We start from the raw sequence: 55,902 nt of genomic DNA, 5'->3' as shown, positions 1-55,902 counted from the left end.
TGAACCTCCTTTGCAGTTATTGAGAATGAGAAAACGCGGGTATAGTAATACTGAAATTTAGATGGCGCAATCGTAATAGTGATAAAATATTAATGGCCTGACTTATAACCCTAACACCAACTGTCGTTCCAACTGAGGGTCGAGCAGCGTTACGTGTAGCCCCACCAGCCGTACGCCGCGCTCGCCGCGACGCTCGTTCCAGGTTTTACGGGCGGTGATAATTAAGTCTTCTTTATTTAATTGCGGCCAGACATGTTCCTGAGTGGTTTGCTGAAAATCATTAAATTTTAATTTAACGCCCTGGCGGGCAATCAATAAATCGGGTTTCACTATAGCCAGACGACGCTCCAGTTCCGGATATAAATGTTCAATAATGGCCTCGCAGTTCGACCATTCATGAATATCCTCCGCCAGAGTACGCTCAACGCCTACCGATTTACGCAGCCTTTCGCTGTTAACATCACGCTCGTCAATACCCTGACTACGCTCCCATAATACCCGGCCAAATTTACCAAAGCGTTTGAGAAGCATCGCCAGATCGCACTGTTGAATATCCCCGCAGGTTCTTAACCCCATATTTTCCAGTTTGGCGGCGGAAACTTTCCCCACGCCTGGAATTTTGGCTAACGGCAACGTTTTAAGAAAGCCGGGTACATCGGCTGGCGTAATAACATATTGTCCGTTCGGTTTATTGAGATCGGAGGCGATCTTCGCCAGAAATTTCACTGGCGCAACGCCGGCGGAGGCGGTGAGTTGCAGTTCATTGAAAATAGTCTGACGAATCTCCCTGGCGATCAGAGTCGCCGAGCCATAACAGTGCGGGCTGTCAGTCACATCCAGCCAGGCTTCATCCAGCGAGAGCGGTTCAATCAGTGAAGTGTAGCGGGAAAAGATGTCACGTACATGCCGCGAAGCCTCTTTATAGGCGTTAAAGCGGCCAGGCAGTAAGGTGAGATGGGGGCACAGCTTTAGCGCCATGGCGGTCGGCATCGCGCTACGTACGCCAAACTGGCGCGCAGGATAGTTGGCGGTACTGATAACGCCTCTTCGCTCACGACTCCCGCCAATGGCAATGGGAATATCGCGTAACGCCGGATTATCACGCATCTCTACCGCGGCAAAAAAACAGTCCATATCAACATGTATGATTTTGCGCATCGCTCGCCCCCACAATACTGTTTAAGTGTACAGTATGTTTTATTGCGCGCAAAGAGACATTCGCGTTAAAAATGCGACATATTCGAAGGTATGACGACGAAAGCGGCGGGAAAATTGTAAACGTACACACGGGGACTTGCGAAAAACTGCCGTGGTGCTAATGTGAGCGCTCCAAATCCAGATTACTCCGATTTGGGGACTCTTTTGCCGTTCTGGCGTGTGTAACCGTTTTATCAAGGAACAAGCAGTATGCGTAAAATCGCATTTTTTCTTGCGATGCTTCTGATGCCGTGCGTCTCATTTGCCGGTTTGCTGAGCAGCAGCAGCCCCGTCACGCCGGTCAGTAAAGAGTATAAGCAGCAGTTAATGGGCTCACCGGTCTATATTCAGATTTTTAAAGAAGAGCGCACCCTTGATCTCTACGTCAAAATGGGTGAGCAATACCAGTTGCTTGATAGCTACAAAATTTGCAACTATTCCGGCGGGTTAGGCCCGAAACGCCGTCAGGGCGATTTTAAAAGTCCGGAAGGGTTTTACAGCGTTCAGCGTAATCAACTCAAGCCAGACAGCCGTTTTTATAAGGCCATCAACATTGGTTTTCCCAATGCCTACGATCGCGCACATGGCTATGATGGTAAATATCTGATGATTCACGGCGCCTGTGTTTCCGTCGGCTGCTATGCCATGACCGACAGCGGCATTGATGAGATTTTCCAGTTTGTCACCGCCGCGCTGGTCTTTGGTCAGCCGAGCGTGCAGGTGAGTATTTATCCGTTCCGGATGACCGACGCCAATATGCAGCGTCATAAATATTCATATTACAAAGATTTCTGGGCGCAGCTAAAACCCGGCTACGATTATTTTGAACAGACGCATAAGCCGCCAACTGTTTCTATCGTTGATGGACGTTACGTCGTGAGCAAACCGTTGAGTCACGAAGTCGTTCAGCCACAGCTGGCCTCAAATTATACGCTCTCCGAGGCAAAATAACGCCCATTCGCCTGGCATAATCTTTTGCCAGGTTTCATTCCCCGTTAGCGGCTGGGTAGCAATCACGGTAACCACGTCATTTGGCGTGGTCTGTGAACTGAAATCAATTTCCATATCCTGATCCACCAGCGTGGCTACGCCAAACGGCGCCCGGCGAGTGATCCAGTGCAAATGGGTTGAGCAAAACGCCATCACATATCGCCCATCTGACAGCAGCATGTTAAAAACGCCTTTTTCACGTAATACCGTCGCCAGTGTCGCAATATATTTAAATACCGCCGTCATGTTGCCCGGCGTGCGGGGATAACGCTGCGTTAATTTATGCAATAGCCAGCAAAACGCTTTTTCGCTGTCGGTTTCCCCCACCGGACGAAAATTACCGGTTTCCAGCGACTTATAACCGTTGAGCTGACCGTTATGAGCATAAGTCCAGTTGCGTCCCCATAATTCCCGGGTAAAAGGGTGTGTATTTTCCAGCGCCACTTCACCGCGATTAGCCTGACGGATATGGGCGATAACCGAGCAGGACTTGATCGGGTAATTCTGTACCAGTTTCGCAATCGGCGAATGGTAGCTCGGTTGCGGATCTTTAAACGTGCGACAGCCCTTTCCTTCATAAAAGGTAATTCCCCAGCCGTCTTTATGCGGCCCGGTTCCGCCGCCACGCTGCACCAGTCCGGTGAAGCTAAAGCAGATATCCGTCGGCACATTGGCGCTCATCCCAAGCAGTTCGCACATACATCACCTCCACAAACGCCTTAAGCGGGAAGGCGTAATTTTTACAGCCAATCAAAACTCAAAATATCAAAGAAAACAATATGCTATACCCTAAATAATTCGAGTTGCAGGAAGGCGGTAAGGGAGGAAATCCCCAGGAGCATAGATAACTATGTGACTGGGGTTTCTGAGCGCAACCAACGCACCTGCAGCTTGAAGTATGACGGGTATAGTTATTTAACCATCTCTTTTTCGATCAGTTGAATCAGGATATGAATCACTTTGATATGAATTTCCTGAATACGATCGGCATAACCGAAGTGCGGTACGCGAATTTCAATATCCGCCGTTCCCGCCATTTTGCCGCCGTCTTTGCCGGTCAACGTGATCACTTTCATGCCTTTTTCACGGGCCGCGGCAATCGCTTTAATCACGTTACCAGAGTTACCCGACGTCGAGATCCCTAACAGGACATCGCCTTCGCGCCCTACCGCCTCAACGTAACGAGAGAAAATATAGTCATAGCCAAAATCATTACTGACGCAGGATATATGGCTAACATCAGAAATCGCAATTGCCGGGTAGCCCGGACGATTTTCACGATAACGACCTGTCAGCTCTTCAGCAAAGTGCATCGCATCGCAATGGGAGCCGCCGTTACCGCAGGAAAGTACCTTACCACCCGCTTTAAAACTGTCAGCCAACAGGACCGCCGCGCGCTGAATGGCGTGAATATTGGCGTCATCTTTTAAAAAATTAGCCAGCGTTTCCGCCGCTTCGTTCAGTTCGTTACGAATAAGATCCTGGTACATGAGGATATCCTTCAGCATGAATGTAAATGACAGTATGCAGTGTACCGGATAGCAGTACAGGCGAGAAGCATAAGCCGAATTAACGCCTCACGCTTTTGATTTTTCGTGCCCCCAAAAACGGCAACAATGTGAGCTTTGTTGTAATTATTTTGTAAACACATTGCTAAAAGATTTTACATCCACTACAACCTAATCATCACAAGTGGTCAGACCTCCTACAAGCAAGGGAGCTTTTCGTTATGATGATTTTGAGTATTATCGCTACGGTTGTTCTGCTCGGCGCATTGTTCTATCACCGCGTGAGTTTATTTCTCAGCAGCCTGATTCTGCTCGCCTGGACCGCCGCACTTGGCGTCGCTGGCCTGTGGTCCATCTGGCTGTTGGTTCCTCTGGCCATTATCCTCGTGCCGTTTAACCTCACACCGATGCGAAAATCAATGATTTCCGCACCGGTGTTCCGCGGCTTCCGTAAGGTCATGCCGCCGATGTCGCGCACTGAGAAAGAAGCGATTGATGCCGGTACAACCTGGTGGGAAGGCGATCTGTTCCAGGGCAAGCCTGACTGGAAAAAACTGCACAACTATCCGCAACCGCAACTCACTGCCGAAGAGCAAGCGTTTCTCGACGGCCCGGTAGAAGAAGCGTGCCGGATGGCGAACGATTTCCAGATTACCCATGAACTGGCGGATCTACCGCCGGAACTGTGGGCTTATCTGAAAGAGCATCGTTTTTTTGCGATGATCATTAAAAAAGAGTATGGCGGGCTGGAGTTCTCCGCTTATGCGCAGTCCCGTGTACTGCAAAAACTGTCCGGCGTCTCCGGAATTCTGGCTATCACCGTCGGCGTTCCAAACTCACTCGGCCCTGGCGAGTTGTTGCAGCACTATGGTACGGAAGAGCAGAAGAATCACTATCTGCCGCGACTGGCGCGCGGCCAGGAGATCCCCTGCTTTGCGCTGACCAGCCCGGAAGCAGGTTCTGATGCAGGCGCCATTCCGGATACCGGCGTGGTTTGCATGGGCGAATGGCAGGGCCAGCAGGTGCTGGGTATGCGCCTGACCTGGAACAAGCGTTACATTACGCTGGCGCCGATAGCTACCGTGTTGGGCCTGGCGTTTAAGCTTTCCGATCCGGATAGATTGTTAGGCGGAGAAGAAGAGCTGGGTATTACCTGCGCCCTGATCCCTACCTCAACGCCGGGTGTGGAAATTGGTCGTCGTCACTTCCCGCTTAACGTTCCGTTCCAGAATGGTCCAACCCGCGGTAACGATATTTTCGTGCCTATTGATTATATTATCGGCGGCCCCAAAATGGCCGGACAAGGCTGGCGTATGCTGGTGGAATGTTTGTCGGTAGGACGCGGTATTACCCTGCCGTCCAACTCCACTGGCGGGGTGAAATCCGTCGCGCTGGCAACCGGCGCCTATGCTCACATTCGTCGTCAGTTCAAAATATCTATCGGCAAGATGGAAGGTATTGAGGAACCGCTGGCGCGTATTGCAGGTAACGCTTATGTGATGGATGCCGCCGCATCGTTAATCACCTATGGCATTATGCTGGGTGAAAAACCGGCGGTACTGTCGGCTATCGTGAAGTACCACTGCACCCACCGCGGCCAGCAGTCCATTATCGACGCGATGGATATCACTGGGGGTAAAGGCATTATGCTGGGCGAGAGCAACTTCCTGGCGCGTGCTTACCAGGGCGCGCCTATCGCGATCACCGTGGAAGGCGCGAATATCCTGACCCGTAGCATGATGATCTTTGGTCAGGGCGCCATTCGCTGCCATCCTTATGTACTGGAAGAGATGGCCGCAGCGCAGAATAATGATGTGAATGCCTTTGATAAGCTGTTGTTTAAACATATCGGCCATGTCGGCAGCAATACCGTCCGCAGTTTCTGGCTTGGCCTGACCCGCGGATTAACGAGCCATACGCCAACCGGCGACGCCACGAAGCGTTATTACCAGCATCTGAACCGACTGAGCGCAAACCTGGCGCTGCTGTCTGACGTGTCAATGGCGGTACTGGGCGGCAGCCTGAAACGCCGCGAGCGTATCTCCGCGCGTCTGGGCGATGTGTTGAGTCAGCTTTATCTGGCCTCAGCCGTACTGAAGCGTTACGACGACGAAGGTCGCCACGAAGCCGACCTGCCGCTGGTGCACTGGGGCGTACAGGATGCGCTGTATCGTGCTGAACAAGCGATGGACGATCTGCTGCAGAACTTCCCGAACCGCGTCGTGGCCGGATTGCTCACCGCGATGATCTTCCCGACTGGCCGTCATTATCTGGCGCCGTCTGATAAGCTGGATCACGCCGTGGCGAAGATCCTACAGGTGCCGAACGCCACACGTTCACGCATTGGGCGCGGTCAGTATCTGACGCCCGCCGAACATAATCCGGTCGGTTTACTGGAAGAAGCGCTGCGTGATGTCATCGCTGCCGACCCTATCCACCAGCGCATCTGCAAAGAACTGGGTAAAAATCTGCCGTTTACTCGTCTGGATGAACTGGCGCGCAATGCGCTGGCGAAAGGGCTTATAGATAAAGATGAAGCCGCCATCCTGGCGAAAGCGGAAGAGAGCCGCCTGCGCAGTATCAACGTTGATGATTTTGAACCTGAAGCGCTGGCGACCAAACCGGTAAAGCTGCCGGAGAAAGTGCGTAAAGTCGAAGCCGCATAATCAGTCTCGTGTCTTTCCTGCCCCGCTTTCGCGGGGCTTTTTCTTGCCGCTTTTTTATTATTGCTCATGCTACAGTGTAAAGACGCTGTTCAATGAGGAGCTCCGATCGTGTCTGGTTTGAAAATTACTCTGTTGCAACAACCTTTAGTCTGGATGGACGGCCCGGCAAACCTGCGTCATTTTGACAGACAGCTAGAGCTCGTATCTGGCCGGGATGTGATTGTTCTGCCTGAAATGTTTACCACCGGCTTCGCGATGGAGGCCGCTAATAACTCACTTTCGCAAGATAGCGTGATTACGTGGATGCAGGCCAAAGCCCGACAAACTGACGCTCTGATTGCCGGCAGCGCGGCGCTACAAACTGAGCGCGGCGCCGTAAATCGCTTCTTACTGGTTGAACCGGAAGGCAAGGTTCATCTCTATGATAAGCGCCATCTGTTTCGTATGGCGGATGAACATCAACATTATGCCGCAGGCGATAAACGCATCATCGTGCAGTGGCGCGGTTGGCGCATTCTGCCGCTGATCTGTTACGATCTGCGCTTTCCGATATGGTCGCGCAACCGCAATGATTACGATCTGGCGCTGTATGTAGCGAACTGGCCCGCGCCGCGCTCGCTACACTGGCAAACATTACTGACGGCGCGCGCTATTGAAAATCAGGCTTATGTCGCAGGCTGCAACCGGGTTGGCACCGATGGCAACGGGTTACATTATCGCGGCGATAGCCGGATCATTAATCCCCAGGGTGATATTATCGCCACCGCCGAACCACACCAGGCGACACGTATTGATGCCGATCTTTCTCTCGTCGCCTTGCAGGACTATCGCGAAAAATTTCCAGCCTGGCGCGATGCCGATCCATTCACCTTGTAAGCAACCTGCCGCTCACCGCGGCGGGATTGTTTCACTCCGTAACTCTCCGTAAAACAAATTCGCGTGGCGTAATGTGGCAGGCAACGTATTCTGACTAAGAGCCTATCCCACCAGGCGTTATTGGCGCAGCCAGTTTGGACACGGACAGCGCGCAAAAACCGGAGCGTACACGTAGTACGTGAGGTTTGACTCGCTACGCTCGCCCTTCGGGCCGCCGCTAGCGGCGTTCAAAACGCTAACGCGTTTTGGCGAGCACTGCCCAGGTCCAAAATGGCAAGTAAAATAGCCCTACTGGGATAGGCTCTAAGATAATTGCTCGCCATTCGTGGGTAATAAAAACGGTTAATCACTCCCTTATCAGGATATCTTCATGAAAAACTTTGTACGCACAACTTTACTGGCAGCGACTCTGGCGGGCGTTTCTTTTGGCGCTTTCGCCACCGCTGTCCCCAATCCTCCCCTGCCCGCCCAGGATCCTATTGTCCAGCATCTGAAGCTGACAAACGATCAGATTACCCGGATCAAAAAACTTCACCAACAACTGGAAACCGACGTCAGTCAGATTTCTATGAAGGGAATTAAAGACGGTGCGCTGATAGAGGTGATTAAATCCGGTAAATGGGATGACGCCGCCGTAAAACAGCAGCTTGCAGCCTTCAGTAACATAGAACAACAGGCTCGCTATTATCGGGTTAAATATTATTTTGATTTAAGCAAAGTCTTAACACCAGAACAGCGTCAACAGGTACAACAAGATCTCGCCCAGGCACTTGAGTAAATATTTTTGCCCGTTATTCCTGGATAACGGGCTTTATCCAGGTCGGGTACAAATTCATCTTCATCTTTTTGTTACAGCATCGCTCTATCTAACACTACCCGTTACATAACGTAGAAGTGAAACCGTACGTGGGGCAATTTGGCGAGGAGATGGATTTCCATACCGACGATTATCGTATTGTTATTTAAAATTTTCATCTCATTTTTTACCCGCTTACAGAAAACCCAGCGTTACAATAGACCGTTTTTTGGGCTTCGTTTATGTAATCGTTATATCACACCCTATACCGTGAAACTTGTCTTTTAGCCCAATATTAAGGCAGGTTCTGAAATGAAAAACTTTTTCGCAGTCTGCATCATTCCCCTTGTGGTAGCCTGGTCCGCTACTGCATCAGCAAAAGAAGGGATCTATATCACCGGGAAAGCGGGGACATCCGTAGTCAATGTCTATGGAATCAACTCAACCTTCAGCCAGGATGAGATAGTTAATGGTCATGCAACGTTACCTGACCGTACCAAAGGCGTTTTTGGCGGCGGGGTTGCTATCGGTTATGACTTTTATGATCCATTCCAGCTTCCAGTACGTTTAGAACTGGATACCACTTTCAGAGGTGAGACGGATGCTAAAGGCGGGCAGGATATTATTGCATTTGGTGATCCAGTACACATAAATGTAAAAAATCAGGTCCGAATGACCACTTACATGGTTAATGGCTATTATGATTTTCACAATAGTACGGCATTTACTCCCTATATCAGCGCAGGCGTTGGCCTCGCTCATGTGAAGCTAAGTAATAACACCATTCCTGTTGGTTTTGGTATTAATGAAACTCTGTCTGCTTCAAAAAATAACTTTGCCTGGGGCGCAGGTATCGGTGCAAAATATGCTGTAACAGATAATATTATGATTGACGCCAGTTATAAATACATTAATGCTGGCAAAGTAAGCATTTCAAAAAATCACTATGCTGGTGATGAACATACCGCTTATGATGCAGACACAAAGGCTGCCTCCAATGACTTCATGCTCGGCATTACTTACGCCTTTTAAACACTATTGGTAAAATAGCTGGTCCTGTGGGTTCCCGAAGGCGCAATGGAGGATATCAGTAATGAATACTCCTGCGCCTTCAGAAAATCGTTGAACAGGTGCAACCTGGCGCCATTTTTCAGTACACTGCAACGTTTCTGGTATGGGCTTAACTTCCGGCTGCCCAAAAACAGTCCCGTCCTGTTTCCGGGTATTATCATTTCCATCAGTCGGCATCATGTTTTGTATTGGGCATCGTCAAAAGACGACTGGCTGACCAGTCGCATATCTCGATGCCTCAATTCAGTCATCATCATGTGGGTTTAAGTCAGGAACGTGTCAAAACCATTCCAAACGGGTTAATCATCATTCAGAAAATCAATTTGTGGGCGATTATTCCATTTATCTTCAATAAAAGACAGAAAGCGTTGAAATAAAGGAGAATAATACTGACGATGACGCCATACAAGATAAATGGGGAGATCTGGAACCCTCCATTCAGGAAGTATAATTTCAAGTTCATTATTTTTTAAGTATTTGGTGGCAAGCCAGGCCGGAGTCATGAGGTTGATACCCTTTCCTTCTAAAACCAAATTAAGAACACTCAAAAGATTATTGGAAGATAAATGAACATTAACAGCGCCACTAATAGTGTATGATTCATCCTGACGGAAAAGAGTAAGAGGTCCGGAAAGACCATGATTGTGAAGACCCACAATAATGTGATTTTCCAAATCGCCAGGGTGTGAGATCCTGCCATATTTTCTGATATATTTCGGACTCGCACAAAGAACCAACTTTAAAGGGCTTATCTTTCGATACACGAGATCCTCACTTTCGATTATGCCACTTTTAAAAACCAGCTCATCAAACTCCAGGGATTTACTAAAAAAATCGCTACGCTCTCGTGAATCCAGGTAGATTTTTGTATCCGGATAGCTAGCTGTAAATTCCCATATCCACTTATTGGCAAGAAACTCACAGACAATAGCCGGAGCCGAAAATTTTATACTCCCTCTGATAATTTTATCCGGATTTCGCAATTCATCCAGCAAGGACTGAAAGGAAGATGTTATCCTTTTCATGCTTGCATAGGCTGTCTGACCAGCTCCAGTCAGTTCTAAGTGATGTGAATCGCGCCGAAGTAAAGTAACCTCAATAGAATTCTCAAGGCGACTAAGCGATTTACTGACAGCAGAAATGCTAATATCTAATTCCCGTGCAGCCCGGGAAAGATTCCCTACTTCCGCCACTTTAATAAATATCATCCAGTCTCGCATACCACGATTATTGATCAGTTCCATCATTATCTTCCGTTGATAAAAGAAATTCTTATATCAAATGAGCTATCAACGACTTACTGATACGTCATTGTGTGCCTCAATGTCCTTGATATCATCTTAATAAAAAATCTATTGGCTGCAAAATAGCATCTGAATCGATCATGATTTTGCATCCATCTCCGGTTACTAATTGAACCTGTTTACCACTCAGTGTAAATACCCTATCTCAGAAGCGATCGTCAAGGTTGTCGCCGAACCAGATCTCAATAATAAAGTGGTTCATTGTCATGCACCCGTTCTGCAAAGGCATTCTCCTTTTCTGTGACGCAGTCTGGAGCACATTAATTGCATCGTTCACCTAACAAAGTATCCCGTGGAAACAAGCAAAACATCGCCAGATTATTCTTACTTGCGTACCCCCCACCCGGCTCGATATTATTTGTGAAAGCGGAGGAAACAGAACAGACGGTTTAAATAAGACACTTACTCAAAACACAAACCTATGTGCAGGCTCCTCTCATTTCGTCACGTCGCTGATATCCAGCTTTACTGGCGCCAGGGGAAGATATCTGCGCAAGGCAATAATTCCGGCGCAACAACAACCACTCCCGCTGGGCCTCTGTACATTCAAAATCGCCCATGACCAAAAGCCAGCGGGTAGAAGCCCTGCGCCAGTGACCTGCTGCCTCCAGATTCTGCGCAACCGGGTCTATCACGGCCTCCGGTGTTATCTTATTTCTGCTCAAAATCAGCACCATCATTTGGGATATAGCCTACAACCCCTGCCCGCCGATGATGGGGGAGGATTCGGTATGCAGCACTTTCATCCTGGTCTCCGGCTCAGTCAGCTATCCGACGTGGCCCCTTATGCCGGGCCAGCAGCGAAGAAAATCCGGGCGTGGTGTGATAAAACAGACGACGTTTCAGCCAGCCCACATTCTTTCGCTCCTTTGTGTTGATACGACCAATACGCTGTGAACCGATGACTGGATTGTTCATACGCCTTTCTGTGGTATACAGGTATGTGAACCCCAGCTCTTCAGCCACATGAATATAGTCAGAACAATACCAGCCCTCAGGCCAGCACAGATGCTGACTGCAGTAACCCAGCATCTCCCTCATCCGCTTACGACTAAGAAGAATATCGACACGAAGCAAATCCGAAGGATTACGGGACACAGGTTTCTGGTCCCAGCGTCGGTGGGTGTGCGTGTGCGAGTGAAACTCAACAAGGCCACTGAGGTGCATCTCCCGGACCTCTGACCAGCGCAGCATGACCTCATCAGCCCGGCCTTGTTTAACCAGCATCTGACACTCATCATGAGAGTACACCGGTTCGCCTGCAGGAATACGGACCGGTCCGTCACTGATCAAACTGGTCACAAGAAAGAGATGCGCATGCAGATTAAACTCCTGCAGCACCGGAAAAACCTGCAACCAGTTATCCAGCCAGCCGCCATCAAAGGTCAGCATGACGCTTTTACGAGGCAATCTTGCACCATGATAAAAAGCTTCCACCTCTGCAGCGGTAACGGTTTTCCAGCCAGATTCAGCCAGCCATTTCATCTGCGCCCGGAACGTACAGGGAGATAAGGTTATCTGTCCGGGTTTATCACTGACATGGTGATACATTAATACCGGTAAATGTCGTGCATAAGACATATGCTTTATTCCTTTATGTAAAAAATAAATTATTTTTACGCCTGAGGGGACAAGAAAAAGCCCCCTAAACATAAAATCTTAAATATCACATATGAATACCTGACAGATAAACAAACCTTATACCAGGGGCTTATAAAGCCCCGCTCACAAAAGAGTGAATCAAACAAACCCATAAAACAGAAAATAATAAAGGCATCAGTGTCCGTTAAATTATTTTACGAAACATAATATTCCTCTCCCTACAAAAAAAGATGAATTTCAGATTTTAAAATCAATCAGCAATTGATTTTTCTGCAATGAAGATTGCTAACCATATTTGCCTTGAGTAAATTTTCAATACATCCTCGAGCCTGATATACAGTATTCGCCTTATTCACTGATACAGGAAGTATGAGTGGAACGGATGTCTACGCCTCCTCGTGTGTCAATGCACAGGCCTTAAAATCCAGCGTCCAGGTATCCGCAGGCACTTCCTGATTGCCATCAACGACCACACTGAAACTGGCGTTATCTGCAGCGGTTCTTAAAATGGCGCCACGACCACTCACCGTATCTGGTTGCCACCCCTCACCCTCCAGGCGAACCTGAATGTGATGGCGAGGATCCTGTTGCCCGCTCAGCAGCAATACGGTAGGCGTGTTACCCGCCTTTTGCTCATCGCTCCATACCCGAAACCCGCTGTGACTGCCGTGATAAGTCACCCAGCCTTGCGCAAGCACCATCCCATCTGGCACGTGCCCAGCCCGAAAGTAAGTCCCTACACGTAGCGTTGTCTGAAGTTTTTCTGCGGCGTTCGCTATCGGCATCAAGCTACTGGCAGCGACCAGTAAGGTTACGCTATAGATAACCGTTTTCACTCGCTGTATTTTCATCCACATTATTCTCTCCTTCAGAATCGGCTATCTGCAGAGACCGCTCATTTGATACAAGCCCGCGATTCCCTTGTGGGCAGGTAGCTGGTAGTTAACCCGACATTGCTGTGCTCCCCATTTCACCGTCAGTTCGCCCTTATCCGCCAGACCAGTGAGATAAACCTGGCTATCAGTATCCACCAGAGCAGCACTGCCATCCTGCCCATTGACTGTAACCTGCGCCCCGAAAGGAATGGCGCTACCATCTTCCCGTTTCAGCGTCATCAGTGCCCTGGCCCCGATGCGAGTGTGAAACTTCGCTTCCACCACCGCCCCTTCGGTTGGCACCACGCGCACATCGGTTTGTGTGACCTCTGCGTCATCCGGTAGTCGCGACGGATCGAGGCTGACTGTATTCTCCTGATAGACGTTCAGGTTGCCCACTGTGGTGTCGCCACGAAAATCCGTCTTAACGCCAGGCCAGCCGCCAACTGGCACCCCCGAGGCCCCTGGCGCTTCAACCAGCGCCACTGAGCCTTGCAAAGGTTGCCCCAGCGTCACACCATGATGGTGGATAACTATACCTCCCGCGATATTGACTCCCATCTGGCGCATCGCCCGGCTGTAGCTATAGTCACCACCTAACAGGCCGTAATCCCCATTCCATGCCAAGTGCAATGCGCTGTTATTACCACCACCTGGCGGGGCATCGGCACGGTAACTCTGACGCACCTCCCAATCCAGTTGCTGACTTAATGCCTCTCCGTTGACCCCCACTTGTTGCGTCTGACCACCGTGTGATGGTGAAGTCATCTGCCAACTGGCACTTACATTATTCCCCGTCCAGCGGCTTAATGGCATACTGAACCACAGGCTGGTTATGTTCTCTTTACGGTGCGCGCCATTGCGCCACAGCGTTCTGTTTTGATTCCAGTTCAATGACAGCGAGCCCCCTCCGATAGAGGTTCCCCAACTCAGTCCGTAGCTGTCATCATGACCGGGGCGATTACGCCAGTCGGTACGGGAACCGGTTAAACTCAGATTGCCCAAATGCCTCCCCCATGACTGACTCAACATCAGGGTAGTACGCGAGCTCGGCTGCAAATTTTCCCGCCACGACCATAGACGGTTGCCATCATGTCGATAACTGTCGAGCACATCGGATAGGGTGTTATAGCCCTGCGAGGCATACTGCCATCTCGTCAGAAAAAAATTTGTCCCCGTCGCAGTCAGCTGGTTGCTGTAACGCAGTCGCCAGGAGGCTCCTTGCTGTACCGCCTCCCCCTGACGCTGACTGTGTGTGTCGCTTCCATCGACAGATAAACTCCCCCACCGCCCGAGAGATCCCCCCAAACCAAGCAATGCAGCTTGATAGTGCGTTGCACTCTGTATACCGCCGTATGCAGTGAGATTCCACGGCAGACCATACATCAACGTAGCCTGCGCGATCTGCGCCTTATCCGTTGCAGAGTCTGACGATCGGTATCGGCCCGCCAACAGGCTGTACTTCAAATATCCCTGGTGCAGTGCTATCGCCGGGGTCTGATACGGCACCACAAACATTTGTGTACTGCCATCGGCCTCCCACACGGTGACATGCAGATCACCACTACTGTCTGTTACCGACAGATCCCGCAGTGCAAACGGTCCGGGCGCCACGGTGGTGTTGTAAATGGTGTAACCATTCTGTTTGACCTCCACCCGAGCCTGCGTGCGGGCAATCCCACGCACTACCGGAGCAAACTGCCGCTCACTGTAGGGCACCATGTTGTCATCCGATGCCAACATCACACCGGTAAATGGCACACTATCAAATATCTCCCCCTGCGAAGTCTTTTGCCCCAGAGTCAGACGACTTTTTAGTGAGTACAGTCCACGCTCAGCATAGGTATATGCTGCCTGCCACTTCCCCGACAGTTGACCACTCCGCTGCCAGCTGGTCGCATTGCGGACACGCCACGCACCTATATTGATTCCCGGTTGCAGTTGTACCCAGGAAGAGTTGTCACGCCTCTCCATATCCATTTTGTAATCCGTCTGCGTTGTCCTCGCACTGTAGTTCATCAGAAACGCCGGAATACCATCATCCCAGAGATCTTCAGGAGCGATCCCCTTAAATTCCGGACGCAACGCCACCTGAGGAATACTCAGTTGCAGTTGCTGATTATTGATATCCAGTACCGCTTTAGCCTGTGGAATGGCGGTCAGATCCGCACACTCATCTGGGGTCTTTGCTGCTTTCCACAACTGAGGGTAATCTTCCGTTTTTACGCCGTAGCGTGAAAGCTGACTGACCGTCAAACAAGGAGCCAGAAAAGGCGTTCCTTGCCCATCCTTTTCCAATTTGAACACCACATCACGGGTGTCGACACGTTTACCATTCACCATCACGTCCACTCGATAAGTCCCTGGCTGTTGTACCCCCTGGTTAAAGAGCGACATATCAACCCCTTTCGCTGCATCGCCCAACATTGATGCATCGAATGTGTAAGCGTGCGCATTTGCGCAATGAACCACTCCCGCGATGAACAGTAGCAAGGCAGGTTGTTTGAACTTCATTTTCTGCCGCTAAATCCTTGAATTTATTTAAAAACGTAGTGGAACGGATGACTTTCACCACCTAAGTCTGTAATAATTTTCCATTCGACATCACCACGAGTGCCCCCTGGCATATTTAGTGTTTTGTCAGCAAAGGGGGGGACATACTCAAGCCCTGTAATGGGCTTTCCCCCTACTGTGACAGAGGCTAAATTCATGTAAAACGGGGTGGGGTTCTCTACCTTAAGTTTGTTGCCCGTCTCCACCCATCTTAAATTTCCTGCAACATCTTCCGGCGTCCCCTTCACGGCATCCGGGCGGAAAATCAGCTTGTCACAGGTGCTGATGGACAAATTGAGGTCAAGGGTCGCGCCCTTAGCCTGTGTATCCGACGGTTCATTTTCTGGTGGTACCGCCTTTATACAGACCCACTGTAAAGTCTCACGATCCGTTGGCATGTCACCACCAGTACGGATAATACGCAGTTGACTCTGCTGGTTCGCTTCTAAACGAAATAGAGGCGGCATCACCATAAAGGGGGCTGGCGAATTTTTGTCTTCTGCTTTGACTGAAGACTGAACCAAAATAGGGTAATCCTGCGGGTTGCTCACCGAGAGCGTCGCGCCGGGTGTACCAGCGTGATAAATCACACGTGTAGCTCCCAGCTTCACGCTGAATGATTTAGTGGCTGAATTTAATTGCTGCCTGGCGGCATATACTGAAACCATAGAATTAGAGGCGAACAAAGCTACCGCCATTAAAACAAAATTAATTGTTTTCATATCAAAAATTGTAAAAGAAAAATGAAAAATTTGATGTGTATTACGCCTTAAACAAGGCGCAATACACTAATAGTTATTTACTATTAAGGCTGATATCCCACTACGTCTACAGTCAGTGGGTACGTATCAGGTGAGATATCCTGACCCGCTATTACAACAATATCAACTGGGACATTGGTATCAAAGGTGGTCCATTCTCTCCCATTCCACATTAGCGGGACATGAGATTTGGCTACATCATTACTTGAAAAGCCCACAACGATTGGTTTGCCACCATTTTTACCAGTTATTTTCCATGTACTGCCAGTATTGTTCATTAGCGAGCCAGAAATCCCCCTGACCCCGAATTCTTTAATAGAAGTAGAATCAACTGTAAGCTTCGCAATATCCATATCATTATCATTCTTCCCAGCCATTAAGCCTGGCATCTGGTCAAACGATACGGTTAAATGTTCGGGAGAGGCAAAGCTAACATTCACTGATTTCTGTTGCTCTGTGTTCGGCACAACTGAAGCATAACAACTAGCAGCCATCATGCTCAACGCACTTGCGATAATCAATTTTTTCATGCTTTTCATTTGAATAACCACCTTTTTTAAACCAAATTAAAATAATCCAGCACATCCAGAATACATAACGCCATACCAAATCTTACCGTATGGAAAAATCCGTGGCTGGTAATAACAGCTTGTACTTATTGGTATTTGTTACCAATTCAAATAAGTAATGTTATAAAAATCTATACATCAGAGCACCTCTTAATCTGAAAAAAATTGCGTTATTGCCAATATAAACAGTGTTGATGTTAACATCGTGTTGTCAGGGTGGAATAGAATACTAGTCAAAAAGCAATTATACCTTCCATTTACATTCAAGTGATAACATTACAATGACACCCACCACACTGGGTGTGGGAAACTTATCTTCGAAGAGAGGATAATTATCAGGCATCGTTGCAACATTGTTTATATTTAAACATACGTCTCCTAACTCGACGGTAAGATTATTAGTTAACTTTTCCTCGCAGGGAAGATCTTTAATGGAAAATCTTGTTTTCCGAAACGGAAAAGCAATTATAGCGCTCCAATGAGAGTCTCAACACTAAGAGCTGACTGACACAGGCCAGACTGATTATACAGGCATGAAAAAGCTCTCCCCTTCCTTTCAGTTCTTGCTGGATTATGCAAACGTCGCACCACCTCCCCGTGAACATGGCACATTAATTTGAAGCAGCTCTCATCCGGTATCGCTTTTCAGTGCAGCGAAATTCATCGCAGGTGCCCCCGTAAATAGACCCGTTTTAGTTCCATGCATTTTTAAGATTCCGGCCAGATAACGTTATTGGCGGTATTCCTTGGGTATCATATTGTTCCGCGATTCATGTGGACGTTCGCAGTTATATTCTGATAACCCTTTATCCGTAATTTCCCGCACCTCATTCAGCGTTCTGAACAGATAAGAATTGAGTATTTCTGTACGGTATGTCCGGTTAAAACGCTCGATGAAAACGTTTTTCTTCGGCTTACCCGGCTGGATAAACGCCAGCTTTACTGCATGTTTCTTTGCTCATTCAGCCAGTGCCAGCGAGATAAATTCCGGTCCCTTATCCATACGCAGCATGGCCGGATAACCGCGGTTGCTGTAATCCTGTCGAGTACACGGACCACTCGCAGAGCTGGCAGATTCAGATCGATTTCAATCGACAACGCTTCACGATTACAGTCATCAACAACATTGAACGTGCGAAAACGACGCCCACAGACCAGCTCTGGTTCAGCGCTTCCGGCGTGACCAGTGGCGAGGGATTGCGTACCGGCAGCCGTTGTTTACCCTTACGGCGAAAATTCAGCTTGAGCAGACAGTAAATACGGTGGAGCCTTTTGTGATTCCACGCGTATCCCTGCCGCCGTATCCAGACTTCCAGTTGTCCCTGGTGGCTTCAGAAATACCGGCCTCCCGGTAGACATCTTTAACAGTCCGTCCGGATTCGACTGATCTAATCACAGCGATGATCTGGTGCGCAGTAAAACGGGCTTTACGCACAGCGATCTCCTGCGTTGGCAGATTGATTATGTCGGATGATCTCTAAATGTGAATGGCTCGATTATGCGGGATACTTACATATTCACGCGTTGAGAGACTTTCAGTTCGTTTGTACGGTGAATGGATGCCGCAGGCGGGGTTTATTAACGGGATGCCCGTCAAGGTGCGGGTAATGAGGGATTGCATCGTGATTACGCCGCAGCATACCCACGGACTCTTTGGCTGTATTGAAGGGATGGGCGTGACTTTTATTAATCAAAAGAAGGTGAAAGCGTGGCTAAAAACCTTTCCGGAGGCGCTGAACGATACCGGGGATATTCCGGTGATTAAACGTAAAAGAACGGAACAGGAGTTAATGAGTAATTGATAATAAAAAGCCGGAAAAAGATAACCCCTCCGGCTTTTACACATTATTCCTCCGGCTCCAGATGTTTTATTTCAATCCTTTTGGTTTTATTTCGGGATGTTTTTCATATAATGGATTCATTATTTTAATAAGCATTTCACCCATGATCAAACCAACCGCTTCTCGATATACCTTAAATTCATCCTCATCACAACGGGACTGAACAACAGCAACAGATTCATCAAGTTCCTTACCGAATCTCAACATTAAATCACTAATTAATATAGCTGTATCCTTATCGTTAACCATACTTATTCCTGTAGTAAAAACATCAACAGCATTGATTTTATTTGCATTCGTTAACACAATTCCAGCAAGCAAATCCGTTACTTTTTGTAGGTAAAGGCATAAATGAGCATTCACTAATGCAATTATTTTAAACCATTTTTCATCTTAATAACTTGCCAGAATCACCTCTATCAGTACCACAAGTAATAAGACCAAGAAGATCAATAGGATTCAGCGGATAATAATATCGGTTCCATCCCCCTTTCAGCCCTATTGGATCTACGTAATATACCTTCCCAGTCCCGGATTATAGAACGGTGCTAGTTATAATACAGCCCCAATTCTTCATCGCATTGGGATAGGTTCTAACTGGAGTTATCACACGTTAATGTAATTTAATTACCTCCCCATGTTTCCCCGCATCATCCGTAAACATTGCTTGCAAGCATATTTTTTGTCCATCATTTTTAATATAATTAAATTCTTCAATTAAAGAATAGTTAATATAGTCCACTCTATAATATAACTCCACGGATTTTGAATTAATGACATTACTATATTGAAGTTTTCGCCCTTTAATTTCACCGAGTATTTTCATTTTAGTTTCCATAACTGTTAAAAAATCTTTTCTCGCAGTGGCATTTTTGAAAGAGTCACATGACAAATCATATATCTCAGCATACTCCCCTTTATTATAAAGAGAAAAAAGCTTATCAACTCCTTCTTTCGCAACGTCTCGAATAGCGCTATCATTTTTAATATTCTCTCTACCTAACCATGTAAAAAATAGAATAACGAACAACACAATCAACACCATAAATAGTAACGATAGAAAAAATCTATTTCTTTTCACTTGAATTCACCTGATAACCAATCATATTCCTTATCCATCAGATCGAAAATCTCCGATAGACACCTCGAATGCCGGGAGCATGTGAGTTCCCCCCAGTCTCCAAATCCGGGTCCCATACTCACACCTTTTGTATATTTATAACTATCATTTTTATTACGAGCATCTGTATAAGCCATTCCCGCAAGAAGTGCCCCATAAGAATCCCCTCCAGACTCTGATATTCCTGGTGATAAATCAGCATCAGGGGCTGATATTGTGAATAACAAACCAGCAGAAGTACCTATACCGCTATGATCACACAATGAATAATACACACAAACCTCTCTTTCCTTTGGGGTGTGTACTCCGGCTCCAGTTGCCCCGCCATCTGCTCTGGCGTCAGCCTCCCGTAACGGTCATACCGGTACAGTTACTGCATATCTTCCGTGATGCGGTTATCCGCCCATAATGATTTCCCGGCTTTTATTCAACGAAGGATTAATAATTTCATGTACAGTCTCTGATATTCTTTACTCAGAGTTATCAGCCTATCCCCCAAAATAAATCACATATTATCTTGATTATTTTTTTAAGATTATCTCTAAACATCCCTCTTTTCGATAAAGTGGCATATAATATCCATATTATCGCGATTATACTTCCAATAATAAAGATCAACATGGATATTTTATTAATCATATTCATCAAACATCAATGTCCCTATCTCTTTGATTAAATTCATTGGAGAATCCATCATGTTATGGAATTTCTCTTTATACATATCGCTAATTGATGGCTCATCTGGATCGTCAAACTGTTCACTATAAGGCAATACACCTAATAAATTTTTGCAGCACCTATCCTTGTCGGTTTCATTAAGTGATTCTGATAATCATAAATTTGCCCTGTTATATGAAGCAGTTGCTAATGTGATATTCCCCCCTGCCAGAGAAACATTGCCCACTGGAGACAATGTAATAAATCCATCAGCAGCAATACCTATCCCGAGTTTGGCTACCCCACTTGTGTGCAATCTTGCAGAATTAGCTATATTTAAACCAGCCGTTAACATTTTTGCCGGATTAAATGGAAGACTATCCAGACTATTATTAGTCTCATCTATCATGCGACTACATATTTCACATGTAAACAATCCCAGCGAATCTATATCTATGACGGGATTCAACGGATAGTGGTAAGGATTTAATCCCCCTTTCAGCCCTGTCGGGCCTGACTGACGAACCTGCCACACTCCGGTGCATAATATCTGAACAGATTTTAATGCAGGCCCGTTTCATCGTCAAAATACGGCCCCGGTAGCCGGTTGCTCATCACTGGCCGGGGAGAGGGGGGGCGCGGTGCCAAGATGTCGCGCCCATACTCACTCACCCTGAGCTCCACAATCAGCCAGCATCCGGCGGAGAATTAAGAATTTATTTAGTCAGCAAATATGAATACCTCCGGCGCCAGCGTACGCCACATCAACAGCGAAACCTGCATGACCACCTGTTACTCACAAATCCCCAGCGGCGACTGCCAGGAAGAAGCGGGATTTGAGACCGGGGAGCGGCGTGACGGTGAAGATTTCGGACGGGTGTATTGTGCTAATGGCGGACGGTAACGAGGTGCAGGAGCTGCGCGAACAGCTTTATCAGGCTAAACGGGTGGTTAAGGGGGGTGAAGGATGTGCTGGTTTAGTGGACTGAACGGGGGTTAATAAAAAAACCGGGAAGAGTTAATTTCTTTCCCGGCTTTATATTACTACTAATCTCTCACAAAATTAACTATCTATTTTTCGTAATGATAATCTTCATATTCCCATGAAAAATAGCGTTGTAATACAAGACAAGATTCTTCCCAATTTTCTCTTGTACATTTTTTTAGAATATTTTCGATTACTTTCCTAAGTATATAATAATCAATTACAATAACTCTGTTATCAGATATGAGAAAATTCTTTGATCGCTTTCTCAAGGCTTCTGGAGTGGCAACTTTCACATAGAAATAGTTGCTTCCTTTTTCACCATCATTCATCCCAAGACATAAATCAACAGCCACATATGTATCTTCAAGAGAAGCAGGCTCCCACTCACTAAGTGGATCGAACATTGTTGAAGACATATCGTATAAAATAAGTTGTGGTTTATTTTTTTCATGGCCGAAAATTCTCCACGTCTAAATGAACATTGGCAATAACATCACCATCCCCATTTTTGGTTTCAAAATTCACTTGCTTTCCAGTCTTCGACCATGGACGACCGTTAACACGATCAAATCCCCTTTTATCAGCAGGGAATCTGAATGTTCTCAAACCATCTTCTGGCACAAGTCCCTTACCACTGGACATAACCTATAATTAGGACCTACAAATGCTTCCCCTAATCTGAAAGCATCATTCTGTGATACAACGCCAGTAATTCCCCGATTACCACCTGCGGCGGTCTGATTTCTAATTCATTTAAGCTTATTCTTAAACTACTGGTTTGTTAACTTGCAGGTTAAACCAAGAGGATCGATCCAGCCTAATGGATTCGGTGCATAACTGTAGAGATTTAGCCCCCCGCCAGCCCTATCGGCTCAAGTTACACAAAGCGTCCAGTTTATGGATCGTACTGCCTAATTTAGGTCGTAATGAGTCAAAGGTTTTACATCGTAATTCATGCACTACCACCATAACGTGATAATTTTCATCTGCACAAAAGTACTATAAATCAAAGGGTAATTTAAATATAGTCCAATTGATATACAGGTACATCCCTCATATCGGCGCGAACTGGGTACGGGACACAGTAAGCTATATCGGTCAAGAGACTGACTGACTCAGTGCAGCTTAACCGGGGGAGATCTTTCGGGTTTTAATCAGCTATTTGATACTATATCAAAAATATTTATTTTCGCATCGCAGAATTTAGCATTTCCAACATTTCCTCTTCTGTTTTATCATATGGCGGTTTCCATAAAGGAAAATTTTTCTCTATCCACTCATCATATTCTTCAGGAGTTAATCTGGCTTCTAACTCTTGATATAAGTATTTTCTTGTTCTGGATAGTTTATCTAATACACTGCATTGATTAAAGAATAGCAACAACGCTAATGCCATTTTGCCACTTTTATCAAACCCAGAGCCAATCTTATCTATTACAGTAACAATCTCTTCTAAAGATATCAAAACATCTTTTAGATTGTCTGTATTTTCTGAGTTATATTCTCTCATAGCTTTAGCATCTCTTATTAAATTCAGTTGTTTTCTCATCTAGTTCAATGTCACCTTTTATCTTATATTCCTCAACACCTAAGTCATTTTTCCTAAACTCCACTCGATTGGTATCCATATCAAAGTCAATATAATTTCTGGCGTGATTTTGTTTTATTTTAAATTTATCTGCCGCATCAGCCATACTTAATGGTTTCCCTTTTGCTCTAACAGCAAATACAGCATTTTGGTCACCTGCAAGTATCTTCATACTTTCTTTTATTGCCGCAAAACCTTGATTACTTGTGTAATGCCGTAAACGAATAACGTCAAGGCCAAGTGGATCGATCCAGGTCAGTGAATTAGGCGCATACTGATAAAGGTTTAACCCGCCCCTCAGCCCAATCGGATCCTGACTGACGAACCTGCCACACTCCGGTGCATAATATCTGAACAGATTGTAATGCAGCCCTGTCTCGTCGTCAAAATACTGCCCCGGCAGCCGCAGCGGCTGGTGAAAGTACGCTCCGCTGTTGCTGATGTCCGCCGCATTTTCTCCAAACCCCCTGATATACCCCGCCCATACCAGCGTTCCGTCCGCCGCCGTCACCTCCTGCGGCGTGCCCGTCACATCCGTGTGGTAATACCACACCTGCCTGCTTTCTCCCTTTCCCGTCACGCTCGCCACCGGCGTGTACGGCTGTTCCGCATCGTACAGATATGTCCGCCAGCCCTGCTGCTGCACGTTCTCCTGCAACAGCCTGAACCCCTCCCACACAAAGTCCGTCCGGCTCCGCGCCGTATGCCCCGTGTGCCGCCCGTACGTCGCCTTGCGGGTTCGCCTCCCCAGCGCATCGTAGCCGTGGTGCGTCTCCGTGTTGCCGCTGATGACCCGCGTCAGCTGCCCCTGCGCGTTCCACTCCAGTTGCTGGTCGCGCCGCGTGGTCAGCTCGCCCCACTCGTTATAACCGTAACGGTCACGACCACAGCCCGGCACCGGTTTGCGTGGATCACCCAGTCCCGCCCTGGCGGTCTGAATACGTTCACCAATCTGCGCCAGCGCGCCGTCTTGCCCGGTAACGCGTTGCGCCAGTCGGGCAGGCAGTTCCAGCACCTGGCTGGCCTCATCTTTCACCATGCGCCCGGCAGGAATACCGGTCCAGTCGGCGACAATCGCCGCGACAACCGCCGCGCTGACTTCCGGGAACACCACCGGCGCGTCACCCTGCCACTCCCTTAGCGCCGTTTCGGCCTGTTGCAGCGTGGTTTTGTCATCAGCATCAGACTCTGCGAGACGCAGTTCCTGCAACGTATGTACCAGTTCCAGCTCCCGCTGCCAGCGGGATTCGGATGCAGTCAGTTCATTGTTGAGCGAGAAAATTCGTGCCGTCAGCGCATCGCGCCGCTCATCTGACTGAATCCCCATTTTTTCCTGCTTCTGCAACAGCGACCGTTCCATTTCCGCCGCTTTTAGCTGCTGGCGCAGGAACTGTACGCTGGCAGGCGGCGTGTGCAGCGTCAGCGCCACGCGGGCCGCGGCGGTATCCAGCAGGCTGATGGCCTTACCCGGCAATTGCCGGGCGGGAATGTAGCGGTGAGAAAGCTGTACCGCCGCACGTACCGCCTCATCCAGAATCAGTACGTTATGGTGTTTTTCCAGCGTATCCACCAGACCACGCACCATTTCCATTGCGGGGATCTCTTCCGGTTCGGCAATCTGCAACACCTGAAAACGACGGGTCAGCGCCGGATCTTTCTCAATATGGCGCTTGTATTCGCTCCAGGTGGTGGCGCCGATAGTCCGCAGGGTGCCGCGCGCCAGCGCCGGTTTCAGCAGGTTAGCGGCATCGCCCGTGCCGGATGCGCCGCCCGCGCCCACCAGAGTGTGAACTTCATCGACAAACAGAATAACCGGCTGCGGCGAGCGCCCGGCCTCTTCCAGTAACCCTTTCAGACGCGATTCAAACTCGCCTTTCATGCTGGCTCCGGCCAACAGAGCGCCAACGTCCAGCGCCAGCAGCCGTACTTCCCGCAGCGCGGGCGGCACTTCCCCCTGCGCAATCGCGAGGGCAAAACCTTCGACGACCGCCGTCTTTCCGACGCCCGCCTCACCAGTCAGTAGTGGATTATTCTGGCGACGGCGCAGCAGAATATCCGTCATGGTGCGGATTTCATGCTCACGCCCCGTCACCGGGTCGATTTTGCCGTCGCGCGCCTGTGCCGTCATGTCCTGACAGTATTTTGCCAGCGCGGATTTACCGTCCTGCACGCCGTTGGGAATCGCCTGGCTGCTTTCACCGGGAATGGCTGATGCCAGACCGGAGCCGTCGTAAGGGCGCTCCTGCGCTTCCGGCGATGTTTCGATCAACGAGGGCAGTATTTCCGTCAGTTCATCAACCGGAAGCGTGGCCAGCGGCGCGCAGATACTGCTCAGTACCCGACGCAGTTCTGGCGTGGTCAACAAGGCCAGCAGCAACCAGCCGCTGCGAATTTTGTTATCGCCGTAACGGACGCTCGCCAGCATCCATGCCTTTTCAACGCTGAGATCGATATGGTGAGAAAAATCACTAATGGCGCTGGCCCCGGCGGGCAGCATATCCAGTTGCCGGAGTAACGCTTTCTCCACATCAGAAAGAGGGATCTGGTAATGCCGAAGAACGTGGAGAATATCGTTATCGGGCTGCTGTGTTAACTGGTGCAGCCAGTGAGTCAGCTCAACCCAGGGATTAGAGCGTAGTTTGCAAAATGCCGTTGCCGATTCCAGCGACCGGAATAGTGGGCCGGCCAGTTTTCCATACAACGCACTGCGTGAAACAGGAGTTTCCATGTGTTATGCCTTGTGACATAAAAATTCATAAAAATAATGCATCAATGCACATAAATATATAAACAATTCTTTATTGATAGCCTCGAAAAAATATCGAAACAAAACAATGATACAGATCAGGGACTAATTAGCAACCAAGCCGTTAATATTAAATAATCAATGAACAGCAAGATAAAAATCGCAATTGCAGAATTAAAAGAAATAATATTTCAAAAAAGACATCTATGCATACAACAATGCATTCACGACGAAAATAATAAAAAGGGTGTCATCAATAATGACTCCCTATGAATTTAGTTAAAATTATTTATGAATTAAAACTCCCTAAACGTTTCCTCCAGAAAAATAAATACATTTAAGGGACATAATGAAACAAGACATGTGGGAATTACGGAAAATACAGTCGCAGGGTATAACGGATAACGCACAGTATCCCGCAGGGACATACATCGTATTTACTGCCGCCGCCCCCTACGTTCCGCTTTTTGAGCAACATGGGAAAGACGATATCGCGCTCAGTCTTGTTCGCCACGAAGAGGCGTGGTGGATTGTTAATCACTCGGATGAACTGTGCTGTGCCGTCAATGAGCAGGTGATGGAACCTCATCACCGTATGCGGCTGAATGATGGAGATACGATTGAATGGGGTCTGTCATCCTGGTGCCTTGCCCGCACCAATGATGAGTCCCGTCCCGATGTTTCGTTTCCTCAGTTGGTTCAGTCATCTGAATCTGTTGCTGAGTACCTGGATCTGGACTGGTTTAAACAACAACAGCTCAATCCGCAGAACCCGTTCGATATTATTCCCGTCCGGGAAACCGCATCCTCTTACACTGGCCATGAAGCGGATAGCACGCTACACCAGCTTTACCAGGAATATCAGCAGGCATTGCGGCCCTCCGGGCAGGAAAAGCCCCTCCGTGCTAAACCGTTTCCCCGAAATGAAGACGCTGTCACCCAGGATTTGACGTCGTTATACGATAAAAAGGGCGACACCGACACGTTACAGGATATGGTGGCAGGCGCGCCCGGTATTGATGCCATTCTGGATACGCTGGACACGACCGGTGAAGGTGAAATGCACTGGCTGGCGATGGAATCAATGCCCGATACCCGTAGCAGAAAGTCATAATAATCAGCACTTAACGTTAACGCATCATCCCGAGTGAACCACACGCTGTGATTCTTCGGAAAATGCGGGAGATAAGCATATTCAGGATAATCAAGACCAATGGCGCTGCACCAGGCTTTCTGTATCCGGGTCCCCATATTATCAGCGTCAGGCTTTGTATAATCTCCCAGATAGGCATAGGCCTCTCTGTCAAACAGCAGAACCAGATGGTAGTGAGGATGTTCCCCGGTAACCCGTTCCCTGGCCCAGATATAGCCGAGTGGCACAGGCTCACCAGGCCTGCCAGAACGCTTGTGTTCTTCCCTTAACTGGCTTTTAAGGGATTCCATAGCCCGAGTAATGGCTTTCTCATCATCCTTCTGAAAGCATATCGGCAAGTCCGGCTCTCCTGGCACATGGGACTGAGCAAACCTCAGGTCAGCGCGCAGAGCGAATATCCGGTTATAGTTTTCCAGATAATTAGATATTACAGCAAGCGATCGACGAAGCATATGGCGTGATATTCTCGAATCATATTTATCTTCAGCTTCCTGCAGCAGAAATTTAAACTCTCTCTCAGCTAAATCATAAGGTGACTTCATAATAATCTCTTTTATCGAAATTCATTAGATAATGGGTAGCAAGCAGCTACCCATGCAATTAGGCATACAGGTTCCCCTGCAGGAATGTGTTACCTCTGCAGACATACAGATTTTATTATTACGTTAGCGCATACATACCGATACTTATCGTATTAGTGTAAGAGTACCTACCCACGATAAATATAGTACCTACCCACGATAAATATAGTACATATACCGACTAATCAATACGGATAATAATTCCACTCACAACAGCGAAACCCGCTACACGCCAGGGAATGCGTGGAATATAACCATCTGATATTGAATGAAAATCACGCTGAAGTTATCCTTTCAGCGGGACGCTACTGATAGCACTACCTCCCCCATGATATTCTGGTATACCTTTCAAAGCCTTGTGTTCTGTATCCAGTTCTGAAGGTGCCATTTCGGAAGCCAGGTATTTGATGTAATGCGTCCCACTTTCGTCCTCCCACAACTGGATTTTACCCTCCTCAGCAAGCTGTTCCAGAACAGGCTCAAGATCAGCTTTTTTTCTGAGTGAACGATGTATCTCTTGCATCATTTCACGCCTTAAAAAATCATAAGACCCATTTTTAACAAGATGGTTTTCAAGCCAACTGAGTACTCTTTCAGAATGGGAAGGTCCCCTGACCACATCCATTTTTACAATAAAATGATTAAGGTGCCATTCCGATATTAACAACGCAGCTTCCAGTGTTTCCAGCGTAATAACGGTTGAGTCAGGGGTGATAAACAACTGCATCACAGCAGCACTCCTAGCGGTATGTTCGCAGTACCGCGCAGCCCAGTCGTTATAATGGTACAGCTTTCCCCCCTGCTGCATCAGACGCTTTACGTCCCTGCCAACATAACGCAACCGCTTCTTTGCGTCAGGAGCAAAAGTCATACAGATTCGGGGTTGATTTTTTTTTCTGCGTTCAATCCCGGCAAGTAAATGTTTTTTCTGAATGGCATAAAACTTTTCCAGATCGGACTCATCGCCAGAAACCAGCTCATCAATATCAATCTGTCTGGTGAGTAACGTAAGATCCATGGTTAACGTACGCGCATAAATTCCCGTAGCTCGTATTGCGTTACCCAGTGATTTCAGTGTGCAGTCATGTGGCTCCGGCTGTGTCATCAACAGCATACCAAGCCGGGGATCTTTAATATCTGTGATACCCGTTGACGCACGACTGATCCGATAATCATCACCACACCATAGCGTATTATGAATTGCGATCTTACGGCGCATGATGCTTTCATACAGAGCACTTCCCTCGTCAGAGGTGATACCCAGACTGGAGTATTGCCCCAGCTCTTTCAGAAGGGCTTCCGGCGTGGGATCCGTTACCGTCAGATGCACCCTTACAGGCTTAACCGGTTCATTTCTGAGACATTCATCCAGTTCATTTCTGGCTGTCTCCACTCCCTCTTTCTGGCGTACAGCTTTCTGAAACGATTTCTTAAGGCTCTTACATTCTTCATCCCATAGCACGTGTTGCCGTTCATACTCCTTCAGTCTGACTGAAAACACCTCTGCCAGCTCACGTTCAGTCTGATGAATTTGCGCCATAATGAGCCTGTATACTGTCGTTTTTTTGCTTCCGGACCTTGCCAGTATTATGTGAAAATGCGATACAGGAACGATAATATCATCATCAATTTCAACATCATACATATCCTGGCAGGCCAGAGCCATGCTCCCCTGGAGGGTTGCAAAGATAAGCTCAACCGCCGCGCTGGTTTTGCCATATATGAAAGATATGATTTGTTGAAAAAACGTCAAAATTGCTCTGGTGTTCAGATTAACATGATGATTTTGAGTTTTTTTATGGGTAAGCTTCATTGCATAGTCTCTTTTGAGAAAAAATTAAACGCTTCTGGAGGCGATCCACTCATCAACGGAAGTGGAACGCCATCCAACGGAAGCAGCACCAAGTCTCACGGTTTTTGGAAACGTTTCGTCGTAATACCTGGATTCGGGATTTAGCTTTTCATAGATAGTTGACCGGGACAGACCGACTATCTTCGTCAGTTCTCTCATGCGCAGAATGCGCTGTTGTGGCTCTGATTGTCTGGTGTAAACAGATGACATTTTCGATTCTCCTGTTGGATGTCTCTGGCTGTGGTCGCAATTTTCCACAGGAGCTGAAATACTGTCCCCGTAAAAAAAACAAAACCAACCGCAGGGAGTGACAATGCACACTTTTGCCAGTCTGATGTACGATGTTTATCGGTCTTTTGGCTTATTCAGTAAAGGGAACAGGCGGGCTGCTATACGGGGGGCTGCGACCTTTTCCAGCCATCAGCGCTTTTTCGGTAATCGTGAGGATGAAAGACATCAGGAACAGAAACACTATGATGAAATCATCGGGGTTCTTGATGCAGAACAGGTGTTCAGCACAACTCAACGAAGGGAGATTTTTTACAAATACGAGCAACTTTATAATGCCCTGATGGCTCGCCCCGTCTTTACTGAACTGAGCCGGGAACAAATAAAAAAGCGATATGCTCTGCATATAATCCCCAGATTAATCGCACTTGACATATATAAAACGTACAAAGACGAAAACAAAAACTGTTTTTATCACCATATACACCAGTTCTTGCTGAAAGATTATTGCCCATGCTGGCAGGATAAAAAGAAAGGGGGTTTATCTGCTGTCCAGAAGTATCTGAAAAGTTTAGCAAGAAAACAAAGGTTCTCTCATACAGATTCAGAAAACCTGGCGCCTCTTTTCAAAGTAATTGAAAATATCCGCCCAGGTAATACACAGAAAAAAAGCACGCTGGAAGCATCAATTATAGACTGCATTAAGGCGTATTCTGGTATTGTTGACGATGATACGCTTAACAGCGTCAGAGTCAGTCTTGATAATATAAAAAAAGCCCATTACTCCCTGACCGTACTCCTTAATGTCGAACGAAAACTCCCTGTCATTAACATCATATCACGGTACTACAGAAACTATGTAGACAATGGAATAAAACCCGGGAATATATCAGCAATGTTATGCAGACTACTGTATGAGCCAGAACCCCATGATTTTATCCATCATGATACCATGATTAACTCAATTGCGGATTATTATCATGAGAGAGTAATAAAACCGTTCTCCCTGAATATAAACGAGGAATGTTTACAGAGTATCAGCGCATTAAAAAACATCATTTTCAACTTCAATGATAAAACCATTATCTCCGAAGTACAGTTAACTGACATCGCTGTAAAATTAAAAAAAGAACCCCATAAACAGTTTATTCAACCGTATATTGAACTCTGGAAGGTTATAGATTTAATCAGTAAAGGCGAAACAGAGGAAGCATTTGAGAAAGTCAAAACTATTTCTCTGGACGATTTACCTGCAGGATATCTGGCATCCGCTTTTTTAGTTATCCATATTGCATTACGTATAAAATTTGAGAGGAAAAACGTTAAAAATGGTGTTTTCTCATTATCTGTAACATCCATCCTGGAAAATCAGGGGATTTACACTGACTATATCCCCGTCAGTCAGGCTTATACAGAAACCCACAGTGACGACTCTGTTATAAAAAGTACTCTCCTTTCTGAATCCATTTTATCAGATGCCAACAATCTGACCATCATCCGTTCGGTAAGGATGTATAATAACATGGTCAGGAGAATAAGTGACTGGAATGACCTTGAGCTGGAAGGCATTTATCCTGAGTCTGTTTACGGGCTTCTGGATAAAGTTGACACTATCCTGGGTAAGATACTCAACATTATCTTTTCTGAAAAAATTACTTCCAGTCAAGATTTATCCTGCATCCTGAAAAATAATAAAATTCTGACCCGAGGTGAACTGAATGATAGCCTTATAGGCATACTGGTTAACTGTCCTCTTTTGGCGTGCGTACGGGACATCGAGAGTCTGATAAAATATCTTCGCTGCCCTGGGGAGGAAATAAGGAATATGATTCTTTCAGTTGATAAAAAATTGTGGGATTTGATATATGGAGCCCTGACGATTCTGGAGGAAGAAAGAAAAATACAGACTGGGAAAACACAGGGGGGTGGAAAATAATTGCATATTTTTACATATCCCCCCGGCTACAGTGGCTACGTGTAGCCACTGTAGCCGGGGGCTTACATTGAAAGTAACATTTTACTGATCAGAAAAAGCAGGTGAATCAAGGCTTATGGGTGATCGAGGTGCTCAATAATCGCACTAACTGGTAATAGGTAACGTCTAGCAGAGACGATACTTGGCCTGGATGTATGTCTTTTTATTAAAAAGGGCTTATCCATTAAGAATAGGCCCTGTAAACTCAGACATCAATCTCTAATAAGAACCAAATATAACTAATATGAATCCAAATAATTGCTAACCCAATAATACAGTTATTCCGTAGATATTATGCCAAGCAAATTTTGTAATCCTTGATAGGCAACAGGAACGTTTTCACTATCATACATAGATGTAAATATTTGTTTTGATCTCGTTGATTCAGATATCAATGAACTTGCTATTTTCAAATGTTCCACCTCAGACGAGATAAACCCTATTGGGATGCTAACCGGCTGATGTTCCAAATGGAAATGAAAAAGAACACATACAATTAAACCAGGTATAAGTAACAACTCTAATTTCCCATCCATAAGACATATATCTAGATTAAATAAATATTGAAACTGATCTCTATATTTAAATGCACGATCTTTAGCTGCATTATTCCGACCAGAGATCATTACATAAGTACCAACAGGATTGCTCTTTTTTTTATTCCTAGAATCCAACAGACGGTCAATCTTCTGAACAAACTCTCTTGCCCCGCGAGTTCTAGCCCAAAGGGATAGTTGGGGGGCAAGCCACAACCCGCTTTGAACGATAGTTTTTTCTGAAACAGGGAGGGTATCTATTTTTTCACCATCCTCACCAGATTTTAAACTAACCTCCTTATTAACTAACATTTCCTCCTGTTTTAGTATCTCATCTCCAAGCCTAGTGATAATTAAATCGGCGTTATGTTGTAGATAAAATGCTCCAAGTAATGGGGTGACACGTCTATTATCATAACAAACAATACGTGTTAAATGAACATCTTGAACATATCGACGCAAATCAAAAGCATCATTCGAAACATAACGTTCAAATAACGAATAATCAAAATAATGAATAAAATCCATAAAACTATTGTTTTGCGGACGTTCTTGTTTTGAAAGTGCATCAGTAATAGCCTCTGATATTTCAAGTCTATTATTAAAAGCTTCATTATCTATATCACGTCGAATATTAACTTGGCCATCCAAATCCAGATAAAACATACACGGCAGTGGAATGCTAAAATGCTCGCCAGCATCTACCGCACTAATCTTATAGATCTCTGCTTTATTCTTCTTACAAATACTATGAAAGTGCTCTTGAAAGGCTTGCTCTGCATATTGAATTGTTTTAGATTGCCTCTCAATATTTCGTGCTGCTAACTCCACTAATGAATTTACACGTTTCAATCTGTTGGGGCGTCCTGCTGGACTAAAACTTATTAGATCAAAAATAACTTCAGAACTCCATTCTTGGATTTTAAAGAACCGAGGTAGATGATCTGAGCTATCTTGAAAACGAGTTAATGCATAAGAAGTTAGCTCTAACAGCTCATCTTCATTCCATTTAATGAGGCGTTCGTTAAGTAATGTCTGAATTATTGCATCAGTTTCTTTTTTTGTGAATCCAAAAAAATCCTGAATTTGTACAGGACTCAATGTACCACAAACATAAGCGATGCGAAGCGCGAACTCAGTAACAACGGGCAATGCCTCCTCAGCACTTATTGAGCATTCGATAGCGAAACTTTGTGCAGGAATTGCAAAAGTAATTTCATCAACAGCTAATATTTCTCTTAGTTTTTTTCTTCCAATGTAATCATTTCTGTCCCTCCTCAATGGCTAATGCCTGAACCAAATTGAAGTTATTCCCATCACGATGTGTTTCAATGTGGTTTAATACACGGCCTAACGCTGAAGTTTGATGCCTCTCACGCCACATACGAGCAGCCCCAATGATTACTAATCTATCCATTGCACGCGAAATCGCCACATTTATTCGCTCCGAGCTGCTAAGGAACCCTTGAATACACTGATTATTATTGCGCGTCGTTGCAACGATAATGATCCGATTTTCCTTACCTTGATAACTATCAACTGTATCAATTTTAATAAGATGTCTATAACCAGTAGCCCAATCTTGTTCGCTAAGTAAACGTTGCAATAGGCGTTCTTGATTTGCATACATGCAAATTACACCAATTGGTTTTTCCTCATCTGAAGTTTCATCAATTAAATATTTGATGAATGATTCTGCTGTACATATTGAACGCAGCGTATCAATAATTTCTCTAGCTTCATAAGGATTGTCAAATCCAGGATGTTTTGCTCTTTCATAAGATTCTCCCCCAGCATCGGAAGTATCAACCCAAGTAATAATAGAACTTAATCTTTTAGGTAATTGATTAAACCAAGGTTCTGGATTTCCACGTCCAGGTTCTAACGGTTTGGGATAAAAACAAGCTGAAACCATTTCACCTATTGGTGGGCCATTCTATATTGAGTACGTAATGTTGCTCCGACTTGTTTACCATAATCTGATTCGAAAGCACGTTCAAAATCACTACGTGTTAGTACCGCGCGATCAGAGTAATTTAGTTCTATCGATATTTTTCGCACCACTGGTTCAGGATACAAAGGTGGCAATTGACGATGATCGCCGACCAGTAACACCCTGCGACCCGACTGAATTGCTATAGCCAATTCGCCAGGTGTCGCACGAGCAGCTTCGTCGACTATCACCCAATCATAGCGATTTTTTGCTACACCAAATTGTGAGCGTCCTAGACCCACACAAGTCCCACATACAAGTGATCGGGTCTTCGCAAGAAATTCTTCAAATATTGATTTTTTTGTCGGAATCAGAACGCTGAAAAATTGGCGGTAATATTAACACTAATCAACGACTTCAGCGATCCTAAAACAGGAAAGTACAGGTTATTACCAGCATGTTTGCAGCTCGATTCCCTCGATCAGTATCATCAGACAATCCCAAATAATTTCAGATAGATATCATCAAAGTGAATCCCCCGCCTCTTTAACCGGAGTGCGGGGATTTTTATTTTTTCACGCTGAGAACCCTGTATGACTAAACCTCACGGCCTTCAGGCCCTGGAACAACCGCTGTCGGCGCTTCCCGATACGCTTCGTCAGCTTATTCTTGAACGTATTCAGAACCTCACCCACTACGAGCCGGTGATTGGCATCATGGGCAAGAGCGGTGCGGGTAAGTCTTCGCTCTGTAATGAACTCTTCCGGGGTGAGGTCTCCCCCATCAGTGATGTGAACGCCTGTACCCGTGACGTGCTGCGCTTCCGGTTGCGCAGCGGTCGTCACAGTCTGATGATTGTTGATTTACCGGGTGTGGGAGAAAACGGGCTGCGGGACCAGGAATACCGTGCCCTGTACCGGCGTATGCTGCCGGAGCTGGACCTGGTGCTGTGGGTCATTAAAGCCGACGACCGGGCGCTGTCAGTAGACGAGCAGTTCTGGCATGGGGTGATGCAACCTTACCAGCAGCAGGTGCTGTTTGTGCTGAACCAGGCTGACAAAATCGAACCCTGCCACGAATGGGATATCCGCACCAGTACCCCCTCGCCACAGCAGCAGACTAACCTGAAGGCGAAACAGGCCGCCATTACCACGATATTCACTCCCCGTCATCCGGTCTGCATGGTGTCAGCGTTGACCGGTTGGGGCGTGGAAGCGATGGTGGCAACCATGATGCGCTGTCTGCCGGACCATGCCACCAGCCCGGTGGCGACACAACTGCACGGGAGGCTCTGCACCGGGCCGGTCAGGTCACAGGCCCGTGATAGCTTCGGTGAGGCCGTGGGGCGGGTGTTCGATACGGCAGAATCATCGTCGTTTCTGCCTGCGCCGCTGAAGACTGTGATACGTACCGTGCGTGATGCGGTGGTGTCCGTGGCCCGCGCGGTATGGGACTGGATTTTCTTCTGAATGAGTAAAAGGTCATCAGGACTGTAGTGAATGACTCTGTTTATTCACCGCCTGGTAGATGATTATTTCCAGGCAGACATAACCTGTCCTGACCAGCAAAAGATACCACCAGTCGTAAGCGCGTCACCACTGCCGACGTTGCATCCACACAGTCTTCTTGCACCAGGCGTTTCGCTACGTATGACGGACACAACCCGTCAGTCCCATCCTTTACAGTAATACCATCTTAATTAACCAGTTATTAAACACGGAGATAATGCATGTCTCAGGCTGAGCGTCGTTATGACCGCTTGTCTGTCCGGCTATCGCTGATTATCAGCCGTCTGCTCGCGGGTGAAACGCTGAATATGCGCAAACTGGCCGCTGAGTTTGGCGTGTCGGTTCGCACCCTGCATCGTGATTTCCGCGAGCGTCTGATTTACCTCGACATCGAGTATCAGGATGGCTGCTGCCGTCTGCTGACCGGGGGCCGTCAGGAGATTCGGGAGGAGGCAGCAATGCAGTTCGCCCGTCAGTCAGGCACTGGCACATTGTTTCCTGATATGGACCACCATCTGGTCAGTTCGTTGCTGAGTAGCCAGGATTCCTCGCCATGCCTTATCTGGCATCAGGGGGCAACCATACCACTTTCCCGACCGGGCATCTTCACACGACTGGTCAGGGCGGTATCAGAACACCAGAAGGTAACCCTGCTTACTGACGGGAGTCGTTGTGACAGCCTTGCCCCATATCGGCTGATTTTCAGCACCGGTGAGTGGTTTCTGGCGGGAGAACATCTCGGCCGGATAACCGTTTTTGCGCTGCACACCGTTCACTCCGTGACGTTTCACCCGGAAACCTTCACACCAGACGGACATTTCACCCGCATTCTGTCCCGCCCGGACTTTTTACAGGCGTTACCTCATTTTCATATTTTACATTCACTGCTCGCTGACGACAGTTACGGGCAACTTACCCATAAGGAACAGGTATGAAATTATTCACCACGGCGGCGCTGGCCGCCAGCCTCTGCATTACCTCTGTGCCTCCGGTCCTCGCAGATGACATCATAGGCTCCGTCAGGTCCTGGCAGTACATGCAGGCCGACGGCTGGAAATCGGCCGACGGTACGGATAACAACACACTGCATAACGCCCTTTATCAGGCTGATGTAATAGGCAATTATCCCTGGACGAAACAGTTTCTGCTGCGTATTCGTGGCGGCGGTGCCTATTACCTTGCCGACAAGAAAACGCACACGGTACGCAGGCTAAATCTGAAACCGGCCAGCGGCTACACCTCTGACCTGACTTCGGTGTACCAGGGCGAAGACCAGGGGAAAGGCTGTTATTTCACCATTATCGATACGCAATATCAACTGGAGCTGGCCGAAGAACCTCACAGCAATCAGGTGCTGGCCGCCTTCCCGGAAAATTGCGTCAACAAAAAACAACAGGCGGCCCTGGCGGCCAGAAGCTCTGAAGCCGACAGGAAACTGCAGCAATGGGTGGCGCAGCAGAGCCTGGCAGAATTATGTCGTCGTACAGGCAACTGCTGAACCCGCTGAAAAACAACCATAACAGGGAGTTTTACCATGAATATATTCAATACGCGTCTGACGACCTTTCTGGTGGTTATCGGCACTCTGCTGGCATCCGGCTGCGACAGCAAGGAAGATGCTGGCGTGAAGGCGATTGCCCGGTTTAAGGACCTGACTCCGCCGCCGTTCAGCGACGTGGTGTCTCACAAATCCGATGTCGTGCAGGAATGGGTAAAAAAGGATGCCTTCGGCACACCGCTATACACGGTAATGAAAACCCGCCAGTCGCCGGAAGGCTGTGAGTCCGGTAATTATTACTACATTGCTGATATGCAGCAGAAAACGGTGCAGCCGCTGATAGCCGCCCTGTGTCTCGCGGGCAATATTACTCTGAGCTTCCGGATCGAGACTGACAGCTATACGGGTGAAAAATCGGTGGTGTATTCGCACGATGGCAAGGAAATGGGGAAACTCTATCTGCCGGATAACCAGGAGAACCATCCATGAAGAAGCTGAAAGGTGTTATCTCTGCTGCAGTCCTGAGTCTGTATTTGCTGACACCGGCCCATGCTGATGGCGGTTTTCAGGGTGCCATCAAAGGCGGCATTCCGGCCTACACCCGCGATATGCAGCATAACAAACCCTTCTGGTGTAACCAGTACAAACTGGAGAGAAAGATGTGTGAAGTGGTTTCGCAATCGGAAAACGGGCGCGTTGCCATTGTCAGAATGGTCCCCACCGACTGGAAATGCCCCAACGGTATCTGGGGGGTGGTTGACCGTTCTAATGGTGACGCCATGGAGTTGATTCCGACGGCGAAAATGTCCCTGGAGCAGTACTGCAGCAAGGCATTCAGTGCAGGTTTTGTCAAACCACAGAACAGGAAATCACTGGCCGACGTCGTGATGTACTACAACGGCAAGCCAGTCGGTTCTTTCGAATACATTGAAGAGTGAACTCCCTGCCTCAGGGAGAAGCCTCCCATATTCATTTAACACATTAAAAATAAAGGAAAAGAATGAACAGGCATTATGAGAAAAATGGCGTGCGTCACGACAATGTGACCGAAGCCGACATAACCGAACGTATTCAGCGCGGGGAGCTGAATGCCTCAACGCTGGTATGGCAACAGGGCATGACGGAATGGCAGCCGCTGTCAGCCACGCCGCTGGCAGATGTCCTGAAACAATGTGCGGTTCCCCCCGCGCTGCCCGGCAATCGTATCCCCGGAAGCGTGGTCTGGACGCTGGCCTTTGCGCCCCTGATTGGGTATGCCCTGGAGATGTGGACGGCCGGGCTGAGCGGAATGGAATTTGAAGAGGCGTATGCCGCCGTGACGGAGGGGCAATACTGGTTTATCACACTGATACTGAATATTGCGCTGGGGTATCTGGATGAACGACGGCTCCGTAAATCCGGCGTTGATACCGCTGCCTTTGGCTGGCTGGCCTGGCTGGTTCCGTTTTATCTGTGGCGCAGGGCTAAAGCCCTCGGTCAGAAACCGGCTTATTTCTGGGTCTGGTTGGTTATGTTAATACTGGTGTTATTAACTGCCTGATATTCTTTATCACAGAGTTTACTAAATAATCAGGTCATTAGTGTAATTAACAAGTAAATGATGTAAATCGCCTTGGAGCAGCTGTGTCTTATTTGATTCAGAGGACAGTCAAAGTCACAATATAAAATATTCCCCCGTTGAAGTGCATACTTCGGGCATGTGTTTAATAAACAGGCCGGACTTTAATTTCGGCCTCTCGGGGGGGAGTTATAAGTGTTGCGGAAACAGGGGGCTTATATTTTTATTTAACATCAGAAACACTGGAGTATTTATCATGAAAAATATTATCACCATTTTAATGGTTGCAGTTATCAGTTTCTTTACCGGTAATGTATCTGCAAACACGGCTGTACCTTTACCGCACAACCTTACTGACGTCACTGACGGTACGGAGTTCTGGTGTCAGGGGACCGATACCACTGATGGAAGATGTAAATACCTGGGTACATCCAAAGACATGCAATACGGTCTGGTACACGCTATGGGCGGTACGGCGTGTTGGGATGGTTTCTACGGCGTGATTAACTTTTACACCGGCAAAGCTCAGACCATCAAATACAACGACAATCAAAGTTGTGAAGGCGATATCAAAGCCAGTTTCGTTACGCTGAAAAACGGTAAACTGGGCGTTAAACTTTACGACAACACAATTCACGAAGTTGTCGGACTTGACCAAATTAAAATCTAAGGAATAAATCATGCGCCTGATTTGTGTGTTATTAATTTATTAATATTAGTAATTAATACAGCGCCTGCCATGATGACAGGCGCTTTTTACTATAAAGTAACAGATATGCCAGACTGTACATCACTTTTATTGCCTGAAGGCGAAGGCCCTTTCTCACGCACGCAGGCGATTGCCGTCACAACAGCTTACCGCAATGTGTTTATTGAAGATGACCAGGGCACACATTTCCGGCTGGTCATACGCGACAGTTATAATCAGTTGCTCTGGTGGGCATGGAATTTTGAAGCCCGTGCCTGGTACTGGCTGAACCGCTATCTGCTCAGCCACGGAATACCCCGACACTGACTCACCGCTGCTCACCCCACCAGCAACCACGCCAACAGGCCATGTTCCCACAGGAGCATGGCTTTTTGTTTATGCAGTTAAATCAACCCACGAAGGAAATTAACAATGCGCTTAGCCAGCCGCTTTGGACGGATTAACCAGATACGCCGCGACCGTCCCTTAACCCGTGAAGAATTAATACAGGTGGTCCCCAGCGTTTTTGGTGAGGACAAACATGCGTCCCGCAGTGAACGCTACACCTGCATACCGACCATCACCATCCTGGAAAACCTTCAACGGGAAGGGTTCCAGCCGTTCTTCGCTTGTCAGTCACGGGTTCGTGACCCTGCTCGTCGGGAATATACGAAGCACATGCTCCGCCTGCGTCGCACCGGTCAGATACACGGTCAGCAGGTGCCGGAAATCATCATCCTGAATTCGCACAGTGGTGAGTCCAGTTTTCAGTTATTGCCGGGAATTTTCCGCAGCGTATGCACGAATTCGCTCGTCTGCGGGCAGTCCTTTGGCGAAATCAGAGTTCCGCACCGGGGCGATGTCGTTAACAAGGTCATTGAGGGAGCCTACGACGTACTCAGCGTCTTTGACCGGATGGAAGAGAAGCGCGACGCCATGCAGTCACTTTTATTACCGCCACTGGCACAGCATGCACTGGCGAATGCTGCCCTGACGTACCGTTTTGGTGAAGAGCATCAGCCGGTGACGGCAACGCAGATACTGACACCCCGACGTTATGAAGACCGCAGTGATGACCTGTGGACAACGTACCAGCGTATCCAGGAGAACCTGCTGAAAGGCGGGCTTCCGGGACGTACTGCGAAGGGCAAACGCAGCCATACCCGAGCCGTTAACGGCATTGACGGGGACATCAGGCTAAACCGTGCCCTGTGGGTGATGGCGGAACAGATGCAGCAGGCGCTGAGTTGATGCGCCATGTTCCTGCTGATGCCCGTCAGGCCAGAATATATCCGGTATCCCTGGCGAACCAGCCAGGCTGCCGTTCCATATCCGACGACGACCTCTGTGCCTGGTGTTCTCACCTCTGTTACCGGCCCGGTGAGCTCAGCCTGTGTCGGCTGTTCATTACTGATGGTACCTGGCCCGCACGGTCTGGCGCTGACGGCTATGCACAGTCCTGCCCGGCATTCCACCTGAACCAGAATACTCACCCCGGCAAATAAGACGAAAAGCTTGTTCTCCTGCCCCCCGATATTGCCAGTAACAACATCCGAAAGTCACCCCACTCCGCTTATTCACCGACAGACACCCCGGGCCATGCTCTTCCCGTGCATGGCCTTTTCATTTATCTCAGCGTAATCAGGAGGTTCCCCATGGGACTCGATTTATATTTCATTAAACGTCCGGCCGAAACCACGGCAGACACCACCCGCCGGGAGCAGGACGAGGCCGTCGGGTATTACCGCAAGTTCAACGCTCTGCTCAACTGGATTGATGCCAACGCCGGGGAGGTGGAGAACTGTACTGATGTCCCCCTGACCCGCCAGGACCTGGAAAAACTCCGGGCCACTCTTGACCGCCTCACGCCGGAAAACTGCCACGACCTGTTCCCGACCACCGAAGGGTTCTTCTTCGGCTCGCAGGAGTACGACGACAGTTACTGGTCTGACGTGGAAAACCTGAAACAGTTTGTACAGCAACAGCTGGCGTCGTTTGATTTCAGCACCCACCGCCTGTGTTTCCACGCCTGGTGGTGACGTCCCCGTAGATCCCCTTCAGTTCAGCCGGTTCCGGATATCCCCGAACCGGTTATATTTCAGTCTGTTAAGGAAACCATAATGACCACAGCAATTAACCCTGAACTTATCCCTGCGCCTGATGAAACCCTCATCACCGCCACGCCCGTACCGGATGAGGACCGCCCTGACTTCTGGCCCCGCCACTTCCGGGGCGTTCCGCAGTGGATATTACTGGAGCCCCGTATCTTCGCCTGGACGGACCGCCTGTGCGCGGACTACAGCGGCGGTATCTGGCAGTTTTACACGCTGAGCAACGGTGGCGCATTTATGGCCCCGGAGGCGGATGACGGGGACGACACCTGGTCACTGTTCAACGCCATGAACGGCAACAGCGCGGACATGAGCCCTGAGGCGGTCGGGATCACCGCCTGCCTGCTGGAGTACAGCCACCATGCCTGCCGTACCGGCAGCGACCTGATGACCGCGCATTACCTCCACCTGCGGGATCATACCCTTAACCATCCTGAATGCAGCGCCATCATGCATATCACCGACTGAGGATACCGACATGAGACAACAGTTACCGCTGTTTGCCGCCACATTACCGGCATCCGCACAACAAATCATCCGGGAAGCCTTAACCCTGCTGGAGAGCCAGTTACGCGAACCCGGGGCGGCATTTACCTCCAGCCATGCTGTCCGGGACTGGCTACGCCTGCAACTCTCCGCGCCAGAGCGGGAAGAATTTGTTGCGCTCTTCCTCGATAACCAGCATCGCCTTATTGCTCACGAAACGCTCTTCAGCGGCACTATCAACCATACTCAGGTCCATCCCCGCGAAGTGGTGAAATCCGGTCTGAAACATAACGCCGCCGCTGTCATTGTGGCGCATTGTCATCCGTCGGGGCTTGCCGATCCCAGCCTGGCGGACCGTCAGATAACAGAGCGGCTCAGACAGGCCCTGGACCTGGTGGATATCCGTCTGCTGGATCACCTGGTGGTTGGCGGCATGGAGATTGTCTCGTTCGCTGAACGCGGCTGGCTTTAAAAAGGTAATGACACCATGAGAAACGATGAAACGCAGGTTATACCCGCTGATATTTTCAGTGGCGTGACCGTTCTTCGTCTGGAGAACGGGGATGAAGCGGTTTATGTACACGGTCTCTTCCTGGAGTGTGCTGATATCGCGCAGGGCGACAAACCTCTCACGGATATTGCAGCACGCCTCGCCGGGCTCCTGAAGATACCGTTCAGACAGATAACGCTACCTGTCCCGGAGGATGAGGAGTGGTGCTGGAATGATATTGTTGATGCCCTGCTGAAAAACACCAGCTCAGGCGGGACTGCCGTATGAAAATTATCAGCAAACGCCGGGCAATGGCGATATACCGCCGGCACCCGCAGTCCCGTCTGTTTCGCTTCTGTACCGGGAAATATCCGTGGTCCGGCAGCGTCTGTCACTGGTACGACCGGGACGTACAGGATATCAGTGGCGTACTGGCCGTGTACGCTGAACGACGCCGGGACCGCCACGGCCCGTACACCCGCCTGATGTGCGTCACCCTGAATTAACCCACGGAGGAAAACCGATGTCAGATAACCCCGACCGCAAACAACCGGATAATCATTCAGTCCCCTGCATCCGGGGCCGTCTGCTGCAGGACGGCTGTCTGTTCCGTTTACAGACCAGCAGGGACGATATCAGGGCGGCATTCACGGAGGAGGAGGCCCGCTGGCTGGAGCAGGCCTTCCCGCTGATATTACAGCAGATGGTCACGATGGCGTCCCCCGGCTCACCGGAGGCACAGACGCCGCATGTCTTTCACCACAACGGGCTGACCTGTGAATCAGAACCCGGTCCACAGGGCGCTGTCAGCCTGATGATTTACCCGAAATCTGATGAATCCCCCTTGTCAGAGGAACCCTTAAATGACGAAGACCACAACCACCGTACATGACCTCACGTCTCCCTGGTGGGGACTCCGCCGCAATGTGTCACCATGTTTTGGCGCACGGCTGGTTCAGGAGGGCAACCGCCTGCATTACCTGGCTGACCGCGCCGGCATTACCGGACAGTTCAGCGACGCGGATTTACGTCACCTGGACCAGGCCTTTCCGGTACTGCTGAAACAACTGGAGCTGATGTTACTTTCCGGTGAGCTTAATCCCCGCCATCAGCACTGCGTCACCCTGTACGCAAAGGGACTGGTATGCGAGGCCGACTCACTCGGGTCGTGCGGCTACATTTATCTCGCCATTTACCCCGGAGAACCGCCTGAAACCGGAGGTATGGCACGATGAGCCGGGTCATTTCCACCACGGTGTATCTGTCTGATGAACTCTCAGAGTCAGCCCGCAAGAAGGCCCGTGCCTGGTACTGCGAAGGGGGGCTGGAGTATGAGTGGTACGACGCTGTTTATGAGGATTTCACCCTGATTTGCAACATCCTGGGCGTGAGACTCAAAACACGTATCTTCACCACCACCGGCGGCAGATCCTACGAAAAAGCCTGTATCTGGTTTTCCGGTTTCTGCTGTCAGGGGGACGGAGCCTGCTTTGAGGGGCTGTACCACTATCAGCCCGGTGCCGCACAACACATCAGAAAGCATGCGCCTCAGGACGAAGCGCTTCACCGTATTGCTGATGAGCTGCAGGCAATCCAGCAGCGTAACCTCTGGCAGCTTCAGGCTGATATTCAGCATCAGGGGCGCTATTACCATGAATACAGTATGCACATTACTGTTGAGCGGGACTCCCCCACCGGTCAGGAAGCCACCGATGACGCAGACGGTGTCCTGGGTGACGCGTTACGCGATCTGGCCCGCTGGTTATATCAGCAACTTGAAACGCAATACGACTGGCTGACCTCACCGGAGGCCGTGGATGAGGCGCTTATCGCCGGCGGTTACACCTTCACCGAAACCGGCCAGCGCTTCGGTTAAACTTTTTCGTCACTCCCTTCCGGTTCATTTCTTACCTTCCACCAACAGAGAACACATTATGCAGATTTTACCCTCACTCCCGCCCGGGGCGACTTCGTCACACCCCACGCCTGTCGGCATCTGGCAGACCCTGCTGTCGCATCTGCTGCAACAACACTATGGTCTGATGCTGAACGACACCCCGTTTGCTAACGACGGCGTCATTGAGCAGCATATCAACGCCGGCATCTCCCTGTGCGATGCGCTGAACGGTATTGTTGAAAAATATGACCTGGTCCGGACCGACCGCCCGGGATTCAGTATTGCAGTGCAGTCTCCGTTCATTACCCGTATCGATATTCTCCGCGCCAGAAAAGCCTGTGGCCTGATGAAACGTCGTGGCTACCGGGCCGTTACCGACATCACCACCGGCAGATACAGCGGGGTGGCACGATGAAGCTGTCCATGACCGTGGAAGCCGATACAATCAACGTCCGGGCCCTTAATGGGGGCCGGATCGTCGTGGATATCGACGGTATTGAACTCGCCAGCCTGATCGATGTGGTCTGTGATAACGGATATTCACTTCGCGTTGCTGACGAGCCCGGAAAGCTGATTGTTGAAGATCCGCTTCCGCCCGTCGCCCGCGTTAACGGCATTCAGTGCAGCACCGCACATATCACGGAGAAAGACAATGCTCTGCTGTTTACCCTTTCACACCAGTATGAAGACTTTGGCGAGTCGGAGTGGATTTTGTATACCGGCTCCGGCTCCTTACTCCACCTGGAGGCATGGTCATTTCCGGTTCTGCGGCTTAAACGGCTGGGGCTGTCGAAAGCCTGTCGACGGTTAGTGGTGACGCTGATACGCCGTTACGCCGCTGGTATTCTCCACCTGGATGCTTTCGGCGAACTCCTGCCAGGCTTTGCCACCTTCGACTGGTAACCCACTTCCCCACTGAGGTAAACACATGCCATTAACCACTGAAGAAGGGCTGCAGATCCTGATCTGCTGGCTGCAGGACAATATCGACTGTGGTACAGAGATCATCTTCGATAACGACGATACTCTCACCGGTTCAGCAGCACTCCTGCCCTCTGTTGAACAGGCCCTGAACGAGGTCCGGATGATACACTACCTCCGGCTTTTACTTTCTCCGCAGTAACACCACCTTACTGACACTCGCATAAGCGCCGGTCCTCACAGACCGGCGTTTTGTGCTTATATAAAGGAAAGAAAATAATGTCAGAACACACTAATGCCGACCCCGAAGTCTTAACTGACCATACCGATATGATTTGCTCCACCAGCATTGAACGTATCGTCACCGGACGCAACGCTGCACTTGAACAGATCAGAACCGTGACTGAGCGGATTGCAGAAATATCGGCGCTGACCAGAAGCATCGGCGGTAAAGCCGCCCTGGACTGGGGCATGAAGCAGGATTTTCGCTGCGGCTGCTGGCTGATGGAGAAACCAGAAGCGGCAATGAAAGCTATTACCCGTAATCTCGATCGCAGCATATGGCGGGACCTGATGAAGAAGTCCGGAATGCTGAGTCTGATGGACGCTCAGGCCCGTGACCAGTGGTACAGAAACCTTGAAGGTGATGATATTCCAGCCATCAGTGAAGCGAATATACTCAGTACCTTTGAGCAACTGCACCAGAGCAAAGACGAGGTGTTTGAACGCGGTGTGATTAATGTGTTCAAAAGCCTTAGCTGGGATTTTAAGTCAAATTCGCCGTGTAAATTCGGGAAAAAAATTATCGTGAACGGTCTGGTAAAATGCGACAGATGGGGATTTGGACTGAACTGGGGCTGGCAGCGTGATCGGCTCGCTGACCTGGAACGTATGCTTATGCTGCTGGATGGGAAACCCGCTCCTGATAACCGTGCTGATGTGACCCGACGCCTAGGCGATCACATTCACGATAACAGAGGGAGTAACAGTTACGAGGACGAGATGTTTAAAATCAAATATTTTCAGAAGGGAACTGCCCATATTACTTTCAAACGACCGGAACTGGTGGATAAACTGAACGACATCATCGCCAGACACTACCCGGGGAGAGTGGCGGCAGGATGAGGCTCAATCGACACGCTGATGTCCGGTACAGGCTGATTTACACCGATGCAAGCCGGACGCTGATGGCATACTGAATGGCACACCAGAAAAAACAGGAAAAGAAAAAGGCCATGCTAATCAATAGCATGGCCTCGAATAGTGGCGGAACGGACGGGACTCGAACCCGCGACCCCCTGCGTGACAGGCAGGTATTCTAACCAACTGAACTACCGCTCCGTGATGTTCCCGCTGGGAACGAGGCGAATATTACGGTTTGCGGTGTCGCCCGTCAACGCTTTTTCTCACCTTTTGAATCAGTTGCTGCAAAAATCGCCCGAAGGATGATTTTTATAGCCTAAAAAGGAATAAATTACGCCCGCCAAAGGCAACTTCCGCCCTTTTTCTGCACCAGATCAAGCCGCGATTCATGCGCAGCCAGCTCTTCCTCAGAGGCAAAAACGACCCGTAACCGGCTGGCCTGGCGAACGATTCGCTGAATGGTCGCTTCACCTTGCTGCCGTTGCGTCTCTCCTTCCATCGCAAACGTCATGGACGTTTGTCCGCCCGTCATCGCCAGATACACTTCAGCAAGGATCTGGGCATCGAGCAATGCGCCGTGCAAAGTACGTTTGCTATTATCTATCTCATAACGCGAACACAGTGCATCAAGGCTGTTACGCTTGCCGGGGAACATTTTCCGCGCCAACGCCAGGCTGTCGGTAACTTTGCAGAAAGTATTGGTTTTAGGAATATCGCGTTTAAGCAGACCAAACTCATAATCCATAAAGCCGATATCGAACGATGCGTTATGGATGACCAGCTCCGCGCCGCGGATATAATCAAGAAACTCATCGACCACATCAGCAAAAACCGGCTTATCCAGCAGAAACTCATCGGCAATACCGTGTACGCCAAAAGCTTCTGGATCGACAAGGCGATCGGGCTTCAGGTAAACATGAAAATTGTTGCCGGTCAGACGACGGTTTATCACCTCAACCGCACCGATCTCAATAATCTTGTGACCTTCATAGTGCGCGCCTATCTGGTTCATACCGGTGGTTTCGGTATCGAGGACAATCTGTCGTGTAATTGCAGTGCTCATATCGGTCATTTATGTCAGACTTGCGTTTTGTTATCGATTTCAATTACAGGAAGTCTACCAGAGATGCTTAAACAGGTAGAAATTTTCACCGATGGCTCTTGCCTGGGGAATCCAGGGCCTGGTGGTTATGGCGCTATCTTACGCTATCGTGGTCATGAAAAAACGTTTAGTGAAGGTTACACGCTGACCACCAATAACCGTATGGAACTGATGGCGGCGATCGTCGCGCTTGAAGCGTTAAAAGAACATTGCGAAGTGACATTGAGCACCGACAGCCAATATGTGCGGCAAGGAATTACCCAATGGATTCATAACTGGAAGAAACGCGGCTGGAAAACTGCGGAAAAGAAACCCGTAAAAAATGTCGATCTCTGGAAACGTCTCGATGCTGCGTTAGGTCAGCATCAGATCAAATGGGTATGGGTCAAAGGCCATGCAGGCCATCCCGAAAACGAGCGTTGTGATGAACTGGCGCGCGCCGCGGCAATGAACCCCACGCAGGAAGATAGTGGCTACCAGGCGGAGGCTTAGCCATCCGGTTTGCGATATTGCCGGGTGGCGCCAACGGTCTGGCGGATAGGGGTTTTACTTTTATTATGTCGCAGCGGATTAAGCGTAAGCGGGATGGTCCGCTTACGGGCCACAATAAGCTGTAAACAGCCCAGCGCCGGGATATGCGTATTTAAAAGCCGCCCCCCCTGCTTTTTCCAGGGTAAGACATGAAAACGGCTATAATGTAGCACTTCAAAATTGAGTAAAGACAGCCAGTCCAGTTGCCGCATAAGGGTAAACATCCGACTATTATAGGGCGGTGTTTTACGTAAAACGGGTACCAGTTTACGTAACCCCATCAAACTCAGCGGGTTAAATCCACTGATGACCAGCCAACCGTCATCAATCAATACGCGGTCGGCTTCCCGCAATAAACGGTGCGGGTCGGTACACCACGGCAAAGTATGCGCCAGCAGACAAACATCGACGGATTTATCTGCAAAAGGAAGGTGTAGCGGATCGGCCAGAACCTGCATCGGCGACCCCTGCGACGAAACATTCACCTGATGGGAGACCGCGCACGCTTCGGAATTGATTTCTGCGCTTAAATTACCGATTTTAAGCAAATGGAAACCATACATTTTTGCAAACCACGGATTTAGCTGCTGTTCCAGCGCCTCACGGTAGTAATTGCCCCAGGGCAACTCACCCCAACATCCGGGCGCAACGACAGTTTGAGAGAGCCTTGCCGGTTTCATCGCAACCTTCCGCTAATTATTTGAGAGGTAATATATGAATCTTAACAGTATTCCCGCGTTTCAGGACAATTACATCTGGGTGCTGACCAATGATGAAGGCCGCTGTGTGATTGTTGATCCCGGCGAAGCGGCACCCGTCTTAAAGGCCATTGCTGAACATAAGTGGATGCCGGAGGCGATTTTTCTGACGCATCACCATCACGACCATGTTGGCGGAGTCAAAGAGCTGTTGCAACACTTCCCGCAAATGACGGTTTATGGACCGGCGGAAACGCAAGACAAGGGAGCAACCCATCTTGTTGGCGATGGCGATACTATTCGCGTTTTAGGCGAGAAATTTACTCTTTTTGCCACGCCGGGTCACACGTTAGGACACGTCTGTTACTTTAGCCACCCTTACTTATTCTGCGGCGACACGCTGTTTTCTGGCGGCTGTGGTCGACTGTTTGAAGGCACGCCATCACAGATGTATCAGTCACTTATGAAAATTAATTCTCTGCCTGACGACACGCTCATTTGCTGCGCTCACGAATACACTTTAGCTAACATTAAGTTCGCATTGAGCATACTTCCGCACGATTCGTTCATAAATGAATATTATCGTAAAGTTAAAGAGTTACGTGTAAAAAAACAAATGACATTACCCGTTATTCTTAAAAATGAACGTAAGATTAATCTTTTTTTAAGAACTGAAGATATTGATTTAATTAACGAAATAAACAAAGAAACAATATTGCAACAACCAGAAGCGCGTTTTGCATGGTTAAGGTCAAAGAAAGACACGTTCTGATAATTCTTACTTGTCATTCGCTAACTTCGCCGTTATGATCGGTCGTCTTTTAAGCAACTATTGACACACACATGAAGGCAAAAGCGATATTACTCGCCTCTGTCCTGCTTGTGGGGTGCCAGACGTCTCAGAACACTGGCAACGTCCAACAGCACGCACAGAGCCTTTCTGCAGCTGGTCAAGGGGAAGCAGGAAAGTTTACGAGTCAGGCACGATGGATGGACGACGGAACGTCTATCGCGCCAGATCAGGACTTGTGGGCTTTCATTGGCGACGAGCTAAAGATGGGAATTCCGGAAAACAGCCGGATTCGCGAACAGAAACAGAAGTATTTACGCAATAAGAGCTATCTCCACGATGTAACTTTACGGGCAGAGCCGTATATGTACTGGATAGCGGGGCAGGTTAAGAAACGTAACATGCCTATGGAGCTGGTACTACTACCCATAGTGGAGAGCGCTTTTGATCCTCACGCAACGTCTGGCGCCAATGCCGCAGGCATCTGGCAGATCATACCGAGCACAGGGCGCAATTATGGTTTAAAGCAGACCCGTAATTATGACGCGCGTCGCGATGTTGTAGCCTCTACGACCGCCGCGTTAGACATGATGCAGCGTCTGAACAAAATGTTTGACGGCGACTGGCTGTTAACCGTTGCAGCGTATAACAGCGGCGAAGGCCGTGTTATGCGGGCAATTAAAGCAAACAAAGCGCGTGGAAAACCGACGGATTTCTGGTCGCTTTCTTTGCCCAGAGAAACAAAACTCTACGTACCTAAGATGCTGGCATTGAGTGAAATTCTCAAAAACAGCAAACGCTACGGAGTACGTCTGCCAACAACAGATGAAAGCCGAGCGCTGGCACGAGTTCGTTTAAACAGTCCAGTTGAAATGGCCCAGGTTGCGGATATGGCGGGCATGTCTATCAGCAAGCTGAAGACGTTTAATGCCGGTGTAAAAGGGTCTACCTTAGGCGTAAGCGGTCCGCAATATGTTATGGTGCCCAAAAAGCATGCCGAGCAGTTGCGTGAGTCGCTGGCTTCCGGTGAGATTGACGCCGTTCAGTCCCAACTGATCGCCGACAATACGCCGTTGAATAGCCGTAGCTATAAGGTGCGCTCTGGCGATACGCTTTCCGGTATTGCTTCGCAGCTTGGCGTAAGCACGAAGGACTTGCAGCAGTGGAACAACCTGCGTGGTTCACGCCTGAAAATCGGGCAAAGCCTGACCGTGGGCGCTGGCAGCAGCGCGCAACGACTGGCAAACAATAGCGATAGCATTACCTATCGTGTCCGTAAAGGCGATTCGCTTTCCAGTATCGCCAGACGTCACGGGGTGAATATCAAAGATGTGATGCGCTGGAACCATGATACGGATAATCTACAACCGGGCGATCAGCTTACGTTGTTTGTGAAGGACAATAGCACGCCAGACTCCTGATATTGTCCGACGAAAAAGCCAAAAGGCGCCGCTTCCCCCGGCGCCTTTTAAATTGCTATACCGCTTTATGCGCTTCCAGCATGATAGTATCGCTGCTAAACGAACCGTCATCCTGCAACTCAAAATAACGCTTCACCTCTACCGGGGCACTCGCCTGATATAATCGAATCGCCTCAACCAACGGCGCTGGCGTACGCATCCGCGTTACCCATGAGCGAAACTCCAGCGATAAACGATCGGTTATCACGGTATTCGTTACCAGCATCGCATTATTGACCATCGCCAGCCATTCACCACTGGAATAATTACGGACATGCGACGTGTCGCGTAACGCCTCCACCGTTTGCAGCCAGATATCGCGTACAGGATGTCCAGGCGACATGACATCCATGATAATCAGCACGCCGCCGGGTTTTAATACACGATAAACCTCACGCAATGCCTGACCAACGTCGTGCCAGTGATGCGCGGAATAGCGGCTAATCACCACCTCAAACGATGCATCTTCAAAGGGCAGTTTTTCGGCATAGCCTTGCCGGAGAGTAATATTACTTAAATGTCTTTCTTCCGCCGCTCCAGCGACAACCTCAAGCATGCTGGCGGATAAATCGTATGCCACGACCGAGTAGGCATGTTGCGCAGCGACAAAACTCGCGTGTCCAGCTCCACATCCCATATCCAGTACGTTCGCGTGGGAAAAATCAGACAGCCTTTGCGCCAGCCGCGCTAAGTCACGACCCGATGCGTGAACGGCGCTATGTAAATAGGCGTTCGCCTGTGAACCAAACTGCTTTTCAACATTGTCATGGTGGGAATGCGTTGTCATGGTAGTGCCCTTCTGTTATGAGAAAAGTAAAGGGCAGCACCCGAAGAGGCCTGCCCCACGGCAGACCTGACGCACCTTTATTGCTCAGGTTTGCCGGGACTGAATTCAACGAGTAGCGGATTGTGATCGGAAGCGCGCGTCACCAGTACGGAGGCTTCATTCACGTTTAAACCACGATAAAAAACAAAATCCAGCGGTCGTCCAAACGCACGACGGCGCTGATCGTCAGTGAAACGCACCTGGCGCAGCGACATCTCACGTGCAAAGCGGTACAACGCATTCATACGTGGGCGGCTCCAGGCATTAAAATCACCCGCCATAATGACAGGGCCGCTATGGTGCGCAATCTGGTCGCCGATCGGAAGTAACTGCTTACTGTATACGTCCACGCCCAGACTAAAATTTACCGCATGAACATTTACTACCATTAATAAACGGGTATCCGGCAAGGGATATACCGTCACCAGGGCTGATTTCGCCAAACGTAAAATTGGTTCTCTTTCCCGTAAAGGGCAGCAGTAAACAGGATGGGCGGCAGAAAGCGTCATGACGCCAGACGGATGCTGAGGTAATACAAAAGCGGGAACCTGGTCGGCGGCAAGATAGTTAGCGGTGGCAAACTGTACCAGTTCAGGCGTCGTCTGTGCCTCCTGCAACAGGACCAGATGCGCATCTTTGCCGTAGTTCTTCAGCACCGATAACCATTCGGCTCGCTGCTGCTTGAATATATTCCACACGAGGATACGGATCCGCTCTTCACTGCTTAGCGGTTCCCCGGCGGGCAATGCCTGGCCAATGCTCGCAAACGACCCTGGCGGCAAAATCCGCTCGGCGGGCTGTCCGGCAACATAGCGCATCGCATAGGTGTTTTTTCGCACTTTTGACTTTCAAACCTCTGTAACGTCAACCAGTCCTCAACCGGACTGGTTCTTCTGTTATAGGGATTTTAGCACTCACTTTCAACGAACAATTGCAGTTTGTTTTGTAAGTAGGCGCTTACATCAATAATTTACTCCAGAGCAATGCGTACAGGTTTATCAAGACGTCCGCTGACGCCCACCAGCAGGAAAGCCACCAGAACAATGAGGGCGCCAATCCACGGCGTCTGCGCCAAACCGTAATGCGCCACCGTTTGTCCGCCAATCACGGAACCCAGCGCAATACCAATGTTAAACGCCGCAATGTTCAGACCTGACGCCACATCTACTGCATTAGGCGTGAATTGTTCCGCTTTCTGTACCACGTAGACCTGCAACCCCGGTACGTTACCGAAGGCAAAGACCCCCATCACCAGAATGGTAGCCAGCGCGGCATACTGCGTGGAGGCCGTCACCTGGAAGACCATCAGCAGAACAAACAGCACGGCGAAAATGAATTTCAACGCCGGCACGGCACCATGCTTATCTGCCAGTTTACCGCCCCAGATATTGCCGATAGCCACTGATACGCCATACCCCAGTAAGATCCAGCTTACCGCTGCCGGGGAGAATCCCGCCAGATCCTGCATCATTGGCGCCAGGAAGGTGAATGCCGTGAATACCCCGCCGTAGCCCAGCGCCGTAACGGCGTAAATCAGCAACAGACGAGGATGAGTCAGTACTTTCACCTGGTCACGAATGCTGGCGGCCGCCCGACCGGGAATATTGGCAGGGATCAGCAGTTGACTGCTCATCAGCGCAATCACGCCTAACAGTGATACCGCAAGGAAGGTCTCACGCCAGCCAAAATGCTGACCGATAAATGTGCCCAGCGGAACGCCCGTGACCAGCGCTACCGTTAAACCACCAAACATAATAGCGATCGCAGAAGCCGCTTTCTCTTTTGGCACCAGACTTGTCGCGATGGTAGATCCAATCGAGAAGAACACGCCGTGCGCCAGGCCCGTCAGCAGACGGGCGACGATTAATGTCATATAGCCCGGTGCCTGCCATGCCAGCAAATTCCCCGCCGTAAACAAGACCATCAGCGCGACCAGTAACTGTTTACGCGGCAGGCGTCCGGTCAGCGCGGTTAGCACCGGCGCGCCAATAGCCACACCCAGCGCATAGATTGAAACCAGCATTCCGGCGGAAGGTAACGAGATAGCCAGTTGTTGAGCAATGGTCGGCACCAGGCCGACAATCACAAACTCAGTCGTACCGATAGCGAAGGCACTTATTGTCAGTGCAAATAAAGCGAGAGGCATAAATAACTCCATAACAGCAGTAATCAGATGACACGCAGTATGCCTGGATGTTTTAATGACAAAAATAGCCAAAATATCAATTTAATTTTGCTTCAGGAGCAAAAATGAAAGCCACCTCCGAAGAACTCGCAATTTTTGTCGCTGTCGTGGAAAGCGGCAGCTTCAGCCGGGCGGCAGAGCAGCTTGGACAGGCCAATTCCGCTGTCAGCCGGGCAGTTAAAAAGCTGGAGATGAAGCTCGGCGTCAGTCTGCTTAATCGTACGACCCGACAGCTGAGCCTGACTGAAGAAGGAGAGCGATACTTCAGGCGCGTGCAGCAGATACTGCAAGAAATGGCCGCCGCAGAAACGGAAATCATGGAGTCGCGTAATACCCCGCGCGGCTTACTGCGTATCGATGCGGCAACGCCGGTAATGCTGCATTTCCTGATGCCGCTGATTAAACCTTTTCGTGAACGGTATCCGGAAATGACGTTGTCTCTTGTCTCCTCAGAAACGTTCATCAATCTTATTGAACGAAAAGTGGATGTTGCGATACGCGCAGGCACGTTGACAGATTCAAGTCTGCGCGCGCGCCCGTTATTTACCAGCTATCGCAAGATTATCGCTTCACCTGACTATATTGCCCGCTTTGGCAAGCCTGAGAGCGTTGAAGAGTTAAAACGGCATCTGTGCCTGGGGTTCTCTGAACCCATCTCGCTCAATACCTGGCCAATAGCCTGTAGCGATGGGCAGCTCCATGAGATCGAATGTGGGATTTCTTCCAACAGCGGGGAAACGTTAAAACAACTTTGCCTGAACGGTAACGGCATTGCATGTCTTTCAGATTATATGATTGATAAAGAGATCGCGCGGGGAGAACTGGTGGAACTGCTGGCCGATAAACGTCTGCCGGTAGAAATGCCTTTCAGCGCCGTTTACTACAGCGATCGCGCCGTCAGCACACGTATTCGGGCATTTATCGACTTTTTGAGCGAATATATAAGAACAGCTCCCGCAGGAGCTGTGAAAGAGGGGTAAAGGTACAAAGGATCGGGTAATTAATCCCAGGCAGGAGCCAGTCCTTCCGGGCTAACCAGACGATCGTTGCAGTCCAGTGCCGCGATCGCATTTTTATCTTCGACATCCAGATGCAGGTCCAGTGCCAGCAGGTTGCTTGCCAGGTTTTCACGCCTGGTGGATGAAGGGATCACCGAGTAACCTTCACCCATTGCCCATGCCAGAATAACCTGCGCCGGGGTCGCATTATGTTTAGCCGCAATGCGTGCAATCACTTCATCTTTCAGCGCTTTACCGTATGCCAGCGTCATATAAGAGGTGATATGGATACCGTGCGCTTTCGCCCAGTCAACCACCTTACGATTCTGCAGATACGGAGATAGCTCAATCTGGTTGGTGGCGATATTGTGTGCGCCCACCGCGGCAATAGCCTTTTCCATCAACGGAATGGTGAAGTTTGAAATGCCAATTTCGCGAGTCAGCCCTTGTTTTTTAGCTTCAAGCAATGCCTGCATAAATTCTTCGACAGACACGGCATCACCCGGAGATGGCCAGTGGATCAGCGTCAGATCGACATAATCGGTACGCAATTTTTTCAGGCTCTCTTTCAGGCTTGGGATTAGCTTGTCTTTGCTAAGGTTTTCAATCCAGATCTTGGTGGTGATGTACAGCTCGCTACGCGGTACGCCGCTCTCAGCAATCGCCTGTCCAACAGCCGCTTCATTATCATAGATTTGCGCAGTGTCGACAGCACGGTAGCCCAGTTCAAGCGCCGTTTTAACAGAAGCGATAACCACGTCGTCTTTCAGGCGAAAAGTACCTAAACCGAATGCAGGGATAGTCATAGAATTCCTCTTTTTAATCACTATGTTCGTTAACTGAGGGAATTATGACCTTCAGCGCTTTGCAGAAAAAGAGCGAGAAATGCAGAGGATTTTTGCGAATTGAGCAATAATTAAATGACAGGAAAAGAAAAAGCCCTGAGCTAATGCTCAGGGCTCTTAACAAGTGGCGGAACGGACGGGACTCGAACCCGCGACCCCCTGCGTGACAGGCAGGTATTCTAACCAACTGAACTACCGCTC

62 protein-coding genes, 1 tRNA gene and 6 pseudogenes are annotated in these 55,902 nt (G+C 48.8%); 34 read left to right on the top strand and 35 right to left on the bottom strand.

The annotated features are described in order from the left end of the window. Window positions 1–102: 102 nt before the first annotated feature. On the bottom strand, window positions 103–1,158 hold the full coding sequence (gene dinB / locus NAZ64_RS07235; RefSeq protein WP_115286301.1) for a DNA polymerase IV: 1,056 nt from the start codon (window positions 1,156–1,158) through the stop codon (window positions 103–105). 249 nt (window positions 1,159–1,407) lie between these two features. Here dinB and dpaA point away from each other — a divergent pair, with 249 nt between their 5' ends. Next, window positions 1,408–2,148 (top strand): peptidoglycan meso-diaminopimelic acid protein amidase, encoded by a 741-nt coding sequence (dpaA, locus tag NAZ64_RS07230; RefSeq protein ID WP_001225658.1) that lies wholly within the window; start codon window positions 1,408–1,410, stop codon window positions 2,146–2,148. Here dpaA and NAZ64_RS07225 read toward each other — a convergent pair. Further along, window positions 2,119–2,886 carry a class II glutamine amidotransferase gene (locus NAZ64_RS07225; protein WP_000333387.1) on the bottom strand — a complete coding sequence of 256 codons (768 nt, stop codon included), beginning with the start codon at window positions 2,884–2,886 and terminating at the stop codon, window positions 2,119–2,121. The two genes, dpaA and NAZ64_RS07225, sit on opposite strands and share 30 nt — an antisense overlap. A 212-nt stretch (window positions 2,887–3,098) precedes the next feature. Beyond that, window positions 3,099–3,677, bottom strand: coding sequence for a D-sedoheptulose 7-phosphate isomerase (gene lpcA / locus NAZ64_RS07220; RefSeq protein ID WP_000284051.1), 579 nt, complete (start codon window positions 3,675–3,677; stop codon window positions 3,099–3,101). Window positions 3,678–3,916: 239 nt separating this feature from the next. Between lpcA and fadE the strand changes: the two genes are divergently transcribed. The 4 genes from fadE (at window position 3,917) to pagN (ending at window position 9,065) form a co-directional block, all read left to right on the top strand. After that, entirely contained in the window at window positions 3,917–6,361 is a 2,445-nt protein-coding gene (gene fadE, locus NAZ64_RS07215) for an acyl-CoA dehydrogenase FadE (protein WP_000973041.1), read from the top strand. 108 nt (window positions 6,362–6,469) lie between these two features. Further along, a complete protein-coding gene (locus tag NAZ64_RS07210; RefSeq protein ID WP_000015789.1) occupies window positions 6,470–7,237 on the top strand; it encodes an amidohydrolase in 768 nt (255 codons plus the stop codon). Between the two features lie 370 nt (window positions 7,238–7,607). Then, the gene (locus NAZ64_RS07205) at window positions 7,608–8,015 is read left to right on the top strand and encodes a Spy/CpxP family protein refolding chaperone (RefSeq protein ID WP_000788200.1); all 408 of its coding nucleotides are present in this window, start codon (window positions 7,608–7,610) and stop codon (window positions 8,013–8,015) included. Between the two features lie 330 nt (window positions 8,016–8,345). Further along, entirely contained in the window at window positions 8,346–9,065 is a 720-nt protein-coding gene (pagN, locus tag NAZ64_RS07200; protein ID WP_000787603.1) for an adhesin/invasin protein PagN, read from the top strand. A gap of 3 nt (window positions 9,066–9,068) precedes the next feature. On the opposite strand, the gene NAZ64_RS07195 is transcribed toward pagN, so the two are convergent. From NAZ64_RS07195 to NAZ64_RS07150, 10 genes and pseudogenes are all read right to left on the bottom strand, one after another. After that, window positions 9,069–9,284: a hypothetical protein gene (locus NAZ64_RS07195; protein WP_001532956.1), complete on the bottom strand. Its 216-nt coding sequence runs from the start codon at window positions 9,282–9,284 to the stop codon at window positions 9,069–9,071. A 119-nt stretch (window positions 9,285–9,403) separates the two neighbouring features. Then, window positions 9,404–10,351 (bottom strand): LysR family transcriptional regulator, encoded by a 948-nt coding sequence (locus NAZ64_RS07190; protein WP_000970302.1) that lies wholly within the window; start codon window positions 10,349–10,351, stop codon window positions 9,404–9,406. A gap of 496 nt (window positions 10,352–10,847) precedes the next feature. Continuing rightward, window positions 10,848–11,085, bottom strand: a pseudogene (locus tag NAZ64_RS07185) (PerC family transcriptional regulator); the annotation flags it as partial. Window positions 11,086–11,167: 82 nt separating this feature from the next. Then, window positions 11,168–11,989, bottom strand: a complete 822-nt coding sequence (locus tag NAZ64_RS07180; protein ID WP_000119375.1) for a polysaccharide deacetylase family protein — start codon at window positions 11,987–11,989, stop codon at window positions 11,168–11,170. 407 nt (window positions 11,990–12,396) lie between these two features. After that, entirely contained in the window at window positions 12,397–12,867 is a 471-nt protein-coding gene (gene afaD, locus NAZ64_RS07175) for an AfaD family invasin (RefSeq protein ID WP_000266949.1), read from the bottom strand. A 21-nt stretch (window positions 12,868–12,888) separates the two neighbouring features. Then, entirely contained in the window at window positions 12,889–15,399 is a 2,511-nt protein-coding gene (locus tag NAZ64_RS07170; protein ID WP_483640896.1) for a fimbrial biogenesis outer membrane usher protein, read from the bottom strand. 23 nt (window positions 15,400–15,422) lie between these two features. Beyond that, window positions 15,423–16,160, bottom strand: a complete 738-nt coding sequence (safB, locus tag NAZ64_RS07165; RefSeq protein WP_024135809.1) for a pili assembly chaperone SafB — start codon at window positions 16,158–16,160, stop codon at window positions 15,423–15,425. 83 nt (window positions 16,161–16,243) lie between these two features. Further along, a complete protein-coding gene (locus tag NAZ64_RS07160; RefSeq protein WP_483640895.1) occupies window positions 16,244–16,738 on the bottom strand; it encodes a pilus assembly protein in 495 nt (164 codons plus the stop codon). A gap of 760 nt (window positions 16,739–17,498) precedes the next feature. Beyond that, window positions 17,499–18,072 (bottom strand): annotated as a pseudogene (locus NAZ64_RS07155) (integrase core domain-containing protein); the annotation flags it as partial. Beyond that, a complete protein-coding gene (locus tag NAZ64_RS07150) occupies window positions 18,006–18,164 on the bottom strand; it encodes a transposase (RefSeq protein WP_217805114.1) in 159 nt (52 codons plus the stop codon). The gene NAZ64_RS07150 and the pseudogene NAZ64_RS07155, both read right to left, overlap by 67 nt. A gap of 91 nt (window positions 18,165–18,255) precedes the next feature. On the opposite strand from NAZ64_RS07150, the gene NAZ64_RS07145 reads away from it, so the two are divergent. Continuing rightward, window positions 18,256–18,570 carry a SymE family type I addiction module toxin gene (locus NAZ64_RS07145; RefSeq protein ID WP_011233128.1) on the top strand — a complete coding sequence of 105 codons (315 nt, stop codon included), beginning with the start codon at window positions 18,256–18,258 and terminating at the stop codon, window positions 18,568–18,570. Window positions 18,571–18,636: 66 nt separating this feature from the next. Here NAZ64_RS07145 and NAZ64_RS07140 read toward each other — a convergent pair whose 3' ends face one another. The 6 genes and pseudogenes from NAZ64_RS07140 to NAZ64_RS07115 all read right to left on the bottom strand — a co-directional run. Further along, entirely contained in the window at window positions 18,637–18,915 is a 279-nt protein-coding gene (locus NAZ64_RS07140) for a hypothetical protein (RefSeq protein WP_012543321.1), read from the bottom strand. Between the two features lie 124 nt (window positions 18,916–19,039). Then, window positions 19,040–19,193: pseudogene (locus NAZ64_RS07135) on the bottom strand (RHS repeat-associated core domain-containing protein); the annotation flags it as partial. A gap of 29 nt (window positions 19,194–19,222) precedes the next feature. After that, a complete protein-coding gene (locus tag NAZ64_RS07130; RefSeq protein ID WP_001674144.1) occupies window positions 19,223–19,690 on the bottom strand; it encodes a hypothetical protein in 468 nt (155 codons plus the stop codon). Then, window positions 19,687–20,004 carry a hypothetical protein gene (locus NAZ64_RS07125; RefSeq protein WP_153274541.1) on the bottom strand — a complete coding sequence of 106 codons (318 nt, stop codon included), beginning with the start codon at window positions 20,002–20,004 and terminating at the stop codon, window positions 19,687–19,689. Before NAZ64_RS07125 ends, NAZ64_RS07130 begins: the two co-directional genes overlap by 4 nt. A 557-nt stretch (window positions 20,005–20,561) precedes the next feature. Continuing rightward, window positions 20,562–20,795 (bottom strand): hypothetical protein, encoded by a 234-nt coding sequence (locus NAZ64_RS07120; RefSeq protein ID WP_125541564.1) that lies wholly within the window; start codon window positions 20,793–20,795, stop codon window positions 20,562–20,564. A gap of 24 nt (window positions 20,796–20,819) precedes the next feature. Continuing rightward, window positions 20,820–20,992: pseudogene (locus NAZ64_RS07115) on the bottom strand (RHS repeat-associated core domain-containing protein); the annotation flags it as partial. Window positions 20,993–21,119: 127 nt separating this feature from the next. On the opposite strand from NAZ64_RS07115, the pseudogene NAZ64_RS07110 reads away from it, so the two are divergent. Beyond that, window positions 21,120–21,367: pseudogene (locus NAZ64_RS07110) on the top strand (SymE family type I addiction module toxin). Between the two features lie 90 nt (window positions 21,368–21,457). Here the strand turns inward: NAZ64_RS07110 and NAZ64_RS07105 are convergent. The 3 genes from NAZ64_RS07105 to NAZ64_RS07095 all read right to left on the bottom strand — a co-directional run bounded on the left by NAZ64_RS07105 (window position 21,458) and on the right by NAZ64_RS07095 (window position 25,690). After that, the gene (locus NAZ64_RS07105) at window positions 21,458–21,778 is read right to left on the bottom strand and encodes an Imm8 family immunity protein (RefSeq protein ID WP_223201872.1); all 321 of its coding nucleotides are present in this window, start codon (window positions 21,776–21,778) and stop codon (window positions 21,458–21,460) included. 779 nt (window positions 21,779–22,557) lie between these two features. Then, entirely contained in the window at window positions 22,558–22,923 is a 366-nt protein-coding gene (locus NAZ64_RS07100; protein WP_001231281.1) for a hypothetical protein, read from the bottom strand. Further along, a complete protein-coding gene (locus NAZ64_RS07095) occupies window positions 22,889–25,690 on the bottom strand; it encodes an RHS repeat-associated core domain-containing protein (RefSeq protein WP_000449788.1) in 2,802 nt (933 codons plus the stop codon). Before NAZ64_RS07095 ends, NAZ64_RS07100 begins: the two co-directional genes overlap by 35 nt. 367 nt (window positions 25,691–26,057) lie before the next feature. On the opposite strand from NAZ64_RS07095, the gene tagK reads away from it, so the two are divergent. Beyond that, the gene (gene tagK / locus NAZ64_RS07090) at window positions 26,058–26,822 is read left to right on the top strand and encodes a type VI secretion system-associated protein TagK (protein ID WP_000806693.1); all 765 of its coding nucleotides are present in this window, start codon (window positions 26,058–26,060) and stop codon (window positions 26,820–26,822) included. Between the two features lie 35 nt (window positions 26,823–26,857). On the opposite strand, the pseudogene NAZ64_RS07085 reads toward tagK, so the two are convergent. From NAZ64_RS07085 to NAZ64_RS07075, 3 genes and pseudogenes are all read right to left on the bottom strand, one after another. Continuing rightward, a pseudogene (locus NAZ64_RS07085) lies at window positions 26,858–27,313 on the bottom strand (inovirus Gp2 family protein); the annotation flags it as partial. Between the two features lie 415 nt (window positions 27,314–27,728). Then, window positions 27,729–29,255: a YfjI family protein gene (locus tag NAZ64_RS07080; RefSeq protein ID WP_000778658.1), complete on the bottom strand. Its 1,527-nt coding sequence runs from the start codon at window positions 29,253–29,255 to the stop codon at window positions 27,729–27,731. Between the two features lie 24 nt (window positions 29,256–29,279). Then, complete coding sequence (locus NAZ64_RS07075) at window positions 29,280–29,453, bottom strand: helix-turn-helix transcriptional regulator (RefSeq protein WP_173647352.1); 174 nt, start codon at window positions 29,451–29,453, stop codon at window positions 29,280–29,282. 154 nt (window positions 29,454–29,607) lie between these two features. Between NAZ64_RS07075 and NAZ64_RS07070 the strand changes: the two genes are divergently transcribed. Then, complete coding sequence (locus NAZ64_RS07070; RefSeq protein ID WP_483640894.1) at window positions 29,608–31,458, top strand: hypothetical protein; 1,851 nt, start codon at window positions 29,608–29,610, stop codon at window positions 31,456–31,458. Between the two features lie 317 nt (window positions 31,459–31,775). Here NAZ64_RS07070 and NAZ64_RS07065 read toward each other — a convergent pair whose 3' ends face one another. From NAZ64_RS07065 to NAZ64_RS07055, 3 genes are read right to left on the bottom strand one after another with little or no spacing between them, the layout of a single operon-like run. Then, window positions 31,776–33,314 (bottom strand): hypothetical protein, encoded by a 1,539-nt coding sequence (locus NAZ64_RS07065; RefSeq protein WP_001250528.1) that lies wholly within the window; start codon window positions 33,312–33,314, stop codon window positions 31,776–31,778. Then, complete coding sequence (locus tag NAZ64_RS07060; protein ID WP_277752259.1) at window positions 33,295–33,957, bottom strand: C-terminal helicase domain-containing protein; 663 nt, start codon at window positions 33,955–33,957, stop codon at window positions 33,295–33,297. The genes NAZ64_RS07065 and NAZ64_RS07060 overlap by 20 nt, the downstream gene beginning before the upstream one ends. Further along, window positions 33,954–34,319 (bottom strand): AAA domain-containing protein, encoded by a 366-nt coding sequence (locus tag NAZ64_RS07055; RefSeq protein WP_077916518.1) that lies wholly within the window; start codon window positions 34,317–34,319, stop codon window positions 33,954–33,956. The genes NAZ64_RS07060 and NAZ64_RS07055 overlap by 4 nt, the downstream gene beginning before the upstream one ends. Before the next feature lie 240 nt (window positions 34,320–34,559). Between NAZ64_RS07055 and NAZ64_RS07050 the strand changes: the two genes are divergently transcribed. The 21 genes from NAZ64_RS07050 to NAZ64_RS06950 all read left to right on the top strand — a co-directional run bounded on the left by NAZ64_RS07050 (window position 34,560) and on the right by NAZ64_RS06950 (window position 46,248). Continuing rightward, the gene (locus tag NAZ64_RS07050) at window positions 34,560–35,435 is read left to right on the top strand and encodes a GTPase family protein (RefSeq protein ID WP_000165430.1); all 876 of its coding nucleotides are present in this window, start codon (window positions 34,560–34,562) and stop codon (window positions 35,433–35,435) included. Window positions 35,436–35,695: 260 nt separating this feature from the next. Continuing rightward, entirely contained in the window at window positions 35,696–36,409 is a 714-nt protein-coding gene (locus tag NAZ64_RS07045; RefSeq protein WP_000075762.1) for a WYL domain-containing protein, read from the top strand. After that, on the top strand, window positions 36,406–36,972 hold the full coding sequence (locus tag NAZ64_RS07040; RefSeq protein WP_483640893.1) for a hypothetical protein: 567 nt from the start codon (window positions 36,406–36,408) through the stop codon (window positions 36,970–36,972). Before NAZ64_RS07045 ends, NAZ64_RS07040 begins: the two co-directional genes overlap by 4 nt. Before the next feature lie 36 nt (window positions 36,973–37,008). Continuing rightward, on the top strand, window positions 37,009–37,461 hold the full coding sequence (locus NAZ64_RS07035) for a YfjS/YafY family lipoprotein (protein ID WP_001020194.1): 453 nt from the start codon (window positions 37,009–37,011) through the stop codon (window positions 37,459–37,461). Then, a complete protein-coding gene (locus tag NAZ64_RS07030; protein ID WP_000734135.1) occupies window positions 37,458–37,910 on the top strand; it encodes a hypothetical protein in 453 nt (150 codons plus the stop codon). The genes NAZ64_RS07035 and NAZ64_RS07030 overlap by 4 nt, the downstream gene beginning before the upstream one ends. A gap of 62 nt (window positions 37,911–37,972) precedes the next feature. Then, window positions 37,973–38,512 (top strand): DUF4339 domain-containing protein, encoded by a 540-nt coding sequence (locus NAZ64_RS07025; protein WP_001079432.1) that lies wholly within the window; start codon window positions 37,973–37,975, stop codon window positions 38,510–38,512. 274 nt (window positions 38,513–38,786) lie between these two features. After that, a complete protein-coding gene (locus NAZ64_RS07020) occupies window positions 38,787–39,200 on the top strand; it encodes a hypothetical protein (RefSeq protein WP_000789537.1) in 414 nt (137 codons plus the stop codon). A gap of 105 nt (window positions 39,201–39,305) precedes the next feature. Continuing rightward, window positions 39,306–39,545, top strand: a complete 240-nt coding sequence (locus tag NAZ64_RS07015) for a DUF905 family protein (protein ID WP_001112363.1) — start codon at window positions 39,306–39,308, stop codon at window positions 39,543–39,545. A 105-nt stretch (window positions 39,546–39,650) separates the two neighbouring features. Then, entirely contained in the window at window positions 39,651–40,469 is an 819-nt protein-coding gene (locus NAZ64_RS07010) for a DUF932 domain-containing protein (protein WP_001234415.1), read from the top strand. Window positions 40,470–40,873: 404 nt separating this feature from the next. Next, window positions 40,874–41,257 (top strand): hypothetical protein, encoded by a 384-nt coding sequence (locus NAZ64_RS07005; protein ID WP_000522007.1) that lies wholly within the window; start codon window positions 40,874–40,876, stop codon window positions 41,255–41,257. An 81-nt stretch (window positions 41,258–41,338) separates the two neighbouring features. Further along, window positions 41,339–41,797, top strand: a complete 459-nt coding sequence (locus NAZ64_RS07000) for an antirestriction protein (protein ID WP_000205294.1) — start codon at window positions 41,339–41,341, stop codon at window positions 41,795–41,797. A 10-nt stretch (window positions 41,798–41,807) separates the two neighbouring features. Beyond that, a complete protein-coding gene (gene radC / locus NAZ64_RS06995) occupies window positions 41,808–42,287 on the top strand; it encodes a RadC family protein (protein WP_001249724.1) in 480 nt (159 codons plus the stop codon). 15 nt (window positions 42,288–42,302) lie between these two features. Beyond that, complete coding sequence (locus tag NAZ64_RS06990) at window positions 42,303–42,593, top strand: hypothetical protein (RefSeq protein ID WP_001243218.1); 291 nt, start codon at window positions 42,303–42,305, stop codon at window positions 42,591–42,593. Further along, window positions 42,590–42,811 carry a DUF987 family protein gene (locus NAZ64_RS06985; protein ID WP_000691989.1) on the top strand — a complete coding sequence of 74 codons (222 nt, stop codon included), beginning with the start codon at window positions 42,590–42,592 and terminating at the stop codon, window positions 42,809–42,811. The genes NAZ64_RS06990 and NAZ64_RS06985 overlap by 4 nt, the downstream gene beginning before the upstream one ends. A gap of 17 nt (window positions 42,812–42,828) precedes the next feature. Next, window positions 42,829–43,197, top strand: coding sequence for a type IV toxin-antitoxin system YeeU family antitoxin (locus NAZ64_RS06980; protein ID WP_001282841.1), 369 nt, complete (start codon window positions 42,829–42,831; stop codon window positions 43,195–43,197). Then, the gene (locus NAZ64_RS06975) at window positions 43,169–43,540 is read left to right on the top strand and encodes a type IV toxin-antitoxin system YeeU family antitoxin (protein ID WP_000169463.1); all 372 of its coding nucleotides are present in this window, start codon (window positions 43,169–43,171) and stop codon (window positions 43,538–43,540) included. Before NAZ64_RS06980 ends, NAZ64_RS06975 begins: the two co-directional genes overlap by 29 nt. After that, a complete protein-coding gene (locus tag NAZ64_RS06970) occupies window positions 43,537–44,181 on the top strand; it encodes a hypothetical protein (RefSeq protein WP_000091992.1) in 645 nt (214 codons plus the stop codon). The genes NAZ64_RS06975 and NAZ64_RS06970 overlap by 4 nt, the downstream gene beginning before the upstream one ends. A gap of 58 nt (window positions 44,182–44,239) precedes the next feature. After that, window positions 44,240–44,617: a TA system toxin CbtA family protein gene (locus tag NAZ64_RS06965; RefSeq protein WP_001166553.1), complete on the top strand. Its 378-nt coding sequence runs from the start codon at window positions 44,240–44,242 to the stop codon at window positions 44,615–44,617. Further along, complete coding sequence (locus NAZ64_RS06960; protein WP_000777707.1) at window positions 44,614–45,105, top strand: DUF5983 family protein; 492 nt, start codon at window positions 44,614–44,616, stop codon at window positions 45,103–45,105. The genes NAZ64_RS06965 and NAZ64_RS06960 overlap by 4 nt, the downstream gene beginning before the upstream one ends. A gap of 25 nt (window positions 45,106–45,130) precedes the next feature. Next, window positions 45,131–45,325: a DUF957 domain-containing protein gene (locus tag NAZ64_RS06955; protein ID WP_001537473.1), complete on the top strand. Its 195-nt coding sequence runs from the start codon at window positions 45,131–45,133 to the stop codon at window positions 45,323–45,325. A 77-nt stretch (window positions 45,326–45,402) separates the two neighbouring features. Then, window positions 45,403–46,248 carry a DUF4942 domain-containing protein gene (locus tag NAZ64_RS06950; RefSeq protein WP_001289297.1) on the top strand — a complete coding sequence of 282 codons (846 nt, stop codon included), beginning with the start codon at window positions 45,403–45,405 and terminating at the stop codon, window positions 46,246–46,248. Window positions 46,249–46,387: 139 nt separating this feature from the next. Here NAZ64_RS06950 and NAZ64_RS06945 read toward each other — a convergent pair. Together NAZ64_RS06945 and dnaQ are read right to left on the bottom strand one after the other, a co-directional pair. Further along, window positions 46,388–46,464, bottom strand: a tRNA-Asp gene (locus NAZ64_RS06945). Between the two features lie 133 nt (window positions 46,465–46,597). Then, window positions 46,598–47,329 carry a DNA polymerase III subunit epsilon gene (dnaQ, locus tag NAZ64_RS06940; protein WP_001670675.1) on the bottom strand — a complete coding sequence of 244 codons (732 nt, stop codon included), beginning with the start codon at window positions 47,327–47,329 and terminating at the stop codon, window positions 46,598–46,600. Window positions 47,330–47,392: 63 nt separating this feature from the next. Between dnaQ and rnhA the strand changes: the two genes are divergently transcribed. Beyond that, window positions 47,393–47,860, top strand: coding sequence for a ribonuclease HI (gene rnhA, locus NAZ64_RS06935; RefSeq protein ID WP_000917872.1), 468 nt, complete (start codon window positions 47,393–47,395; stop codon window positions 47,858–47,860). Here rnhA and NAZ64_RS06930 read toward each other — a convergent pair. After that, on the bottom strand, window positions 47,857–48,579 hold the full coding sequence (locus NAZ64_RS06930) for a class I SAM-dependent methyltransferase (RefSeq protein WP_000801238.1): 723 nt from the start codon (window positions 48,577–48,579) through the stop codon (window positions 47,857–47,859). The genes rnhA and NAZ64_RS06930 overlap by 4 nt on opposite strands. A 34-nt stretch (window positions 48,580–48,613) precedes the next feature. Here NAZ64_RS06930 and gloB point away from each other — a divergent pair, with 34 nt between their 5' ends. Then, window positions 48,614–49,369 carry a hydroxyacylglutathione hydrolase gene (gene gloB / locus NAZ64_RS06925; RefSeq protein WP_001052773.1) on the top strand — a complete coding sequence of 252 codons (756 nt, stop codon included), beginning with the start codon at window positions 48,614–48,616 and terminating at the stop codon, window positions 49,367–49,369. A gap of 71 nt (window positions 49,370–49,440) precedes the next feature. Next, entirely contained in the window at window positions 49,441–50,808 is a 1,368-nt protein-coding gene (gene mltD / locus NAZ64_RS06920) for a murein transglycosylase D (protein ID WP_000644703.1), read from the top strand. Window positions 50,809–50,863: 55 nt separating this feature from the next. On the opposite strand, the gene NAZ64_RS06915 is transcribed toward mltD, so the two are convergent. From NAZ64_RS06915 to NAZ64_RS06905, 3 genes are all read right to left on the bottom strand, one after another. Next, a complete protein-coding gene (locus NAZ64_RS06915) occupies window positions 50,864–51,634 on the bottom strand; it encodes a class I SAM-dependent methyltransferase (RefSeq protein ID WP_000207240.1) in 771 nt (256 codons plus the stop codon). 77 nt (window positions 51,635–51,711) lie between these two features. After that, on the bottom strand, window positions 51,712–52,512 hold the full coding sequence (locus NAZ64_RS06910; RefSeq protein WP_001230970.1) for an endonuclease/exonuclease/phosphatase family protein: 801 nt from the start codon (window positions 52,510–52,512) through the stop codon (window positions 51,712–51,714). A 131-nt stretch (window positions 52,513–52,643) separates the two neighbouring features. Next, entirely contained in the window at window positions 52,644–53,819 is a 1,176-nt protein-coding gene (locus NAZ64_RS06905) for an MFS transporter (protein ID WP_001127540.1), read from the bottom strand. 104 nt (window positions 53,820–53,923) lie between these two features. Between NAZ64_RS06905 and yafC the strand changes: the two genes are divergently transcribed. After that, on the top strand, window positions 53,924–54,838 hold the full coding sequence (gene yafC, locus NAZ64_RS06900) for a DNA-binding transcriptional regulator YafC (protein WP_000648540.1): 915 nt from the start codon (window positions 53,924–53,926) through the stop codon (window positions 54,836–54,838). A 20-nt stretch (window positions 54,839–54,858) separates the two neighbouring features. Here yafC and dkgB read toward each other — a convergent pair whose 3' ends face one another. Next, window positions 54,859–55,662, bottom strand: a complete 804-nt coding sequence (gene dkgB / locus NAZ64_RS06895) for a 2,5-didehydrogluconate reductase DkgB (RefSeq protein WP_000154881.1) — start codon at window positions 55,660–55,662, stop codon at window positions 54,859–54,861. Between the last annotated feature and the right edge of the window lie 240 nt (window positions 55,663–55,902).

This window comes from Salmonella sp. A1325 (assembly GCF_056991255.1).
The sequence above is the reverse complement of the archived record's forward strand: the minus strand, read 5'-3'. Positions and strand labels throughout refer to the sequence as shown.

Excerpts from the sequence above, each read along its gene's own strand:
- NAZ64_RS06950 (WP_001289297.1), top strand. The coding sequence starts at position 45,403 with ATGTCAGAACACACTAATGCCGACCCCGAAGTCTTAACTGACCATACC.
- rnhA (WP_000917872.1), top strand. The coding sequence starts at position 47,393 with ATGCTTAAACAGGTAGAAATTTTCACCGATGGCTCTTGCCTGGGGAAT.
- tagK (WP_000806693.1), top strand. The coding sequence starts at position 26,058 with ATGAAACAAGACATGTGGGAATTACGGAAAATACAGTCGCAGGGTATA.
- NAZ64_RS06965 (WP_001166553.1), top strand. The coding sequence starts at position 44,240 with ATGCAGATTTTACCCTCACTCCCGCCCGGGGCGACTTCGTCACACCCC.
- NAZ64_RS06980 (WP_001282841.1), top strand. The coding sequence starts at position 42,829 with ATGTCAGATAACCCCGACCGCAAACAACCGGATAATCATTCAGTCCCC.
- NAZ64_RS07000 (WP_000205294.1), top strand. The coding sequence starts at position 41,339 with ATGACCACAGCAATTAACCCTGAACTTATCCCTGCGCCTGATGAAACC.
- NAZ64_RS07105 (WP_223201872.1), bottom strand. The coding sequence starts at position 21,778 with ATGTTCGATCCACTTAGTGAGTGGGAGCCTGCTTCTCTTGAAGATACA.
- NAZ64_RS07050 (WP_000165430.1), top strand. The coding sequence starts at position 34,560 with ATGACTAAACCTCACGGCCTTCAGGCCCTGGAACAACCGCTGTCGGCG.
- NAZ64_RS06990 (WP_001243218.1), top strand. The coding sequence starts at position 42,303 with ATGAGAAACGATGAAACGCAGGTTATACCCGCTGATATTTTCAGTGGC.
- dnaQ (WP_001670675.1), bottom strand. The coding sequence starts at position 47,329 with ATGAGCACTGCAATTACACGACAGATTGTCCTCGATACCGAAACCACC.
- NAZ64_RS07035 (WP_001020194.1), top strand. The coding sequence starts at position 37,009 with ATGAATATATTCAATACGCGTCTGACGACCTTTCTGGTGGTTATCGGC.
- NAZ64_RS06915 (WP_000207240.1), bottom strand. The coding sequence starts at position 51,634 with ATGACAACGCATTCCCACCATGACAATGTTGAAAAGCAGTTTGGTTCA.
- NAZ64_RS07120 (WP_125541564.1), bottom strand. The coding sequence starts at position 20,795 with ATGATAGATGAGACTAATAATAGTCTGGATAGTCTTCCATTTAATCCG.
- yafC (WP_000648540.1), top strand. The coding sequence starts at position 53,924 with ATGAAAGCCACCTCCGAAGAACTCGCAATTTTTGTCGCTGTCGTGGAA.
- NAZ64_RS07195 (WP_001532956.1), bottom strand. The coding sequence starts at position 9,284 with ATGATGCCGACTGATGGAAATGATAATACCCGGAAACAGGACGGGACT.
- NAZ64_RS06955 (WP_001537473.1), top strand. The coding sequence starts at position 45,131 with ATGCCATTAACCACTGAAGAAGGGCTGCAGATCCTGATCTGCTGGCTG.
- safB (WP_024135809.1), bottom strand. The coding sequence starts at position 16,160 with ATGAAAACAATTAATTTTGTTTTAATGGCGGTAGCTTTGTTCGCCTCT.
- NAZ64_RS06985 (WP_000691989.1), top strand. The coding sequence starts at position 42,590 with ATGAAAATTATCAGCAAACGCCGGGCAATGGCGATATACCGCCGGCAC.
- NAZ64_RS07225 (WP_000333387.1), bottom strand. The coding sequence starts at position 2,886 with ATGTGCGAACTGCTTGGGATGAGCGCCAATGTGCCGACGGATATCTGC.
- NAZ64_RS07205 (WP_000788200.1), top strand. The coding sequence starts at position 7,608 with ATGAAAAACTTTGTACGCACAACTTTACTGGCAGCGACTCTGGCGGGC.
- NAZ64_RS07180 (WP_000119375.1), bottom strand. The coding sequence starts at position 11,989 with ATGTCTTATGCACGACATTTACCGGTATTAATGTATCACCATGTCAGT.
- NAZ64_RS07170 (WP_483640896.1), bottom strand. The coding sequence starts at position 15,399 with ATGAAGTTCAAACAACCTGCCTTGCTACTGTTCATCGCGGGAGTGGTT.
- fadE (WP_000973041.1), top strand. The coding sequence starts at position 3,917 with ATGATGATTTTGAGTATTATCGCTACGGTTGTTCTGCTCGGCGCATTG.
- NAZ64_RS07010 (WP_001234415.1), top strand. The coding sequence starts at position 39,651 with ATGCGCTTAGCCAGCCGCTTTGGACGGATTAACCAGATACGCCGCGAC.
- NAZ64_RS07190 (WP_000970302.1), bottom strand. The coding sequence starts at position 10,351 with ATGATGGAACTGATCAATAATCGTGGTATGCGAGACTGGATGATATTT.
- NAZ64_RS07040 (WP_483640893.1), top strand. The coding sequence starts at position 36,406 with ATGAAATTATTCACCACGGCGGCGCTGGCCGCCAGCCTCTGCATTACC.
- NAZ64_RS07045 (WP_000075762.1), top strand. The coding sequence starts at position 35,696 with ATGTCTCAGGCTGAGCGTCGTTATGACCGCTTGTCTGTCCGGCTATCG.
- NAZ64_RS06930 (WP_000801238.1), bottom strand. The coding sequence starts at position 48,579 with ATGAAACCGGCAAGGCTCTCTCAAACTGTCGTTGCGCCCGGATGTTGG.
- NAZ64_RS07075 (WP_173647352.1), bottom strand. The coding sequence starts at position 29,453 with ATGAGAGAACTGACGAAGATAGTCGGTCTGTCCCGGTCAACTATCTAT.
- NAZ64_RS07095 (WP_000449788.1), bottom strand. The coding sequence starts at position 25,690 with ATGGAAACTCCTGTTTCACGCAGTGCGTTGTATGGAAAACTGGCCGGC.
- NAZ64_RS07145 (WP_011233128.1), top strand. The coding sequence starts at position 18,256 with ATGGCTCGATTATGCGGGATACTTACATATTCACGCGTTGAGAGACTT.
- NAZ64_RS07020 (WP_000789537.1), top strand. The coding sequence starts at position 38,787 with ATGAAAAATATTATCACCATTTTAATGGTTGCAGTTATCAGTTTCTTT.
- afaD (WP_000266949.1), bottom strand. The coding sequence starts at position 12,867 with ATGTGGATGAAAATACAGCGAGTGAAAACGGTTATCTATAGCGTAACC.
- lpcA (WP_000284051.1), bottom strand. The coding sequence starts at position 3,677 with ATGTACCAGGATCTTATTCGTAACGAACTGAACGAAGCGGCGGAAACG.
- gloB (WP_001052773.1), top strand. The coding sequence starts at position 48,614 with ATGAATCTTAACAGTATTCCCGCGTTTCAGGACAATTACATCTGGGTG.
- radC (WP_001249724.1), top strand. The coding sequence starts at position 41,808 with ATGAGACAACAGTTACCGCTGTTTGCCGCCACATTACCGGCATCCGCA.
- NAZ64_RS07070 (WP_483640894.1), top strand. The coding sequence starts at position 29,608 with ATGCACACTTTTGCCAGTCTGATGTACGATGTTTATCGGTCTTTTGGC.
- NAZ64_RS06975 (WP_000169463.1), top strand. The coding sequence starts at position 43,169 with ATGACGAAGACCACAACCACCGTACATGACCTCACGTCTCCCTGGTGG.
- mltD (WP_000644703.1), top strand. The coding sequence starts at position 49,441 with ATGAAGGCAAAAGCGATATTACTCGCCTCTGTCCTGCTTGTGGGGTGC.
- NAZ64_RS07160 (WP_483640895.1), bottom strand. The coding sequence starts at position 16,738 with ATGAAAAGCATGAAAAAATTGATTATCGCAAGTGCGTTGAGCATGATG.
- dkgB (WP_000154881.1), bottom strand. The coding sequence starts at position 55,662 with ATGACTATCCCTGCATTCGGTTTAGGTACTTTTCGCCTGAAAGACGAC.
- NAZ64_RS07015 (WP_001112363.1), top strand. The coding sequence starts at position 39,306 with ATGCCAGACTGTACATCACTTTTATTGCCTGAAGGCGAAGGCCCTTTC.
- NAZ64_RS07100 (WP_001231281.1), bottom strand. The coding sequence starts at position 22,923 with ATGAGAAAACAACTGAATTTAATAAGAGATGCTAAAGCTATGAGAGAA.
- NAZ64_RS06905 (WP_001127540.1), bottom strand. The coding sequence starts at position 53,819 with ATGCCTCTCGCTTTATTTGCACTGACAATAAGTGCCTTCGCTATCGGT.
- NAZ64_RS07025 (WP_001079432.1), top strand. The coding sequence starts at position 37,973 with ATGAACAGGCATTATGAGAAAAATGGCGTGCGTCACGACAATGTGACC.
- dpaA (WP_001225658.1), top strand. The coding sequence starts at position 1,408 with ATGCGTAAAATCGCATTTTTTCTTGCGATGCTTCTGATGCCGTGCGTC.
- pagN (WP_000787603.1), top strand. The coding sequence starts at position 8,346 with ATGAAAAACTTTTTCGCAGTCTGCATCATTCCCCTTGTGGTAGCCTGG.
- NAZ64_RS06960 (WP_000777707.1), top strand. The coding sequence starts at position 44,614 with ATGAAGCTGTCCATGACCGTGGAAGCCGATACAATCAACGTCCGGGCC.
- dinB (WP_115286301.1), bottom strand. The coding sequence starts at position 1,158 with ATGCGCAAAATCATACATGTTGATATGGACTGTTTTTTTGCCGCGGTA.
- NAZ64_RS07005 (WP_000522007.1), top strand. The coding sequence starts at position 40,874 with ATGGGACTCGATTTATATTTCATTAAACGTCCGGCCGAAACCACGGCA.
- NAZ64_RS07080 (WP_000778658.1), bottom strand. The coding sequence starts at position 29,255 with ATGAAGCTTACCCATAAAAAAACTCAAAATCATCATGTTAATCTGAAC.
- NAZ64_RS07030 (WP_000734135.1), top strand. The coding sequence starts at position 37,458 with ATGAAGAAGCTGAAAGGTGTTATCTCTGCTGCAGTCCTGAGTCTGTAT.
- NAZ64_RS06970 (WP_000091992.1), top strand. The coding sequence starts at position 43,537 with ATGAGCCGGGTCATTTCCACCACGGTGTATCTGTCTGATGAACTCTCA.